Raw genomic sequence first — 43,973 nt, 5'->3', positions numbered from 1 at the left:
TTCGAGCATTACAACGAGCAGCATCCGCACAGCGCGCTGAAATATCGGTCACCAAGAGAGTTTAGGCGCTTGGCAGCAGCATCAATTTAACGGGGAGTTGGTGTCCGGTTTGATAGGGGCAAGTCCATGGATGACCACCCGTTTATTCGTGCCACTGTCAAATTTCTGTTGAAACAGGAAGGTTTTACTGAAATTGATGAAGCGGGTAATGGCGCGGATGCCGTGCAGAAGGCCAGAGAAGGGCGCCCGGACCTGGTGATTCTCGACTTGGCGATGCCCAAGTTGGGTGGCCTGGAGGTCATCAGTCGGATCAAGGCCTTGGGCCTGCCGTGCAAGATCCTGGTGCTCACGTCCTACTTGGCGGTGTTTTTTTCGACCCGGTGCATGCGGGCCGGTGCCATGGGGTTTGTCGCCAAGACCGGCGAGTTGGACGAGCTGCAAAAAGCAATCAAGGCTGTGATGTGCAACTACAGCTGCTTTCCCAGCCTGCCCACCAGTTCGGTGCGCCGCGATGATTTGCAGACCTCCGAGCACGAGTTGGTGGAAGCTCTTTCGGACCGCGAGTTGACGGTGCTGCAGAAGCTGGCCCTGGGCCTGGGCAACAAGGAAATCGCCGAGGACATGCTGCTGAGCCACAAGACCATCAGCACGTACAAAACCCGCCTGAAGGAGAAGTTGCGCATGTCCTCCGTCGTGCATTTATCCAAGTTCGCCCAGCGCAATCACTTGATCTGAAATGACTGCCACTGCGTTCAGGCGGCTCGCCGCTATCTTGTTGATGGGCCTGTTGCCCATGCTCGCAGTGGCCGTCGATCAGCCACACGCGCTGCGCCTGTTGGGGCACTCTCAGCTCGAAAACCCCCGCCTGACGCTGGATGAAACCGACTGGCGCTGGCTACGTGAGCGGCGCACGTTGGTGATGGGGGTGTCGGCGCCGGATTACGCGCCATTCGACCTGAGCAACAACAACGACGAGCTTGAGGGCATTACCGCCGATTATGCGGCGCTGGTGGCGCAGGCGTTGAATATCATCATCGAGGTGCGACGCTACGACACCCGCGATGAAGTGATTGAAGCGCTCAAGCAGGGCGCGGTGGATTTCGTTGGCTCGGCCAACGGCTATGAAGCCGCAGACCCTGAGTTGGAGCTGTCACGCTCTTACGCCAACGATCAACCCACCCTGGTCACCCGCATCGGAGACACCCAGGCCCTGAGCGCAGACTTGGCCGGCAAACGCGTGGCCATGCTGTATCACTACATGCAGCCCGATGCCGTGCAGCAGTTCTACCCCCACGCGCAGTTGCAACTGTTTGCCTCGACCTTCGAAGCCATCGGTGCGGTGGCGTTCGGCCGGGCTGATGTGTACCTGGGCGATGCCATCAGCACCCGGTACCTGATCAACAAGAACCACCTCAATAACGTGCGCGTGGCGGATTTTTCCGGCCTGGAGGTCAACCCTTTCGGGTTTGCGTTCACCAAGGACAATATTCGCCTGCGCAGTATCATCAACGCCGCGTTGGCCATCGTGCCGGTCAACCAGCAGATGGATATTCTGCGCCGCTGGAGTGCTGGCGGCAGCGGTTTCATGGAAGCCGAACGGCTGCGCCTGAGTGACAGCGAGCAGCGCTGGCTGGAGAAACACCCGCGGGTGAAAGTGGCGGTGCTCGACAAGTTCGTGCCATTGTCGTTTTTCAATGAGCAAGGGCAATTCGAAGGGCTGAGCGCGGAAGTGCTGGCGCGGATCAGCTTGCGCACGGGCCTGAAGTTCGATGTGGTGAAGGGCAGTTCGTTGCCTCGACAAATCGATGAGGTCAATGCTGGCCAGGCAGACATGCTGGCGGTGATTACCCCCAGCGTTGAGCGGACCGAGAAGTTGCGCTTCACCCGGCCTTACCTGTCCAACCCGTATGTGCTGGTGGTGCGCGCCGAAGACGAGCGGCTGGTTACCCTGGAGGACTTGCCCGGAAAGCGCCTGGCGTTCATTCGCAGCAACAGCCTGGGTGAGCAAATCGCGCGGGATTACCCCGGTATTGAGTTTATCGACAGCGCAAACCCCGAAGCCGCCATGGAGTTGGTGGCCAATGGCGGGGCCGATGCGACTGTTATTTCGCTCATCAGTGCGCGCTACATGATCGCGCGTCATTACCGCGACCGCTTGCGTATGACCAGCACCGTCGGCACGGAGCCGGCGCGGATCACGTTTGGCGTCAACCGCAGCCAACTGGAGTTGTATTCGATCCTCGACAAGGCATTGTTGAGCATCACACCTGAGGAGCTGGATGAGCTGACCAATCACTGGCGCAGCGAGATCATCATTGAAGACAGCTACTGGCTGCGCCATCGCAACGCAATCATCCAGGGTTTCAGTCTCGCCGCGGTGCTGTTGTTGATCACCCTGTGCTGGGCCTTTTACCTGCGCAGCCTGATTCGCAAGCGCGCCCAGGCCGAGCGGGCGTTGAGCGATCAGATGCGCTTTATGAGCGTGTTGATCGACGGCACGCCTCACCCGATTTACGTGCGCGATCGCCAGGGGCGGTTGATGGCCTGCAACAATGCCTACCTCGACGTGTTCGGTTTCAAGCTCGAAGACGTGATCGGCAAGACCGTGGTGGAAACCGACACCGGTAACCCGCCGCAAGCCCAGTCGTACCATGACGACTACCTGAAGTTGATGGCGCGGGGCGAGCCGCAGATTCATGACCGGATCCTCAGGGTGCCGGGCGGCGAAGTCCTCACGATTTACCATTGGATGCTGCCGTACCGCGACGGCGACGAGAAGGTCGTGGGCATGATTGCCGGCTGGGTGGATGTGAGTGAGCGCCACCGCTTGCTGGGCCAGTTGCAGGAAGCCAAGGACGATGCCGACGCCGCCAACCGCGCCAAGACGACGTTCCTGGCCACCATGAGCCACGAGATCCGGACGCCGATGAACGCGGTGATCGGCATGATCGAGCTGGCACTCAAAAGCGCCGAGCAAGGTCGAGCGGATCGCGATGCGCTGGAAGTGGCGTCGGTGGCCTCGCGCGGCATGCTGGAATTGATCGGCGACATCCTGGACATCGCCCGGATCGAATCCGGCCACCTGTCCCTGGCCCAGGAGCCCGCCAACCTGCGTGAGCTGCTGGCCTCGGTGGTGCGGGTTTTCGAAGGCCTCGCGCGGGCCAAAGGGCTGGCGCTGCGCGTGACGCTCGATCCGGCGCTCGATCGCCCGGTGCTGATCGACCCGCTGCGCTTCAAGCAGGTGGTTTCGAACCTGCTCAGCAATGCCATCAAGTTCACCAGCAAAGGCCAGGTGCAATTGGGCGCCCAGGGCGATGTCGCCGAGGATCAACTATGGCTCAGGTTGTGGGTGCAAGACACCGGTATGGGCATCAGTGCTCAGGACCAGCAGCGGCTGTTCAACCCGTTCAGCCAGGGCAGCAACGCTGAACAATCGGCGCGCAGCGGTTCCGGCCTGGGGTTGGTGATCAGTCGCAGTCTGTGCGAAATGATGGGCGGTCAGTTGCACCTGAGCAGCGTGTTGGGGCAGGGCACCCGGGTGGACGTGAGTGTGGCGCTGAGCCTGGCGGCCGCGCTGCCGGTGCCGGCTTCGGCGCCTGCTCCGCACAGCCCACCGACACGCGCGTTGAGTATCCTGGTGGTGGATGACTACCCGGCCAACCGTTTGCTGCTGGCCCGGCAGTTGAGCTTCCTGGGGCATCGCATTACCACGGCCGAGGACGGTGTGCAGGGGCTTGCGCTGTGGCAGGCCGGGCACTTTGATGGCGTGATCACCGATTGCAATATGCCTCTGAAGGACGGTTACACATTGGCGCGGGATATTCGTACTCAAGAGCACGAGCGAGGCCTGGTGCCGTGCCTGCTGCTGGGGTTTACCGCCAATGCCCAACCCGAAGAAGCCGAGCGCTGTCGCCAGGCGGGCATGGACGGGTGCCTGTTCAAGCCCACCGGGCTCGAAGACTTGCGATCGGCCCTGGCGCCGCGCATGGCGAGCCTATGCGAGCCGCAAGCCGAACCGGCGTTCGATCTGGGAGCGCTGATCATGCTGACGGGGGACGATCATGCCGCGCTCAACGAATTGTTGATGCCGCTGCTCGACAGTCTGGAAGCCGATCAACGGCTATTGCCGTCATTGCGACGTCAGGCCGACTTTGCCCAGTTGCATGACCTGGCACACCGCGCCAAAGGCGGCGCGCGGATGGTCAAGGCGCACGCGCTGATCGCTTGTTGCGAAACCTTGGAGGCCGTGTGCGAACGGCAGGACCTCCAGGCGTTGGGGGCAGCGGTTGAGGACGTCGAGCAGGCGATCGATGATTTGCATCACAGCTTGAGCGTTTATTGCAATCAACCTTGACGCGGTTGGGTGGTTATTCGGTGGATTTGGGACAACTCCTACATGAAGGGGGAACATGCCTGATTTTGTCTGCGGGATATGTCTGGAAAATGGGCTGCTCTCATTCAACGAGCACAGCCTGCCAGGGGTTTGCCATGCCGAACAAAGCACTGACCATCCTGATTGCCGATGAACAGCACCTGCAACGGTTGTATATCGAAAAAATGCTCAACCGATTGGGGTATCACCGGATTGTGCCGGTGCAAACCTTTGAAGAGGTCCAGATCCTCACGGCGATCCCGGCCGAACCCTTTGATGTGCTGATCGTCAATGCAGGCTTGGCGACCCACGCCGGTGGGCCGCAGGCCCAGGTACGCCACGTGCTGGTCTACGATCACTTGGACCTGGGCGTACCCGTCGGCTCGACACCGCAGGTACTGGTCCGCTTGCCCGGCGTACCGGATAACATCAATCTTGAGCACTTCATGGACATCATCGACCCACCCGAGGCCGCCGCGGGCTTGCGGGTATTGCCCTGGCTGCGGGAATTATCGCGCACGCCGGTGGCCGGGGTTTAGTTCCGCGTCGGCGCGATGCCATTGGGGCTGTCAGGCGCTGGCCCCGTCACGGCCCGCAACCTGCAGCATGTCGGCAGCGCTCAAGGTCAGTTGCAGGGGCTTGAGGTTGCTCTCCAGGTTGGCGGCCGTCCGGCTTGCCCGCGCTTTGCAGGCAAGCCGGTGTCCATTGCTCAGCCGATGGCGTGTTCGCGCAAGCGTTGAGCTGCGCTGCGCAACAGCTGCTCGGTGCTGTCCCAACCCAGGCAACCGTCGGTCACCGACACGCCGTATTTCATCGCCGGGCCCAATGGTTGGCAGCCTTCGAACACGTGGCTTTCGAGCATCATGCCGATCAGCGAAGTGTCGCCCTGCAGGCGTTGCTCCAGCACTTCATTGAACACTGCCGGCTGACGCAGCGGGTCTTTGCCACTGTTGGCATGGCTGCAATCGACCATGATCCGCGCGGTCACCTTGGACTTGGCCAGGTCCTGTTTCACCTGGGCCACGCTCTGCGCATCGTAGTTCGGCCCACGGTGACCGCCGCGCAACACCAGGTGGGTGTCGGGGTTGCCCGGGGTCTGGATGATCGCCGGGTGGCCCTGGCTGTCGACGCCGAAGTGCCGGTGCGGGTGGGACGCCGAGCGCATCGCATCGCAGGCAATGGCGACGCCGCCGTCGGTGCCGTTCTTGAAGCCGACGGGCATGCCCAGGCCGCTGGCCATTTCGCGGTGGATCTGCGACTCGGTGGTGCGTGCGCCGATGGCGACCCAACTGAGCAGGTCGTCGAAGTAGCCGGCGGCCATCGGTTGCAGCAACTCGGTGGCGACCGGCAGGCCCAGGCGCAGCATCTCACGCATCAGTTCGCGGGACAGGCTGAGGCCGGCGGCCATGTCATCGCTGCCATCCAGGTGCGGGTCGTAGGCCAGGCCTTTCCAGCCAATGGTGGTGCGCGGTTTTTCGACGTAGGCGCGGATTACCAGCAGCATCTGGTCGCTGACGTCCAACGCCAGTTTCTTCAGGTTGCGTGCGTATTCCATGGCCGATTCCGGGTCGTGGATCGAACACGGACCGACGATCACCAGCAAACGTGAATCTTCGCCATTGAGAATGGCGCGCACGGCTTGGCGATGGGCGTGGATTTGCTCATTGAGGAATGGGCTGAGAGGTAACTGGTGCTTGAGTTCAAGGGAACTGGGCAAGCGCAGGGTCAGCGCTTCATTGGCGCTGGTCAGGGTAGAGACGGGCAGAGCGGCGACGGAGGAGTTCATCTTCAAGGCTTCCTGGGCAAGCGGCGGGCGATTCCCGCACGCTCTGCCCTACTGGGGTGTTCGACAATTGGCCGTAGTGGCTACGTGTGTTGGCTTGCCACCGATAGGTGACCGATCGGAGGCGGCAGGCTGTCCCGAGCGGAGCTTGCTAAATCGCCATGCAGTGCTGGTGTCGTAGCGGTAATAGGTGGCGTAGTTCATGTCGTGATTCCTTTAAATGGTCTTGATCAAACAAAGTGTTCAGGGCTGAAAAAACAAAACCCCCGATCGGGGAGCCGACCGGGGGTTAGATTTCTCTGGTAGGCGACCCCTTGAGCAGTGGGCGCCGATTTCAGGTATCAGGCGCGCCAGTGGCTAAACCAATACCCAAAATAAAAGCTGACCAGTGCGCTCAAACCGTTCACACGGGTAGCCGATACCGAGCGCGAGGCGCTGGCAGCAGGGCAAACCTGGGTGTGGGTGAGTTGCAACATGGTGGCTCTCCAAATGATGGTGGCAGCTTACTAGAGGCGCACGGGTGGATTCAATCGGTAATTTCTATTGTGTGGAGGTACTTACGACTATGGGGTGAGTGCCGATATGCTGGTGGCCACTCAATAATGATTGCCGGGACGCAACCATGACTGCCTTGACCCTTGCCGCCGCTCAATCCGTTTCCATCGCCGGCGACGTACCGGCCAATATCCTGCGGCACCTGGCGTTCATGCGCGCCGCGGCTGAGCAGGGCGTGCAAGTGCTGGTGTTTCCGGAGCTGTCGTTGAGCGGGTATGAACCATCCTTGGCGGCTGAGCTGGCAATCGCCCCCGAGGACGCGCTGTTGACGCCGCTGCGCGAGATGGCGCGGGAGCTGTGCTTGACGGCGGTGGTGGGCATGCCGATCCGTTTGGCGCCAGGGGCGGGCGTGTCGATCGCCGCGTTGGTGCTGGGAGCAGACGGTTCGCTTGCGGTTTACACCAAGCAGCATCTGCATCCCGGCGAAGAGGTGGCGTTTGTCGCGGGGCAGGGCGGTGACATGCTTGAGTGGCGGGATGATCGGATCGCGCTGGCGGTCTGCGCCGACTTTTCCCACGCCAGCCATGCACGTCAGGCTGCGCAAGCGGGCGCCACTGTATACGCCGCCGGTGTGCTGATCAGTGAAGGCGGCTACGCAACGGACAGTGCGTTGCTCCAGGGCTACGCCGCCGAGCATGGCCTGGTGGTATTGATGGCCAATCACGGTGGCCCCTCGGGCGGCTGGGCGTGCGCGGGGCGCAGTGCTATCTGGGGCGCCGATGGGCAGGTGCTTGCCGCCGCGCCGGGGGTGGGCGACGCGCTGCTCATTGCCCGTCGCGATGGCGGGCGCTGGACCGGTCAAGCGGTAGCACTGTGGGCTGAAGGGGCGCGATGACATGACGTTTCACCTGCGCGCGGCGACTGACCAGGACCGCTCATTTGCCCGGACGCTGACCTACGAAGCCATGCGCGGCTACTACGCGCAATACCGTTTGCTGTGGTCCAACGATGGTTTCGACGTGGCCTGGGCGGGGCGCGAGAATTGGCTGATCTGCAGCGACGATACTGTGGTGGGCTTCATCAGCCTGAGTCGCGACAGCCAGGCGCTGTACATTCGCGAGTTGCATATTCTCGAACCGTTCCGTGGCCGTGGAGCAGGCAGCTGGGTACTGGAGCAAATGGCACTCAAAGCGTGCGGTCAAGGTCGCGGTCTTTTACGGTTGACCGTGTTTAAAACCAATCCGGCAAAAAGGCTTTATCAGCGCAAGGGCTTGCAAGTTGCGGGTGAGGAAGCGTGCTTCTGGTGCATGGAGCGCGATTGTCGGCCCATGTCCGCAGACTAATAAGTGACTCATTTGCGCAAAACAGGCACAACGGCTTAATAAGCGCATACTGAACCTAGGGCAATATTTCTTGTTCCTGCCTCAGAGGCTCATTCTCGGCAAGGATGATGCCTTCTTTCATGCCCAGAAGGACCGCTACCTTATGGGCCTCTCCCCGCCGTCCTTTCTTGCGCCCAGCGAGCACCTGATACGTGGTTGCCGGGTCGACACCGTGTTCCCGGGCGAACGCTTGAACCGACTTACCTTGGTGTTCAAGCCAAGCCTTGGCTTGTGCAGCAGTACGAATTCCGGGCATAGTTCAAAACCGTTCAAGTTTGTGTAACCAAGGGATCAGCGTATCACCTCTTGGGGTGTGCCAATTTAGGATCATACATCCAAATGAGTGGAATCGGTTTGCGTCTAAGGCAGGAAAGAGAGCGGCTTGGGTTGTCGCAAAAAGTGTTTGGTGAAATTGGAGGCGTTGAAGCGAACGCACAAGGCAAATACGAAAATGGCGGGCGGGCGCCGAAGGCCGATTATTTATCGCGTGTGGCCGAAAGAGGCGTGGATCTTCTGTACGTATTAACAGGCGCTCCCACGCCGGCGCAAATGGATAACTTGAGTCAGATCGAAGAAAAGGTGCTGGGCAACTATCGGGCGATGTTCAAAGAGGACCAGGATGCGATCCACCGATTGACCTCAACCTTGGCTGAACATTCGTCAATGTTGATAATGAATGGTAAATCCAAGCTGTAGCCCGGGATTCCTGACCTTTCCCCCAGGAAATAGCGTTGCGCGTCGTTCGACGGGCGCGCTTCCCGGCGTCAAGCGCTATATATATGACACTTGCAACTAGGTCTGCGCCTTGGTTTTTTGCTAAGGTGTTCAGCAACCTATAAGACCATATCGCGAGGTGTCTGCTTGATTAGGGTGCTAGTAGTCGATGACCATGATCTCGTTCGTACAGGCATTACACGAATGCTGGCTGACATCGATGGCCTGCAAGTAGTCGGCCAGGCTGAATCGGGTGAAGAGTCCCTGATCAAGGCCCGGGAGTTGAAACCCGATGTGGTGTTGATGGACGTCAAGATGCCTGGGATCGGCGGCCTTGGCGCCACTACCAAATTGTTGCGCAGCCATCCGGACATCAAAGTCGTGGTGGTCACCGTGTGCGAAGAAGACCCGTTTCCTACACGTCTGCTGCAGGCGGGGGCGGCGGGATACCTGACCAAGGGCGCAGGCCTGGCGGAGATGGTACAAGCCATTCGCCTGGTATTTGCCGGCCAGCGCTACATCAGCCCGCAGATCGCGCAGCAGTTGGCGATCAAGTCCTTCCAGCCCACCAGCGATTCGCCGTTTGACGTGCTGTCGGAGCGTGAAATCCAGATCGCCTTGATGATTGTCGGCTGCCAGAAGGTGCAGGCCATCTCCGACAAGCTGTGCCTGTCCCCCAAGACCGTCAACACCTACCGCTATCGCATTTTCGAGAAGCTCGCCATCAGCAGTGATGTTGAATTGACCCTGCTCGCGGTGCGCCACGGCATGGTGGACGCCAGCGCCTGACATGACCACACCGTTTGATCCGAGTGCCTTTCTCTCGACCTGCAGCGGCCGCCCCGGCGTGTACCGCATGTTCGACAGCGAGGCGCGCCTGCTGTATGTGGGCAAAGCCAAGAACCTGAAAAACCGCCTGGCGAGCTACTTCCGCAAGACCGGCCTCGCGCCGAAAACCGCGGCCCTGGTGGCGCGTATCGCCCAGGTCGAAACCACCATCACCGCCAACGAAACCGAGGCGCTGCTGCTTGAGCAGACGCTGATCAAGGAATGGCGGCCGCCTTACAACATCCTGCTGCGTGACGATAAATCCTACCCCTACGTGTTTTTATCTGACGGCGACTTCCCACGCCTGAGTATTCATCGGGGCGCGAAGAAGCAGAAGGGCAAATACTTCGGACCTTACCCCAGCGCCGGTGCGATCCGCGAAAGCCTGAGCCTGCTGCAAAAGACCTTTTTCGTGCGGCAGTGCGAAGACAGCTTCTACAAGAACCGCACCCGGCCGTGCCTGCAATATCAGATCAAGCGTTGCAAGGCACCCTGTGTCGGCCTGGTTGAACCGGCGGAGTACGCCGAGGATGTGCGCCATTCGGTGATGTTCCTCGAAGGGCGCAGCAACGCCCTCACCGACGAACTCTCCGGTGCCATGGAACAAGCCGCGAGCACCCTGGATTTCGAGCGAGCCGCCGAGTTGCGCGACCAGATCTCCCTGCTGCGGCGTGTGCAGGACCAGCAAAGCATGGAAGGCGGAACCGGCGACGTCGATGTGATCGCTGCGTTCGTCAACCCGGGTGGCGCCTGTGTCCACCTGATCAGTGTGCGTGGCGGTCGGGTGTTGGGCAGCAAGAACTTCTTCCCGCAGACCGGGATCGACGAGGAGGTCGCTGAAGTCATGGCCGCGTTCCTGGGCCAGTATTACGTCAGCAGCCCCGAGCGCGACTTGCCGTCGGAACTGATCGTCAACGTGGTACATGAAGACTTCCCGACGTTGATCGAGGCCATCCACGCGTTGCGTGGCCGTGAACTGGACATCAGCCACCGCGTGCGCGGCACGCGGGCGCGCTGGCAGCAACTGGCCGTGACCAACGCCGAGCAGGCCCTGAGCGCACGTCTGGCGAATCGACAGCACGTGGCCGCGCGCTTCGAGGCCCTGGCCGAAGTCCTCAACCTTGACGAACCGCCCCAGCGCCTGGAGTGTTACGACATCAGCCACTCCAGCGGCGAAGCCACGGTGGCGTCCTGCGTGGTGTTCGGGCCGGAGGGGCCGATCAAGTCCGATTACCGGCGCTACAACATCGAAGGCGTCACCGCCGGCGACGACTACGCCGCCATGCACCAGGCCTTGACGCGCCGCTTCAGCAAATTGAAGGAGGGGGAGGGCAAGCTCCCCGATATCCTGCTGGTGGACGGCGGCAAGGGCCAGTTGTCCATGGCTCGCGACGTGCTCAACGAACTGGCGGTGCCCGACCTGATCCTGCTCGGCGTGGCCAAGGGCGCCACGCGCAAGGCCGGCTTCGAGACGTTGTACTTGAATGATGCCGCCCATGAGTTCACGTTGAAGGGCGACTCGCCTGCGCTGCACCTGATCCAACAGATCCGCGACGAAGCCCACCGTTTCGCCATTACCGGCCATCGCGCCCGTCGCGGCAAAACCCGGCGAACCTCAACCCTGGAAGGCGTGGCCGGAGTAGGCCCGACACGCCGACGCGACCTGCTTAAACATTTTGGTGGCTTGCAAGAGCTCTCCCGTGCCAGCATTGACGAAATAGCTAAAGCACCCGGTATCAGTAAAAAGCTCGCTGAGTTGATTTATGCAAATCTGCACAGCGAGTAGAATGCCTTCTCACCTCGTAGCCAGTTGTGCCGATGAATATCCCTAATCTGATCACCGTTCTACGCGTCCTGCTTATTCCGATTTTCATTTTGTTGTTCTATTTGCCTTACGAATGGAGCTACATGGCCTCCAGTTCGGTGTTCGCCGTTGCGGCCGCCACCGATTGGCTCGACGGCTACCTGGCCCGACGCCTGGAACAGAGCACGCCGTTCGGCGCGTTCCTCGACCCGGTGGCCGACAAACTGATGGTGGCCGTGGCCCTGGTGCTGCTGGTGCAGGAACACGGCAACCTGTGGCTGACCTTGCCGGCTGCGGTGATCATCGGCCGCGAGATCGTCGTTTCGGCCCTGCGCGAATGGATGGCCGAAATCGGCGCCCGCGCCCACGTCGCCGTGTCGAACATGGGCAAATGGAAAACCGCCGCGCAAATGCTCGCGTTGGTGATCCTGCTGGCCAACCCGTCGGACTTTTCCTTCTGGGTCTTGCTGGGCTACGCCTTGCTGCTCATCGCTGCCGGCCTGACGCTGTGGTCCATGCTCCAGTATTTACGCGCTGCCTGGCCTCATCTGCGCACCACGGTTGAAAAAAAATAAAACTTTTTTGAATCAAGGGGTTGACGGGTGCTGAGGATTCTATAGAATGCGCCTCACCAAGACGCGGGAATAGCTCAGTTGGTAGAGCACGACCTTGCCAAGGTCGGGGTCGCGAGTTCGAGTCTCGTTTCCCGCTCCAAATTATGATCTACAGAGTTCCGTGGAATTATGTAGGTCTCTGAAATCAGGACCTTAGGGTCCTTTTTTCGTTCCAGCGAGTTCCACTGGAAACCACCGACAGCCACGACTTTTAAGTCCATTTTTAAGTCCATCAATACGGGTGTCACGGTTTCCGGATTGTTGCTGGAGGAGCGAGGCCTGCGCGACAAGTATCTAGTTCTGACCAAGAGTTCAGGAGCTAGAGCATGGCACTCTCGGATCTGGCTGTCCGGCAAGCAAAAGCAACCGGAAAGCCCTACACCCTCGGCGACCTTGATGGGCTGTCCCTGGCGGTGGCGCCTGAAGGCGGAAAGTCGTGGCACTACCGCTACTACTGGGCCGGTAAGCAGAAACGCATGTCGCTGGGCACTTACCCTGAGGTCAGTCTCCGGGAAGCGCGTGCCCTACGCGACGAAGCTCGAGCTCTTTTGGCCAAGGGCATCAACCCCCGAGCACACCGTAAGCAGAAGCGGCAGTCCGTCCGCCTCGCGGACGAGAACACATTCAAGGCCGTGTTTGACAAGTGGGTCGAGCATCGTAGGCTCGTTCTCAAGGAAGGACGGCAGAGCACGCTTTCACAGATCCAGCGCATCTTTGCCAAAGACGTTCTTCCTGTTCTTGGGAAGCGGTCAATCTATGAGATCCAGCGCCCCGACCTGTTGGAAGTCGTTGCAAGGATCGAGCGTAGAAAGGCGCTCACTACCGCCGAAAAGGTCCGTACCTGGTTCCGGCAGATGTTCCGTTACGCACTGATCATCGTCCCTGGGTTACCGCTGAACCCAGCGTTCGATCTGGATGTCGTCGCGTTGCCTCAGCCGCCTGTGCGTCACAATCCATTTCTGCGCATGCCTGAACTTCCGGTCATGCTCCAGATACTACGCAAGTATCCCGGTAAGCTGCAGACCCAGCTTGGCCTTCGGTTGCTACTTTTGACAGGGGTTCGCACTGGGGAGTTGCGACTGGCGACGCCGGATCAGTTTCGCCTTGATAAGGGCCTCTGGATCATCCCCCCTGAAGTGGTAAAACAGCTGCAGCTTGAACTGCGCAAGGAAGGCAAGCGTTCCGGTGATATCCCGCCCTACATCGTGCCGCTCTCTGTGCAGGCGATGGAGGTCGTTCGCCACCTGCTCGATCAAGTGAAGCCGGCGCAGCGATACCTGTTTACTCACTACAGTGATCTGAAAAAGCGCATCAGCGAAAACACACTCAACGCCGCGCTGAAACGGATCGGGTACAAGGATCAACTGACAGGTCATGGCATCAGGGGGACCATTTCCACCGCTCTCAACGAAATTGGCTACCCTAAGGCCTGGGTCGATGCGCAGCTCTCGCACTCTGATCCTGACAAAGTGAGCTCGGCGTACAACCATGCCGAATACGTGGAGCAACGGCGGCGCATGATGCAGGACTGGGCCGACCGGCTGAACCTGTTCGAGCAAAACCAGATCGAGTCAGCCAGCATGCACCTCACGGTTCATCTAGAAAGTGTTCCGCAATTGGCGGATGGTATTGACGAAGTGATCCCGGCAATGACGCCTGCGCCCATCCTGCTGGTGACGAAGTCAGGGAGCACGATGCCAACTCTGCCAGCGACTGTTCAGCGCATATCGGCTGTTTCGGGACCAATGCCTGAGTTTTCGGATATTCAGCGTGAGCGGCTGGAAATGCTGGAGATGTTCAATGCCCCGCATAACCTGCCGGCTGCGGTGTTCGCTGAGATGGCCGGTAAATCACGCCGGAGGATCAGTTACGAGATTCAGGCCAGAAAAGTGCTTGCGCTGAGCCTGGGTAACCAGGGGCAGCGCGTTCCAGATTGGCACCTAGATCCCCTGAAACATAGGTTGGTGCAGGCTGTTCTGAAGCATTCGCAGGACGCTGATTCCTGGGAGATTTACCGAGCATTACTGAATCCTCACCGAATGCTGGAAGACCGCACGCCGATCGGGGCCGTTACGTCAGCGAATTTCCATGAGGCTGTCATGGCTGCGTGTTTTACCTTGAAGAGTGGCGAGAGCTCCTCTCCTCAACGAGCATAGAAAAGGATCGGTCACGAGTTCCGGGCCTTAAGGGAATGGCTGGGAAACTAAATGCAGAACCCGTGGCTTCTTAGCTGAAATTTGTAATCGAAACGATATCGTGGCTGAGAATCTCGACATTTAATCGTTAGCTTGCTATCATAATTATACATTCCGCCATGTTGAGATGCTTGAGAAATTAGAAGCCCTGACGGCCATGAACCGTCAGGGCTTTACTTTGTCAGCTAAATGCTCAACTGGAAGATGGCCTCGGAGCAGAGGGTGGATGTCCAGTGAAATCCATAAGTTAATGGCATGGGGTGCTAGGGGTAGAGTGTTCGAATCACTCCGTACCGACCATATTTTTCAATGACTTAGCCCAATCTTCATCGGTTGGGTGCTTTTTCATGATGCACCAGGCATGGCGCGTTGCGCGCAAGCGCAACCAGCTTGGCTGGCGCAATAGCCCTGCTGTTCGGAGCGCTGATGCCATTGCCGGATCGGCTGACCGCGCGACTGCTGAGCAAAACCGTCAAGGGCAAGGTGTGTCAGATCCTGACGTCGATGGCCGATCCGCTGCGCTTTCCATCCGACGAAATCGTCGATCTGTACAGCCAGCGATGGGAGATTGAACTCGGATTTCGGGAGATGAAACAGACGCTGCTCAACAGCAGTTATACGCTGCGCAGCAAGACGCCAGAGATGATCGAGCAAGAGTTGTGGGGCGTGTTGTTGGGCTACAACTTGTTGCGCTATCAGATGGTGGAAATGAGTCGCCACTGTCCTGGCATTTACCCGTGCGAAATGAGCTTTACCGCCTGCACTTGGGCGATTCTCGGGTTTATCAACAGCGTCTCCGCCGACCGTTCCGGGAACATTCCCAAGTATTTGGCCGAGCTTCATGCTTCAGCGCCGCACTACGTGCTGCCGCATCGACGTGAGGAGCGCGTTTATCCTCGGGCGATTCGGCTGAAATCACCGAAGTATCCGATCAGAAATAAAAATGCCAGTCAGCTTAACTGACTGGCATTAACCATGTGGTCGCCTTTTTTGTGCGCGGGTATTAGCGCATTTTCAGGATCTTCAGCCCCAGATGCTGGCCGTCGCCCTCGTTCTTCGCCCATACCACCTGGGTGTCCGCTTCCAGGCCCGCGAGGGCCGCGTGCTCCGACTCGATACGCACGGTCAGCAGATCGCCCACCGTGAACTGGCGAGGTGCCTGCACCTGCATGCCGGAGCTGGAGAGGTCCACGCAAACCCCGTCAATTTCTTGCCCGGCATGGATCAAAGAGACATTGGCATCCACTCGCATGCGGATGAAATCGCGCTTTTCAGCGTAGTCGCGCTCGTGTTCGCTCACAGCTTCCATCCTTACTTTGTGTTGTGGTGATGGCTGTTCTTATAACTCCCGGTGATTTGCGATGTAAAGACGTTCGGCGACCATCGGCATGAGCTTGAAACCCCTGTCGGATGGGAGTACCGTCTGCGCCTTAGAAGGGCACCTCTGCTTTACCTTTGTGCGTGGGCAAAAAGCCTATGCTTTGTAGGACAGAGAGGCTAGAAAGCGAATCCAGTAGCGTGAGCCCGGCCATTGCCGAGCCGCCTACGCCAACCTAATTCTGGCGCCGTTTGCCCACATGCCAAAAACCAGTGCCACGCTGCTGATAATCGATGACGACGAAGTAGTGCGCGCAAGCCTTGCGGCCTATTTGGAAGACAGTGGCTTCAGCGTCCTGCAGGCCAGCAATGGCCAACAGGGTCTCCAGGTATTCGAGCGCGACAAGCCCGACCTCGTGATCTGCGATCTGCGCATGCCCCAGATGGGCGGCCTCGAACTGATTCGCCAGGTGACCGAGCTTGCTCCGCAGACGCCGGTGATTGTCGTGTCCGGTGCCGGGGTGATGAACGACGCCGTCGAGGCCCTGCGCCTGGGCGCCGCCGACTACCTGATCAAGCCCCTGGAAGACCTGGCGGTGCTGGAGCACTCGGTGCGCCGCGCCCTGGATCGCGCACGCCTGCTGGTGGAAAACCAGCGCTACCGCGAAAAGCTCGAAACCGCCAACCGCGAACTCGAAGCCAGCCTGAACCTGCTCCAGGAAGACCAGAACGCCGGTCGCCAGGTGCAGATGAACATGCTGCCGGTCAGCCCGTGGACCATTGATGAGTTCAAGTTTGCGCACCAGATCATCCCGTCGCTGTACCTGTCGGGTGATTTTGTCGACTATTTCCGCGTAGATGAGCGGCGGGTGGCGTTTTATCTGGCCGACGTGTCCGGCCACGGCGCGTCCTCGGCATTTGTCACCGTGTTGTTGAAGTTCATGACCACACGGCTGCTGTTCGAATCCAAGCGCAATGGCACCTTGCCGGAGTTCACCCCCTCCGAGGTGCTGGGCCACATCAACCGAGGCCTGATCAGCTGCAAGCTGGGCAAGCACGTGACGATGGTGGGCGGCGTGATTGATGAAGAAACCGGTCTTTTGACCTACAGCATCGGCGGTCACCTGCCGATGCCGGTTTTATACACTCCTGACAGTGTGCGCTACCTGGAAGGGCGTGGTCTGCCCGTCGGCTTGTTCAATGAAGCCACCTACGAAGACCACATCCTGGAGCTGCCGCCGACCTTCAGCCTGACGCTGATGTCCGATGGCATCCTCGACCTTCTTCCAGAGCCTACACTCAAAGAGAAAGAAGCCGCCTTGCCCCAACGGGTCAAGTCGGCGGGCGGCAGCCTGGATGGCCTGCGGCAGGTTTTTGGATTGGCCACGCTAGGGGAGATGCCGGATGATATCGCCCTATTGGTGTTGAGCAGGAATCTTTGATGAGTACCGGAAGAATCCAATTCGCCGAGCAAGACGGGACGTTTGTCCTGAAGTTTGTCGGTGAAGTGCGCCTGACCTTGTGTTCGGCGCTGGATGCAACGATTGAGCGGATCTTCACAGCGCTGAATTTCTCGGCGATCGTGATCGATCTGACCGAAACCCGCAGCATCGATAGCACCACGCTTGGGCTGTTGGCCAAGTTGTCCATTCTGTCTCGGCAGAAGGTCGGCCTGTTGCCCACTGTCGTCACCACCCACGAAGACATCACCCGTCTGCTGCAATCCATGGGCTTCGATCAAGTGTTCAACATCGTTGACCGCCCGATCCCCTGCCCGGAATGTCTGACCGACCTGCCGTCCCAGGACCAATCCGAGGAAATCGTGCGGATCAAGGTGCTGGAAGCGCACAAAATCCTGATGGGCTTGAACGAGTCCAACCGCGAAGCCTTCCACGACCTCGTCAACGCCCTCGAACGCCACTGACACTCCCCAGGTGTGGGAGGGGGCTTGCTCCCGAATGCCCCAGACCTGTCAGTACATGCCTAACGGATTGACACAAAAAAAGGGCGGAACCCTCACAGGTCCCGCCCTTTTTGCTGCCGCCGCTGTTACAGCTTGGCAGCCAGCAACGCCTCCAGCTTCTCCTGGTCGCGGGCAAACTGACGAATCCCCTCGGCCAGCTTCTCGGTCGCCATCGCATCCTCGTTGGACTCCCAACGGAACTGCGCTTCAGTCAGATGCACCCGCGCTTCACCGGCATGGCCTGGCGACAACTTGCGCTCCAGCTTGCCAGTATCGGCCGCCAGTTTCTCCAGCAGGTCCGGGCTGATGGTCAGGCGATCACAGCCGGCCAGCTCTTCGATCTGGCTCAGGTTGCGGAAACTCGCCCCCATCACCACGGTCTTGTAGCCATTGGCCTTGTAGTAGTTGTAGATGCGCGTCACCGACTGCACGCCCGGATCGTCTGCGCCGGTGTAGTCGTTGCCGTTGGCTTTCTTGTACCAGTCGTAGATACGGCCCACGAACGGCGAAATCAGGAACACGCCCGCTTCGGCACAGGCCACGGCCTGGGCGAAGGAGAACAGCAGCGTCAGGTTGGTCTGGATGCCTTCTTTTTCCAGCTTCTCCGCCGCGCGGATGCCTTCCCAGGTGGACGCGATCTTGATCAGCACGCGATCACGGCCAACCCCGGCTTTTTCGTACAGGTCGATCAGACGGTGCGCGCGCTTGAGTACGGCGTCAGTGTCGAACGACAAGCGCGCATCCACCTCGGTGGAGATACGGCCGGGCACCACTTTCAGGATCTCTTGACCCACCGCCACCGCAAAACGGTCGCTGGCCAGGCCGACATCACCGTTGCAGTCCTTCACGCACTCATCCAGCAACTTGGCATAGCCTGGGATCGACGCGGCCTTGAGCAGCAGGGAAGGGTTGGTGGTGGCATCTTGCGGCTTGAGATTGGCGAGGGCCGCAAAATCGCCGGTATCGGCGACGACGGTGGTGAACTGTTTGAGTTGTTCCAGCTTGGAAGTCATGAGCGTGCTCTGTCCTATGGGTCTGATGACATTACCCGAGCGCTGGCAGGCGCTCAAGGGCGCAAATGCGTTCGATCGTTTGCGAGGGCAACAACCTGAAAACAGCCGTTTGAATGACTGGCCTTGCTGGTAAATAGGAGGGCAAAATCGCCCGCAGGTTCAACCCAACAGCCCAATGAACACCGCGATCAACCTGTGGGCGCCGGTTTCACCGGCCCTCCAACAACTCCGCCGCCTGATCCAGCAACGCCAGCGGGTCACTCGCTTTATGAATATCCACCGACAACAACTGCCGGAACTTGCGCGCCCCAGGGAAGCCCGTGCCCAACCCCAGCACATGCCGCGTAATGTGATGCATCGAGCCACCGCTTGCCAAATGCTCCGCGATATAAGGCCGCAACTGCGCCAACGCCTCTGCCCGACTGATCACCGGCCGCGTGCTGCCAAACAACTGCTGATCCACCTCTGCCAGTAAATACGGATTGTGATAAGCCTCCCGGCCCAGCATCACCCCGTCAAACGTCTGCAAATGCTCATGGCACTGCTCCAGCGTCTTGATCCCGCCGTTGAGAATAATCTCCAACTCGGCAAAATCGCGCTTCAACTGCGCCGCCACGTCATAACGCAACGGAGGAATGTCGCGATTCTCCTTCGGCGACAACCCCTCCAGAATCGCAATCCGCGCATGCACGGTAAAACTGGTACACCCCGCGTCCTTCACCTGCCCGACGAAATCACACAACTGGGCGTAACTGTCCCGCCCATTGATCCCGATACGGTGCTTCACCGTCACCGGAATCGACACCGCATCGCGCATCGCCTTTACACAATCGGCCACCAACGCCGGATGGCCCATCAGACACGCGCCGATCATATTGTTCTGCACCCGATCGCTGGGGCAGCCGACGTTCAGGTTCACTTCATCGTAACCCGCGGCCTCGGCCATACGGGCACAAGCGGCCAAATCGGCGGGAACACTGCCGCCCAGTTGGAGGGCGAGCGGGTGCTCGGCGTCGTTGTGGCGCAGGAAGCGCTCGTGATCGCCGTGGAGGATCGCGCCGGTGGTGACCATCTCGGTGTAGAGCAGCGCGTGTTTGGAGAGCAGGCGCAGGAAGAACCGGCAGTGGCGGTCGGTCCAGTCCATCATGGGCGCGACGGAGAAGCGGCGGGAGAAGGGGGTGGTTTGTAGGGGCATGGGGGATCTGAGTTTGCGGGGCGAATGGGGCGTAGTTTATCAGGGATGGATCTTGGGTGTGCTGGAGGTGTGTTCCGCGGCATTCACCACTTCGAACGGGGACGTTGCCGTGTGTGGAATACGCCGAGGATCTGCAGACGATCACCGCGTATGCGATAGGGGATCAGATAAGACCAATTGGGGACTGCCCATTCGCGCGTGTTTGTGACCCGACCTTCACGGCCCATAGAGGGAAACTGCGCCAGTTTGTCGACGCTGGCGAAAATGGCATCGGAGAAGTCGTCAGCTGCTTTTGGGTTTTCGAGAGCTATATAGTTTGCTTCGTCTTCCAGATTTTTGAGTGCTTTTTCAAGCCACTCAACCCGCATTCCGGCTCCAGCGCCTGGCGCGCATGGCTGCTACCTGGTCATCGGTGGCAAATTTGCCCTGGTCGGCTTCTTTCACCGCCAGCTCGATTTGAGCGGTTAGCGTTTTTTCGTGCTCGATGTAGTCGCGGAGGACGTCCATCGCCAGGTAGGTCGCAGTCTGGCCGTTGGTTTTGGCCAGGTCGGCGAGAGAGTTGGACAGGTCTTCCGGCAGGTTTAGGGATATCCCGGTCATGACAGCCTCGAAGGTGGAAGGTTATGGAGCATCTTACACCGTGGAACGCTGGGTTGAATCAGCAGGTCGTCGTGAGGTGTGGCTGGGCTTTTACTCTGCCAGCTCGAAGCCGGGTGCCGGGTATCGTAGTCTGACTTCGATATCGGAAAAATAATTAGCAGGTGATGAGGCGGCTTTTTGCTGTCTGGTGATTAGTTTTTTTTCAGCGATGTTATAAATAAATCTGTCCCCTTTTCGCCAGTGGTTATCAAGAAGGGTGAACGGATTACTGTTTATCTGGGGGAAAGGAAGGCTCTCGAGTCAGCTGAGATACATAAAACCGATCAGACGTGCTGGTAAGCCAGTCCTGCAGAAGGTGATGTTCACGCCTACAAAAAGAGGCCCCCGCACCTAGTCCAGGTGTGGGGGCTTTTTTTACATAAGCAGCGTTATTCGCAGGCGCTAGTGGCATTAATCCTGAGCAGGTAGAAGTGAAAGGAAATCACCGCCACCGGTAATGGCTATATGATATCTTCTGGCTATATTCATACATTCACAGCTGTGTCTTTAACACAGCGTCAGCAGATGAAAGGAGGCGTCATTATGGGTTTTTGGAGCGATATGGATGAATTGGTCTTCGGTCCCCCAGGCGTGGCTGGTGGCTTATTCGGGGACGCTATAGACGCAATTTGTGAGAATCCTCTGACCACAATCGGTGTGGTAGCTGCAACAGTTGCAACAGGCGGTATTGCCTTTGTGGCCGCACCTGCCATCGCCACTGCTGTTGGCGGTGCCGGCCTTTTAGGGGCAGCCAGTACTGGCACAGCTATCAGTACCCTCTCCGGGGCGGCACTCACTAACGCATCACTAGCCGCGCTAGGTGGCGGGGCGGTTGCTGCAGGCGGCGGCGGAATAGCTGCTGGTACTGCGGTAGTAGCTGGCACGGGCGCATTGACGGGCGCGGCCGTGTCAGGTGGCGTAGCTGCAGCTACCAGTTGAATACATCAAGGAGCACTTTACGTGCTGGCGTCCCTACCGTTGTCGGTAGCCCGCTCTATCCGACGGACGCTTAAAAAAATCCCGCTAATCAGCGGGATTTTTGTTTATGGAGCCTGAGGATATTCCGTCCTTAACGACACCAGCGCGAAGACAAAGTGCTTGTTAAAGAACTGGAATCCCCAAAAGCTACCGCCATCGTCTTCCAGCAAAAAAGTAGTTCCATTGAGCTCCGCGCGCTCAATATCGACATGGTTCGTAAAGCTTGAAGCATAGCAGCGGATATGCGCGAAGCTGATATGGCTTATAGGAGGGAAGATCTGCCGGGTGTGACAGGGGGAGGGGCGTGGTACGAAAGTGGTTGTGCTACAGGTCACGGTTGACGGGCCCCCCTAGAATTAGGCGTTCCAATCCATCATCGGCGCGACAGAGAAACGGGGGGAAAGTGGACCTGTCTGTAGGGACATTGGCAATCTGAATCAACGAGGCGAATGGCGCAGTTTATCGGGGATGTTTCTTAGGTGTCGGGGAGGTGTATACCGTGCTCTTCACCACTTCGAACGGGGCGTTGCCATGTGTGGAATATGCCAGGAATGTCGGTGAAATATCCCGCATTCTTCTCGACTTGCTCCTCAAACCTCCCGCCGCTAACCTCTTCAAGCCGCTGCCAATCCAGCGGCCGGAGGTGGAAGTCCGTATCGCTAAAGGCGTTTTAACTCCCGTCACTATTTGGAGCTTCGCCCATGCACAGCAACACGCCCAGTCGCTCTATTGATCGCGACCCTTCGCCCGTCGATACCAAGCTTCACGCCACAGCTCAACGTGCCATTGCTCGTGACTTGCCTCAATCCACCGACAATGCGCCTGACGAACACCCAACCCACAACCTATTCCTCGTCAGCCCCGACATAGACACCGAAACCCTCCTGGCCAACGCTTCCGAAAATCTCGCGTCCGCCAGCGAAATGGCCGCTACCGTGGCTTTCAACCTCGACGAGTCCCAGCGCTCCATTGTCTTGGGCATTCAGCAACTGATCGACCTGAGCGCGCTACTCGTTGATCGGGCCCATGACCAAGTCGCTCGTGTCATCAGCCCGGCTACAGCCTGACAATCGACCTCCGCCGCCTTAGCCCAAGGCGGCAACCTGAACCCATTCTGTCTTCCGGCGAAGTTTCATCATTCCCTGTGCCGTTGAGGCCTACGATCATCTCTATGGGAAACCCCCGAACCCACAGGGAACTGAAAAAATGATCTCGAACCTTGTCAAAGTCGTGATGATCGCCGGTGCGTTGCTGTTGAGCGCTTGTTCGTCGGATTCGTCGGGCGTGAGTCGCGACCCTTGTTTTGCAGGGGGATGCCAGGCGTTTGGTGACCACAGCCCGAACAAGGCCGCCAAGATGAATTTTGGCGGCAGTGGGCTGGGTAGTAGTTATGGTGAGTATGGTTCTGGGTTGTTGCATGATGACTGATGGGGCAGTGGGGCAGTCAGGGATGTGTTGATTGAACCGCCGCTATCAAATAGCCATGCCTGTGACTTCACGTCGCGTCTGTCAGGCTTGACACTCACCCCGATCAGCCTTGCCAAAACGCCTATTTTAGAGCTGTCAATTAGCCAAACAGCGCATGATTGCCGGTTGGCGTGATATTCTGCGCGCCATCTTGGTCTAGTCTTTCTCCGGAACGTACACCCGTATACGTCCCGGCGGCTGGCTGTCGCCCAGGTAGCTGAAGCCAATAATGATAAGAAGTCAGCGCAGAAGGGACATAAAAGTGAGGTCGATACGTCGGCCTTGTGTGCCCACCCTGCGGTCTTTGAGTGAATGTGCAAACCCGGCGCTGCGTTGCCTGACGCCGCGTGATCGAGGGTTGCCCGGGCTCAGGGGCAGTGGGGCGGATGGCGTTTTATCATAGGTGCTACTGATGTTTAAGAAAGTAAACACGGCCCTGCTGGGGCTGGCTTTGTCGATGGGGATCACGTCCGTTCATGCGGAAGAGGCAAAGAAAGTCGATGTGCTGCTGATCGGCGGCGGCATCATGAGTGCGACCCTGGGTGTCTGGCTCAACGAGCTGGAGCCGGGCTGGTCGATGGAAATGGTCGAGCGCCTCGACGGCGTCGCCGAAGAAAGCTCCAACGGCTGGAACAACGCCGGTACCGGTCACTCGGCCCTCGCCGAGCTGAACTACACCCCGGAAGACAAGAACGGCAACGTTGAGATCCCGAAAGCGGTCGAAATCAACGAAGCGTTCCAGATCTCCCGCCAGTTCTGGTCCTGGCAGGTCCAGCAGGGCGTGCTGAAGAACCCGCGTTCGTTCATCAACTCCACTCCGCACATGAGCTTTGTGTGGGGCGATGACAACATCAAGTTCCTGAAAAAGCGTTACGAAGCCTTGCAAGCGAGCCCGCTGTTCGCTGGCATGCAGTATTCCGAAGACCCGGCGCAGATCGCCAAGTGGGTTCCGCTGATGATGGAAGGGCGTGACCCGAACCAGAAAATCGCGGCCACCTGGAGCCCGCTGGGTACGGACATGAACTTCGGCGAGATCACCCGCCAGTTCGTCGCTCACCTGCAAACCACGCCTAAGTTCGACCTGAAACTGTCGAGCGAAGTGCAGGACATCACCAAGAACGCCGACGGTTCGTGGCGTGTCAGCTACAAAAACCTGAAAGATGGCAGCAAGACCGAAACCGACGCCAAGTTCGTGTTCATCGGTGCCGGCGGCGGTGCCCTGCACCTGCTGCAAAAGTCGGGCATTCCTGAAGCCAAGGAATACGCGGGCTTCCCGGTGGGTGGTTCGTTCTTGGTGACCGATAACCCAACCATCGCCGAGCAGCACCTGGCCAAGGCCTACGGTAAAGCTTCGGTGGGCGCGCCGCCGATGTCGGTGCCGCACCTGGACACCCGCGTGCTGGATGGCAAGCGCGTGATTCTGTTTGGCCCGTTCGCGACCTTCTCGACCAAGTTCCTGAAAGAAGGCTCGTACCTGGACCTGCTGACCAGCACCACCACCCACAACATCTGGCCGATGACCAAAGTCGGTATTCGCGAATACCCGCTGGTCGAGTACCTCGCCGGGCAACTGATGCTGTCGGATGACGACCGCTTCAAGGCACTGCAAGAGTACTTCCCGAACGCCAAGCAGTCCGACTGGCGCCTGTGGCAAGCCGGCCAGCGTGTGCAGATCATCAAGCGTGACGAAGAGCAGGGCGGCGTGCTGAAACTCGGCACCGAAGTGGTCAGCTCCGCCGACAACACCATCGCCGGCCTGTTGGGTGCATCGCCAGGCGCGTCGACCGCGGCTCCGATCATGCTGACCGTGCTGCAGAAAGTGTTCAAGGACAAGGTCGCGACTCCGGCCTGGCAGGAAAAACTGCATCAGATCGTGCCAAGCTACGGCACCAAGCTGAACGACAGTCCTGAGGCTGTTGCCAAGGAATGGGCCTACACCGCCGGTATCCTGCAACTGACTCCACCACCAGCGATTCCGCAGATGACCGCTCCCAAGGCCACCGAGGCTGCCAAGCCTGCGGCTGAGCCGAGCAAACCGGCGTCTGATCTGGCGCTGTAAGACCAGGCCCTGAGACTGGGGCCGATCGGTCAAAAAAAGCCCGCTGAGCCGATGACGCTCAGCGGGCTTTTTGTGGGCGCGTGTTTATGCGCGGGGGTGGGTGCGCTCCACCGCAGGCAGTTCAACCGTTCGTTCGGCTGCCGCCAGCGCCGCCGTCAAGCCGGCTCGGTCCAGCACAACGCAATAGGCCGGTTTGGCCCGCTCGAAGCGCCAGCTTTCATCCAGCCCACCGGCATCCACGGCGTCGAAACCGAGTTCGTCGAGTAACTCGATCACTTGCGCTTTCGCCGCGGCGTCATCCGCCGCCACCGGCAGTGCGCGGCGGTCGGGTGCGCCGTGAGGGCGGGCGTCCCGCGTCAGGTCCGGTGCAAAGATTGCGTTGAATACTTTCACCACATGGGAATGCGGCAAATGCTCGGCGAGCAGCCGGCTGGTGGTGGTTTCAAAACGGTCCAATTCAGGGATATGCCCGTCGCGCTCGGGGTAGTAATTGTTGGCGTCCATCACTGTTTTGCCTTCCAGCCACTGCGCGGGCACGCTGCGGTAATGTTCCAGGGGGATCGCCACGAGGACCACGTCGCCAAATCTGGCTGCGTCTTGCGCGCTGCCCACTTTAACGCCCCAGATGCCGCTGAGTACGCTGCTCATGGACTGCGGGCCGCGGGAGTTGCTCAACATCACTTCGTGACCGGCCGCCAGCGCCAGTTGGGCCACCGCGCGTCCGATGAAACCTGCTCCAATCACGCCAATCTTCATGGCCTTGCTCCTGCAAAGTAGGGGAGCGGTTATGATGATTAACAATCACAGGGTGATAAACGAGCGTATTGGCGTGAGTGTCGTTACTGGGAGTTGGGAATGATGGACCGTCTTTCGAGCATGAATGCCTTTGTGGTCGCCGCCGAGTTGGGCTCGTATGCGCGAGCCGCCGAGCGTTTGAATATGTCGGCGCAGATGGTGGCCAAGCATGTCACGGCGCTGGAGCAGCGCCTGGGCGCGCGCTTGCTCAATCGCACCACGCGCCGACAAAGCCTGACGGAGTTGGGTAGCGCTTACTACGAGCGTTGCAAGCATATCCTGACGGAGGCTGAGGCCGCCGATTCCCTGGCGCAGATCATGAATGACACCCCACGCGGCACGCTGAAAATCACCGCCCCGGTGACCTTCGGCTCCTACAGCCTGATGCCCTTGGTGACCGCGTTTTTGCGTGACAACCCCGATGTGAACATCGACCTGCACCTCACCGATCGTTTTGTCGACCTGGTGGAGGAAGGCTACGAAGCCGCCTTCCGCATTGGCCCCCCGGCGATCACGGGGCTGACCGCCAGGCCCCTGGCGCCGTATCGTCTGGTGGTCTGTGCGGCGCCGGCCTACCTGGCGGCACGAGGCACACCGCTGTGGCCGGCGGACCTTCAACAGCATGAATGCCTGGGCTACGCCTTCTGGTCACGCCCGGCGGATCGCGAATGGGTGTTCTACCAGGGCTCGGTCCCGCACACCGTGCAGGTTGCCAGCCGTTTGCAGATCAACGAAAGCAGGGCCTTGATGTCGGCCGCGCTGGATGGGTTTGGCATTGTGCTCGGCCCGGAAGATTTTCTGCGCCCGGCCCTGGCCAGGGGCGAGTTGGTGCGAGTGCTGCCGGACTTTGACGCGCCGAGCCGGCCCATGCATTTGGTCTACACCGCCAACCGCCAGCGTACCGCCAAGTTGCGGCGTTTTGTCGAGGCTGTGCTGGAGCGCTTTGGCCCGGTTTGAGCGTTCAAATCGCGACTCGGCCTTCCGTCTGTTCCTCGGGATGCACTGTCGGCAGGTTCAGCAACCCGACAGACACCACCTGTTAAAAAGTACCCAGGCCTTGCAGGAGCGCGGCTGGAACAAGGGGGGATTTTTTACTGAGGCAGGTGTGGGGCGTTAGCGCCCGAGGGGTTTGTATGTTGCTACGTTATGCAGCATTGGCGGCCATGGTCGTCGCGGCGTCCGGGTGTGTGCAAGAGCGTGTCGTGCATGAGCGTCGACCGGTAGAACGTGAGTATGTGGAAGTGGTCGCGCCACAACCGCCGCCGATGCAAGTGATCGAAGTCGAGCCGGCGGTGCGCGAAGGTTATGTATGGTCACGCGGGTACTGGCGTTGGGAAGGCGGGCGTTATGTGGCGGTACACGGCCATTGGGAGCCGGTGCGCGAGGGCTACCGTTATGTGCATCCGCATTGGGTGCAACGAAATGACGGTTACCACTGGCAGCATGGTGGCTGGGTTCGCTGAACCCCGCTCAGGCCAGTCGCTTCATGCCCGCAGCCTTGGCCGCATCGAGGTCAAAGGTGGCGGTGTACTCGCAGCCGGCTGCGTGGGCGCAGCGCGCTATCAAACAGTCGGCGAAATCGGCTTTGTTCGCCGAAAACCGCCGGAGCGCCTGCCAGATGATCTCGGCATGCTCGACGATCAATTCACGGGTTCGCAGCAGCGTTTCCAGCACCGCCACCACATCGCTCTTGGCTGACTGGTAGCAACTTTGTAACACCCATACCAACTCCACCACCGACACCAGGCTGACAAAGCCTGGCGACAGGGTGGTGAGGGATTCGATCAGCTCGGATGCCTTGGCGGATTGGACCGGATCATCCTGGGTGACATAGCGCACCAGCACATTGGTATCCAGGCCGATCATCGGGCTTTCGCTCCCTGTGCCGCAATCGCGCGGTTCATGTCCTCGATGGAAATGGCCTGGGCAGGCTTGCGGATCAGCCCCTTGAGGTCGTGAACGGTTTTGCTCGCGGCAATAATGGAAAATTTGCCGTCTTCCATTTCGACGAATTCAACCCGGTCTCCCGTTTCCAGGCCCAGGGCTGTCCTGACCTGGACGGGGATGGTGATTTGTCCTTTTGAAGTCAGCGTGGCGGTCGCCATATTGAAGGTCTCCATCGTGATGCTCCTTACATTAGGGTAAGGCGCCTGGGAGAACAAGATCCGTTGGTCCATAGGTCGCTCCTCGGTGTGGGTCAGTCGGGCTTCGTAAAAACGATAGCCCGACGTCTCCCGCCGACAAGCCTGAACACAAGGTTAAAGCGCTACAGCATGTGTGCTGACTTATTGCACCACGCGGTAGCACGGCACATATGCCGCGCCACCCGGCAACTTCATGCGGTGCTGGGCGACGAACGCCTGCAGCAGTTCATCCAGCGGCTTCATGATGGCTGGGTCGCCATGGATCTGGTAAGGGCCGTTCTGCTCGATCAGGCGAATGCCCTTGTCCTTGACGTTGCCCGCCACAATCCCCGAGAACGCGCGACGCAGGTTGGCTGCCAGTTCATGGGGCGGCAGCGCGTGGTTCAGTTGCAGGCTGGCCATGTTTTCGTGGGTCGGGTCGAACGGGCGCTGGAAGCCTTCGTCGATCTTCAACAGCCAGTTGAAGTGGAACGCATCGTTACGCTCGCGGCGGAACTGCTTGACGGCCTTGAGCCCGGCGGTCATCTGGCGGGCCACTTCGGCCGGATCGTCGATGATGATCTGGTAGTGCGCCTGCGCGGCCTCGCCGAGGGTGGCGCCGACGAATGCGTGCAACTGTTGCAGGTACGGTGCGGCGTGCTTTGGCCCGGTGAGGATGACCGGGAACGGCAGGCCGCGGTTGTCCGGGTGCATCAGGATGCCCAGCAGGTAGAGGAACTCTTCCGCCGTGCCGGCGCCGCCCGGGAAGATGATGATGCCGTGGCCGACGCGCACGAAGGCTTCCAGGCGCTTCTCGATGTCCGGCAGGATCACCAGCTCATTGACGATCGGGTTCGGTGCTTCCGCAGCGATGATGCCCGGCTCGGTCAGGCCCAGGTAGCGCCCGCCGTTGATGCGTTGCTTGGCGTGGGAAATGGTCGCGCCCTTCATCGGCCCTTTCATCACGCCGGGGCCGCAACCGGTGCAGACGTCGAGGCTGCGCAAGCCCAGTTCGTGGCCGACTTTCTTGGTGTATTTGTATTCTTCGGTGTTGATCGAGTGCCCGCCCCAGCACACCACGATCTTCGGCTCGACACCCGGGCGCAGCGTGCGTGCGTTGCGCAACAGGTGGAACACGTAGTCGGTGATGCCCTGGGAGTTGCTCAGGTCGATGCGCTGGCTGTCCAGTTCGTTCTCGGTGTAGACGATGTCGCGCAGGGCGCTGAACAGCATTTCGCGGGTACTGGCGATCATTTCGCCATCGACGAAGGCGTCGGCCGGGGCGTTCAGCAGTTCCAGGCGCACGCCGCGATCCTGCTGGTGGATACGCACTTCAAAGTCTTTATAGGCGTCGAGGATGGTCTTGGCGTTGTCGATGTGCGCGCCGGTGTTGAGGATGGCCAGGGCGCACTGGCGGAACAGGGTATAGATGCTGCCGGAGCCGGCTTCGCTCAGTTGCTGGACTTCACGCTGGGAGAGTGTTTCGAGGCTGCCCTTGGGGCTGACGGAGGCATTGATGACTTGACGTTGGGGCATTCTGATTCCTTGAAAGCACAGCCACCGCGCCCGTCATGGGGGCGATGGCTTGAGAAGAATGGGCGCCGGATACGGTCGCACGAGACGGCTATTTTCGCTGGCCCGCAGGCGCTACGCAAATACTGTCCAGCCCCATCATGCCGCAGAACCTACTGGATCAGCTTCCAGTTTTTGTAGAAAACCCGACGCAGCGTGAACACCAGGCCGGCAAACCCTGTGATCACGGCATTGAGGACGGCGGGCAACGCGGTCGGCCGCACGATATCAATGAACAGGCAGTAGCGCTTGGCATCGTTCTTGTTGAAGGACGCATGCATCAGCGTGTCATCGAAGATAAACAGTGGGTCGTCGTGCCAGTAATGCTTGTGTTTGCCCACCTGGATGTACACGCCCTCATGGTGAGGCGCCGGCGCCATGTTATAGAGCACCCGGAACATCATGCGCAGGGGGCCGAAGTGGAAGGAGGTCGAACGGTTTTCGTTGAACACCGACACGCCGATGGTCTTCACGAACGGCAATTTCTTGCGCAGTTCCGGGATGTCCAGGGTGGTTTCGATCGGCCGGCCGTACCATTGGAAAAACAGCATGCCGCGTTTCTTCTCGGCCATGCGTTCGTCCAGGTAGCCGATGATTTCATCCTTGTGGGCCATGGCGTCGTCGATCACCTGTTGCAGGTCTTCACGCCAGGCGGGCGGCAGGTCGCGCATCGTGTAGACGTGGCGGTTGCGGCTGCTCAGCAGGTCGAACAGGGTGTTGAACGGTGCCAGCAGCCAGGTATTGCGGCCGCTGCCGATGAAATATTTCTTGAAGGTGTCGCGGTCATACAGGCCGTTACGCAGGAAATCATAGATACCGCAGACCAGCACGAGGCCGAGGAACACCACGGTGGTCAGGGGAAAGAGGTAGATAATCAGCAGGACGCCGAATGCCCAGGCGAACGACACGGCTTTTTTGCGTAACGCAGATTTACTCATGAAACTCAGCTCCAGCTGGACTCCATTCGACAGGTCCAGATGCGTGGCTGCGAGTGGTGGGGTTGCGAAACATATTGAAATAACCTCGTCATGATAAGACGTTCTCAGGTCGATGGGCGTTTTAAATATTGCGAAATTGTGAAGAACTGACACAGTTTTTAACCCGCGGCGCGGCTTGCGCGGCGAGTTTGGGATTGGATTTTGTAAACAGAAGATTTGCGACTATCGTGACGCTTCGGTTTTTTGGACGTCATAGACCGGTACGATTACGTTGAATGGCCACCATTGGCCTTCGGCACCTTGGAAGAGGCAGAAATTTTATGATCATCAAACCGCGGGTTCGTGGCTTTATCTGTGTGACCGCTCACCCTGTTGGCTGTGAAGCGAACGTCAAGGAACAGATCGACTACGTCACCCAACACGGCGTCATCGAAGGCGGCCCGAAAAAGGTGCTGGTCCTCGGTGCTTCCACCGGTTACGGCCTGGCCGCGCGCATCAGTGCTGCGTTTGGCTGCGGCGCCGATACCCTGGGCGTGTTTTTTGAGAAAGAAGGCGAAGAAGGCAAGCTGAGCTCCGCCGGCTGGTACAACAGCGCCGCGTTCGAGAAGTTTGCCGTCGAAAAAGGCCTGTACGCCAAGAGCATCAACGGCGACGCGTTCTCTGACGAGATCAAGCGCCTGACCATCGAGACCATCAAGAAAGACCTGGGCAAGATCGACCTGGTGGTCTACAGCCTGGCCGCGCCACGCCGCACCGACCCGCAGGGCGTGGTGCACAACTCCACGCTCAAGCCGATCGGCAAGGCCGTGACCCTGCGCGGGATCAACACCGACAAGGGCGTTGTCGTCGACACCACCCTTGAGCCGGCCACCCAGGAAGAAATCGACGGCACCGTGAAAGTCATGGGCGGCGAAGACTGGCAGCTGTGGATCGACGCCCTGCGTGAAGCGGACGTGCTGGCTGAAGGCGCCAAGACCACGGCGTTCACCTACCTCGGCGAGAAGTTGACCCAGGATATCTACTGGAACGGCTCCATCGGCGAAGCCAAGAAGGACCTGGACAAGAAAGTCCTGACCCTGCGCGACAACTTGGCCGCACTGAAGGGCGACGCCCGCGTGTCGGTGCTCAAGGCTGTGGTCACCCAGGCCAGCTCGGCGATCCCGATCATGCCGCTGTACCTGTCGTTGCTGTTCAAAGTGATGAAAGAGCAGGGCACTCACGAAGGTTGCATCGAGCAGGTCTATGGCCTGTTCAAGGACAGCCTGTACGGCCGCGAGCCGAAGCTCGACGCCGACGGCCGCCTGCGTGCCGACCTGGCCGAGCTGCAACCGAAAGTCCAGGACGCCGTGGCTGCGCTGTGGAATCAGGTCACCGACGACAACGTCAACGAGATCAGCGATTTTGCCGGCTACAAGGCTGAGTTCCTGCGCTTGTTCGGCTTTGAGATCGACGGCGTGGACTACGAGGCTGATGTGAATCCGACCGTGAAGATCAACGGTCTGGTCCAAGCCTAAACACGCTCGAAAAACATGTGGGAGCGGGCTTGCCCGCGATTGCAGTGGGTCAGCCGAAACCTCCGGCACTGACAAACCGCCATCGCGAGCAAGCCCGCTCCCACATTCGTTGTGTGTAAAGCCATCGCGATCTGCCAGACTCCATCCGCTATCAACTCACGCTAACGGAGGATCTGATGACGATTCGTGCAGTCGTTTTTGATTTTGGCGGTGTCCTGTTCGATTGGAGCCCGCAGCACCTGTACCGCCAGCTGATCGCCGATGAAGAGGAGCGGCAATGGTTCCTCGACAACATCTGCACCCAGGCCTGGAACACCGAGCAAGACGCCGGTCGCACCCTGGCCGAGGCGACGCGCAGCCTGGTCGCGCAATATCCCCAGCACGAAACCTTGATCACGGCCTACTACGACCGCTGGCATGAAATGCTGCGCGGGCCGTTGCCCGAGGGCGTGGCCATTCTCAAGGCGCTGCATCAGGCCGACGTGCCGCTGTTCGGGCTCACCAATTGGTCGGCCGAGACGTTCCCCTATGCGCGGGCCAACTACCCGTTCCTGCAGTGTTTTCGCGACATCGTGGTCTCCGGCGAGTTGAAGCTGATCAAGCCCGATGCCGCGATCTATCACGCCAGCCTCGGCCAGGTGCGCGCTCATCTGCCGGATATCCAGCCTGCCGAAGTGGTGTTCATCGATGATGTCGCGGGCAATATCGACGCGGCTATCGCCCTGGGCTGGCAAGGCATTCACCACGTTTGCGCCGAGCGCACCGCTGAGCGTCTGCGTGAATTGGGCGTGGGCTTTTAGCGCGCCCATTTCTCCAGGGCAAAATCCACGAAAGCCCGCAGTTTAGGCAGGCGGTAACGATCCTGGCCGTACAGCAAATGCATGGGGCGGCGGGGCAGTTGATAGGCGGTCAGCAAGGCCACCAGCTTCCCGCTCTGCAGGTCGGGCTGCACCAGGGCATCGGGCAGCATGACGATGCCCATGCCTTGCACTGCCGCCTGGCGCAGGGCTTGCGAGCTGTTGATGGTCAGCGAGCCGGACACCGGAATCTCCACTTCGCCGTCCGCGTCGCTCATGCGCCACAGTTTGTCGGCGTTACGCCAATCGTCGCCGGATGGGTAGGCGAAGGCCAGGCAGTCGTGTTGTTGCAGATCCTCGGGCGTTTGCGGCGTGCCGCGTCGCGCCAGGTAATCCGGTGCGGCGCACAGGGTGATGGTGTAGTCCTGCAGGGGCCGGGCGATCAGGCTTGAGGGTTCCAGCTCGCCCAGGCGGATGGCCACGTCGAAGCCGCTGTCGACCAGGTCCATGCGTTGATTGCTGAGCACCACGTACAGCTTGATCTGCGGGTAACGTTGGGAAAATTCGCTCAAGGCCGGCGCCAGGCGTTCGGTGCCGAAGGCGGGCGGGGCGGTGATGCGCAGGGTGCCCTTGGGCACGTCGCTGTGGGCCTGTTCGGCCAATTGCTCGGAGTCGGCCACCAGCCCCAGCACTTCCAGGCAGCGCTGGTAATACTGCCCGCCGAATTCCGTGAGGCTTTGCTTGCGCGTGGTGCGCTTGAGCAGGCTGACCCCCAGGCGTTGCTCCAGGGCACGCAAATGGTTGCCGACCATGGTGGTCGACATCCCACTGGCATGGGCCGCGGCGGTCATGCTGCCGGTCTCGACCACTTTCACATACACCGACATCGCCTGGAACAGATCCATTATCAAGCCCTGGTTTAAAGTCATTGCAGAAAAGCACAGTTTATCCAGCTTGGGTGGCTAACGATACTGGACCCATCCCAACCCTGCACTGGAGCTTGCCACCATGACCGCCGCTTGCCTGATGACCACTTACCAACCCTTGGCCTTGAGCTTTACGCGTGGCCTGGGCACGCGCCTGTGGGACCAGCAGGGGCGCGAATACCTGGACGCCGTGGCAGGCGTGGCCGTGACCAACGTCGGACACTCCCATCCGAAACTGGTGACAGCCATCAGCGAACAAGCCGGGCTGCTGTTGCACACCTCCAACCTCTACAGCATCGATTGGCAACAACGCTTGGCCCAGCGTCTGACCCAACTGTCGGGCCTCGATCGTGCGTTTTTCAACAACTCCGGCGCCGAAGCCAACGAGACCGCGCTAAAACTGGCGCGGTTGCACGGCTGGAAAAAAGGCATCGAGGCGCCGTTGGTGGTGGTGATGGAAAACGCCTTCCACGGCCGCACGCTGGGCACCATGGCGGCCAGCGACGGGCCTTCGGTACGCTTGGGGTTCCAGCGCTTGCCGGGGGATTTTCTCAAGGTCGGCTTCGGCGACCTGGCGGCGCTGGAGGCGATCACGCAAGCGTTCGGCACGCGCATCGCAGCGGTCTTGCTGGAACCGATCCAGGGCGAAAGCGGGGTGCAAGTGGCGCCGCCGGGTTACCTGAAAGCCCTGCGCGCTCACTGCACGCGCCACGGCTGGCTGATGATGCTCGATGAAATCCAGACCGGCATCGGCCGCACCGGCGCCTGGTTTGCCTTCCAACACGAGGGCATCGTGCCGGACGTGATGACCCTGGCCAAAGGCCTCGGCAACGGCGTGCCCATCGGTGCCTGCCTGGCCAGGAACGTGGCGGCCGACTTGTTCACTCCGGGCAGCCACGGCAGCACGTTCGGCGGTAACCCATTGGCCTGCCGGGTGGGTTGCACCGTGCTGGAGATCATTGAAGAACAAGGCCTGCTGCAGAATGCCGCGCAACAGGGCGAGCGCTTGTTGGCCCGCTTACGGGTGGAGTTGGATGAGCACCCGCAGGTCTTGGCGATTCGTGGCAAGGGCTTGATGATCGGCATCGAGCTGGCAGACCCGTGTCGCGAGCTGGCCCTGCGCGCCGCCGAGGAACATGGGTTGTTGATCAACGTGACGCGGGGCAAGGTGATTCGCCTGCTGCCGCCGCTGACCCTGGAGGCCAAGGAGGTCGAGATGATCGTGCGGGCCATCACCCGCTTGCTGGATTGAAATGAGATCCCCTGTGGGAGGGGGCTTGCCCCCGATGGCGGTGCATCAGTCGAGCAATCTGCAACTGACACACCGCCATCGGGGGCAAGCCCCCTCCTACAGGGGATTCCGGTGATCTTCAGCGGTCACTCCCATTCAACCACTCTTGGTTCATCGTCTCGCTATCCCCCAGGTAGTCCAGCAACCAACTCATCGCCGGGGACAGTTTGTTCTGTGCCCAGGCCACGCATGACGGGCTGGCCGGGAACGGCCGGCGCAGTTGCAGCGCGACCAACTCACCGCGTTCGATCCACGGCAACACCTGATGCGCCGGCGCCATGCCGACGCACAGGCCGTCGCGCAGGCAGTCAATGGCCGAGGCCCAGTTCGGTACCACCAGCCGGCGCTGGTTATCCAGGGTCCAGGTATCGCGCTTGGGCAGGTTGCGCGAGGTGTCGGTCATGCACAGGGACGCGAACGGGCGCAGTTGATCGTCACTGAGCAAACCATCCTGCGCCGCCAGCGGATGTTTCGCGCTGACCACGCACAACCAGTTCAACAGGCCCATATCGCGAAATGTGAAGTGACTCGCCACCGGCACCGCGCTGGTGGCGCCGATCACGATGTCGGTGCGCTCATCGGCGAGGGCGTCCCACACGCCGTTGTACACCTCGTACTCCAGCAGCAATTCCACGTCAGGGAACCGCCGATAGAAATCCAGCACCAACTGCCGGCAGCGCTGGGGTTTGACGATGGAGTCCACCGCGACCTTCAACTGGCCGCTCCAGCCATTGGCCACTTGCTGGCACAGGCGCCGTGTACCGAGCATGGTTTTCATCACGCCGCGGGCTTCGTCTATAAATAGACGGCCGGCCGCGGTGAGCTCGACGTCGCGATGGCGCCGCACGAACAAGGGCACGGCCAGCCACTCTTCCAACTGACGCACCGTGTAGCTGATGGCCGACGGCACGCGGTGCAATTCCTGGGCGGCGGCGCTGAAGCTGCCATGGCGTGCGACGGCATCGACCACATCCAGGGAGTATTCGGACCACATGGCGGTTGCCTTCAAATTAATTGATAGAAGTGTCCAATTATTATCGCTTCACAGAGAGGCTGCCAGCTTCATAATGGGCAGCAGTCAGCAAATAGTTTGATGGCAGGTTCAACAAGGCTTCAATGAAAAATTCTTTTGGTTTCACCTGGTACCTGGCGGGGCTGAGCATGCTCGGTTATCTCGCCATGGACATGTACTTGCCGGCGTTCGGCGCCATGGGCGAGCAATTACACATCGGCGCGGGCGCGGTGGGCGCCAGCTTGAGTATTTTCCTCGCGGGCTTTGCCGTGGGGCAGTTGTTGTGGGGGCCGTTGTCTGACCGACTGGGGCGCAAACCGATCCTGCTCACGGGCCTGAGCCTGTTCGTGCTGGGTTGCGTCGGCATGTTCTGGGTCGAGACCGCCACGCAACTGCTGGCACTGCGTTTTATCCAGGCGATTGGCGTGTGTTCCGCCGCCGTGAGTTGGCAGGCACTGGTGATTGACCGCTACCCGGCCGACAAGGCTCACCGCGTGTTCGCCAGCATCATGCCGCTGATGTCGTTGTCGCCGGCCCTGGCGCCGCTGTTGGGGGCCATGGTGCTGAATCACTTTGGCTGGCAGGCGATTTTCGCGGTGTTGCTGGGCGTGTCGCTGCTGTTGCTGCTGCCGACTCTGTTCCTGCGCACGGCGCCGAAACGGCTGGCGGAGGCGGGCGAACCGACGCGCCTCGGTTATGGACAATTGCTCGGCTCGCGCGTGTTCACCGGCAACGTCATGATCTTTGCTGCCTGCTCCGCCAGTTTCTTCGCCTGGTTGACCGCCTCGCCGTTCATCCTCGGCGATATGGGCTACAGCCCGAATGACATCGGCCTGAGTTATGTGCTGCCGACCCTCGCGTTCCTGATCGGAGGCTACAGCTGCCGCAGCGCGTTGCAGCGATTCCAGGGCAAGACGCTGTTGCCCTGGCTGCTGGTGGCCTACTGCATCAGCATGCTGGTGTTGTACCTGGTCGCCACCTTGAGCGTGCCGACCCTGACCACCTTGTTGATTCCGTTCTGCCTGATGGCGCTGGTCAACGGCGCCAGTTATCCCATCGTGGTGGCGAATGCGCTGATGCCGTTTGCGGAAAATTCCGGCAAGGCAGCGGCGCTGCAAAACACCCTGCAACTGGGCCTGTGTTTTCTCAGCAGCCTGTTGGTGTCGTCGATGCTCGAACAGCCGCTGCTGATCACCGTGATCGTGATGCTGGCGACCGCGCCGCTGGCGGTGCTGGGTTACTGGTTGGCGCGGCCGAAAACCGATGATTCGCAGTTGGCGAATGCTTGATCTGACAGGTGCGCGCTGGATAGCCTGCGCTGCATCAGGTTTACCGAGCCGATGCGATCGCAGGCAAGCCAACTCCCACACGTGATTACGGTTTCTTCAGGGGCTTGAGCGGTAAATCCTAGAACGTCACTTCCATATTCAGCGTGGGTGTCGACGTGCGACTGCCCCGACCGCCGTCCACACCGAACTTGTTATGCCAGTACTCGTAGCCCACTCCGAGGTACAGGTTCGGCGTTACGCGCTTGCCGGGTCGCACCGCGACCATCAGCGCGCTACGCATCAGCGTTTCCGCTGCGGTATCGCGGCCGTGGAAGTCCTCGCCCTTGTTGCCGACATGGTTGATAAACCCCTGGAACTTGGCCGCGTGGCTGCCGATCTCGAACGGACGCATCCACGTCAGGTTGAGCATGTAGGTGTCGTCGAAGGTATGGTCCGACTCTTTCGCGCCGGGAATCCCGCTGTGATTGCGTTCTTTGTAATACATCAGGCTCAGGTCCAATACGCCGACGGTGTTGAACTTCAAGGTCGGGCCGAGCACCAGCGCGCGTTTTTTCGCCGAGGCAAAGTTGTTGTTGCGGTTGGCATCGAAGCCCAGGGTCAGGGCGTAGTCCTTGATCAGCCCGGTGCCCAGCGGCGTATCGAAAACGCGGGAGGCATACAACTGGTGTCGGTATACCGCATACACCTCACTGCCGCCGTGGTCGGTGCCCTTGCGCGGGTCGCGGCTGTCGGACAAAAACACATCGAGGTTCAGAAAGTTGCTGCCGTACTGGTAGCCACTGGCGTGGGTGACGCTGTAGATGCGCTTGCTGAATGCATCGGGGTTGTTCGGGTTGGTGAATTGCTGGCCGTAGCGAAATCCTACGCTGTTGTTCATCCATTCCAGCGCGACAGCCTCCCCGCCGCCGAGGAGGGTCAATGCAACGGTTGCGCCCTGTAATGCCTTTTTCATTGTTTTAGGTCCTATGGCGTTCTGGCTCATGACGGCCGGATTGTTTTTGTAACGCCGGTGGAGGGTATCTTGTTCGAATGATTGTATACAACTCTATGGACATCTAGTCTCGGTATTGCATACAGTGGCGCCACAACAAAAACAGAGAACCCCTCACCATGACTATCCCGAAGGCGTCATCGCAACGACCCGAAGATGAGAATCTCGGCGTCGCCGCCAACATGGCTTACGGCCTGCAGCATGTGCTCACCATGTACGGCGGCATCGTTGCCGTACCGTTGATCGTCGGCCAGGCGGCCGGGTTGTCGCCGGCGGATATCGGCCTGTTGATCGCCGCGTCGCTGTTTGCCGGCGGCCTGGCCACGTTGTTGCAAACCCTTGGCCTGCCGTTCTTTGGTTGTCAGTTGCCGCTGGTGCAGGGCGTGTCGTTTGCCGGCGTGGCGACGATGGTGGCGATTGTCGGCAGTGATGGCGCCGGTGGGGTGCCGGCGATTCTCGGGGCGGTGATGGCTGCGTCGTTTATCGGGCTGCTGATCACGCCGGTGTTCTCGCGGATCACCCAGTTTTTCCCGCCGTTGGTGACCGGCATTGTGATCACCACCATCGGCCTGACGCTGATGCCGGTAGCCGCACGCTGGGCCATGGGCGGCAACAGCCGCGCGGCGGATTTCGGCAGCATGGCGAACGTCGGCCTGGCCGCGTTGACCCTGTTGCTGGTGTTGTTGCTGAGCAAGATCGGCAGCGCGACGATCTCGCGGTTATCGATCCTGCTGGCGATGGTGATCGGCACCGTGATTGCGGTGTTCCTGGGCATGGCGGACTTTTCCGGCGTGACCCAGGGGCCGATGTTCGGCTTCCCCACGCCGTTCCATTTCGGCATGCCGACCTTCCATGTGGCCGCGATCATTTCCATGTGCATTGTGGTGATGGTGACGCTGGTGGAGACTTCGGCGGACATCCTGGCCGTGGGCGAGATCATCGACACCAAAGTCGACTCCAAACGCCTGGGCAATGGCTTGCGTGCCGACATGCTGTCGAGTCTGTTCGCGCCGATCTTTGGTTCGTTTACCCAGAGCGCGTTCGCCCAGAACGTCGGCCTGGTGGCGGTCACCGGGGTGAAAAGTCGTTTTGTGGTCGCGACGGGCGGGTTGTTCCTGGTCGTCCTCGGCCTGCTGCCGTTCATGGGGCGGGTGATTGCGGCAGTGCCGACCTCGGTGTTGGGCGGTGCCGGAATCGTGTTGTTCGGCACCGTGGCGGCCAGCGGTATTCGCACACTGTCCAAGGTGGATTACCGCAACAACATGAACCTGATCATCGTGGCCACGTCCATCGGTTTCGGCATGATCCCGATTGCCGCGCCGAGCTTCTACGATCATTTTCCCAGCTGGTTCGCGACCATTTTCCATTCGGGCATCAGTTCGTCGGCGATCATGGCGATCTTGCTGAACCTGGCGTTCAACCACTTCACCGCCGGCAATTCGGACCAGCAGTCGGTGTTTGTGGCCGGGACTGAGCGCAGCCTGTGTTTCCAGGATGTGGCCGTCTTGCGCGAAGGCGATTACTTCAGGGGCGGCAAGCTGTTCGATGCCGAAGGCAAGGAGATTCCAGTGGTGGCCGAGGTGCCGAGAAAAACCGCGAAGGCCGAGACCAGCGAGGTTTGAAACGGTGGCAGCGGGTTTGCTCGCGATGGCGGTCAGGCGCTGACTGAACCACCGCCATCATGAGCAGGCCCGCTGCCACATTGCTCGTCAGCTTGCTTTGAGGGTCTTGTGCGGCACTGAACACGCCTCATCCAAAAACTTCACCACTGTCCCCATGCACGCCTGGCGCTCTTCGACATGGGGCATGTGGCTGGAGTCTTCAAACAGCGCCCAGCGCACATCCGCGATTTCATCCAGGAACGGCTTGACCACCAGCGGCGTGGCTTCGTCATGCCGGCCGGAAATCACCAGGGTCGGCACCTTGATTGCCGACAGACGGCCAATCACGTTCCAGTCCTTCAAACTGCCGATCACATGGAACTCGGTCGGGCCGCTCATGGCGTGGTACACGGTCGGGTCTGCATCGACCTGGGCGAACGTGCGCGCAACCTCGTCCGGCCATGGGTTGACCCGGCAGACGTGCTGGTCGTAGAAAATCCGCGAGGCGGCGAGGTATTCCGGGTCCTGGTAGGTGCCGGCGGCTTCATGCTTGAGCAGGGTTTCATGCACGCCTTCGGGCAGCAGCTGACGCAGGCGGTTGGCTTCGCTGACCCAGGTACGCATGCAGGTGGGCGAGTTGGCCGGGATAAACGCACGCAGGCCCTTGGGTTGCAGAATCGCGTGTTCGCTGCCGAGCATGCCGCCCCAGGATTGCCCGAGAATCGCGTAGTCCTGGCTGATTTGCAGGTGGTCCAGCAGGTTGTTCAGTTCGTCGAGGAACAGGCTGACAGTCCAGAAGGACGGGGCTTTGTCGGGCAAGTGCGTGGAGCGGCCGTTGCCCAGTTGGTCGTAGTGGATGACGGCGTGACCACTGGCGGCGACGTCCTTGAAGGCATCGACGTAATCATGGGTGCAGCCGGGACCGCCGTGGATGATCACCAGCGGTGTACGGCCCGAGGTCAGGTCGCCGGTGACGCGATACCAGGTCTGATAGGGGCCGAAGGGCGCAAACCCTTCGCGGACTTTTTCAATGAATTCCATTTCGTATCCTGCTTTGAAAAAAAAGTATCAGGGACACGATAATCGGCACGCGACGTTTAGGTAACTAGCAAAACAGCTAGGTTTTGCCGAAGGGTCAATCTTCCAGCAAACGGTAATGAGTGGCGCGCACCACGGCCTGTACGCGATTTTTCGCCCCCAGTTTGTGCATTGCCGAGGCAAGATGCAGGGTGACGACCGCCAGCGAGCGGCTCAGTTGCGTGGCGATTTCGGCGGCGGTCAGGCCGTCGGCGGCCCATTTCAGGCACTCGCGCTCGCGTTTGGTCAGACGGATATGCGGGTAGGTGCGTAGTTCATTGCTGAACAGTGGGTAGGCCGCTTCCTGCAGGGCATGGGAAATCAGGCCGAAATCCGACAAGCTCTGTTGCGCGTCCTCCAGCACCGTATGCGCCTTGCCGGTGCGCAAGCCGGTCAACGATGCGAAGCCGCCCCGGGGCAGATGAATCGGCACGCTGACGCCGCAGGTCAGTTGCTGGTCATGCAGGTAAGACGAGACGGGGGCGTGGCACGGGTCGATGATCTTCTGCAGCGCCGTCTGCGCCTTGGCCTCGTAGGACCAGACAAACGGCGACACCGTATTCAAGGCCAGGTGCTGCACCGGATCGATCTGGTAGAACCCTTCGCCGCACCACAAGGCATGCCAATCGGAAGGCGTGTTGCGCAGTTGCAGCACCGAAGGTGTGATCAACGTGCCGTTGAGGTCGATGGGCACCGGCGAGTAGTCATACACCAGCGCATCGAAACCCAACTGTTGGGCTAGAATAAACGCATTGTCCATCTGCTCGTCCAGGCTCCTGCCCGGCATGAGACGGTGATTGAAGGCAGTTAGCTTGGCCAGCATCCGTTCTGCTCCCGAATTCATATGAATCTCGACTTGCTGCAAGTAGAATGCCACGCCCCGGCGAAGGACTGCCAGGCCAAACCTATAAGAAATACTAGGTTATGGATGCACGGCATCCTCGGTAGCTTATGGCCTCATAAGCGGCCGCAACCCGCCAGGCCGATACCACACAAGGAACGTATGCATGTGGCGTGAAATAGCCCCCGACCAGCAGTACACCGTGCAAGTCGATGGCCATGACCTCGCGGTCTACAGCTTTGGCGAAGGCGATGAGGTGCTGTTGTGCCTCAACGGCGGGCCAGGGCTACCGTGTGACTATTTGCGCGACGCCCATGGCTGGCTCAAAGAGCATGACCTGCGAGTGGTTGCATTCGACCAGCTTGGCACCGGTGCTTCAGCCAGACCGACCGATGTTTCCCTGTGGGAAATCGGCCGTTATGTCGAAGAAGTCGAAACCGTGCGCCAAACCCTGGGCCTGGGCCGTGTGCATTTGCTCGGGCATTCCTGGGGCGGCTGGCTGGGCATCGAATACGCCATCCATTACCCCGATGCGCTGAAAAGCCTGATCCTGGAAAACACCGTCGGCGACATTCCGCACCTCTCCCAGGAACTCGAACGCCTGCGCGGCGCCCTCGGCAGTGAAACCGTGGCGATGATGCAGCGCCATGAAGCCATGGGGACGCTGGATCATCCGCAGTACCAGGCCGCGATCACCTTGCTCAATTATCGCCATGTGTGCCGCCTGGACGAATGGCCGGCGCCGCTCCGGCGCTCCCTCGACGACTGGAACATGGGCCCTTACGCAACCATGCAGGGCCCCAACGAATTTCTGTATATCGGCAACCTCAAGGACTGGAACCGCATCGCCGAGATGGCCGATTTCAACATGCCGATGCTGATCACCACCGGCCAGCACGACGAGCTCACCCCGGCCTGCGCCCTGCGCATGAAACTGGCCGCCCGGCACGCCGAATTGCATGTGTTCCGCAACAGCAGCCATATGCCATTTTACGAAGAGCCCCAGGCGTACTTCCCGGTACTGCTGGACTTCCTCGCTCGTCACCGAGGCTGACGGATGAACCTGGCGCGCTACCGCTTCGTGCTGACCCGGCCGCTGCAATTGCTGCCGGTGCTGTTCGGCATCAGCCTGATCACCTTCGTGCTGGTGCGCGCGATTCCCGGTGACCCGGCGCGCGCGCTGCTCGGCTCGCGCAGCACGCCGGATGCGTTGCTGAAGATCCGCGCACAGTTCGGGCTCGACCAGCCGCTGTGGCTGCAATATTTTTACTTCTTGAAAAACCTGCTCAAGGGCGACCTCGGCCAATCGCTGTTGTACAAGGTCGACGCGTTGAAGCTGATCGTCACCCGTATCGAGCCGACCCTGGTGCTGGTGCTCGGCAGTGTGTTGCTGGCGCTGCTGATCGCAGTGCCGCTGGCCACCGTCGCGGCGCGGCGCAAAGGCGGCTGGGCGGACAACCTGATCCGCGTGTTCACCACCGTCGGCCTGGGTATGCCAGCATTTTGGCTGGGGTTGATGCTGATCCTGCTGCTTAGCGTGCAATGGGGCCTGTTTCCGGTGTCTGGCTACGGTCGCACCTGGCTGGACAAGGCGCACCATATGGTCCTGCCGTGCCTGACCATCGCCCTGGCCCTGTCGGCGGTGCTGGTGCGCAACCTGCGGGCGAGCATGTTGATGGAGTTGCAGGCGGACCATGTTACCGCTGCCCGGGCGCGCGGGTTGTCGGAAGCGGCGGTGTTTCGCCGGCATGTACTGCCCAATTCCCTGGTGCCGACGGTCAACCTGCTGGCGGTGAATATCGGTTGGCTGATCAGCGGCACGGTGGTCATCGAAAGCCTGTTCGCCATTCCCGGCATCGGCCAGTTACTGGTGCGCGGCATCTTTACCCGCGACTACATGGTGGTGCAGGGCGTGGCCATGGTGCTGGCCTGTGCGACGGTGGTGGTCAACTTCGTCGCGGATGTGGTGACCGTCGCCCTCGACCCACGGGTGAAGATGCAATGAGCACTCGTCCACTGATCGCGCCATGGCGCTTGCGCCTGCGCTTTGGCTTGCGCGACGGGCGGCTGACCGCCGCGTGGGGTTTGCTGATTCTGCTGGCGTGGCTGGGCCTGGCGTTGTTTGCGCCGTGGCTCGCGCCGTTCGACCCGATCGCGCAGAACACCGATCTCAGCTTGCTCGGGCCGAGCCTGGGCCATCCCTTCGGTACGGATAATTATGGCCGCGATATTCTCTCGCGGGTGATCTGGGGCGCACGCATCGACCTGCAATTAGCGATTGTCGGGGTGATCTTCCCGTTCATGATCGGTACCTTTATCGGCGCGGTCTCCGGCTATATCGGCGGGCGTTTCGACAGCGTCTGCATGCGCGTCATCGACGTGATCCTG

At 60.1% G+C, this 43,973-nt stretch carries 44 protein-coding genes, 1 tRNA gene and 1 pseudogene (1 of these 46 only partly in view); 28 read left to right on the top strand and 18 right to left on the bottom strand.

Annotation, left to right across the window (positions count from 1 at the left end):
* The first annotated feature begins 126 nt into the window (after positions 1-126).
* The 3 genes from TU80_RS02505 to TU80_RS02495 all read left to right on the top strand — a co-directional run bounded on the left by TU80_RS02505 (position 127) and on the right by TU80_RS02495 (position 4,911).
* Positions 127-735: a response regulator transcription factor gene (locus TU80_RS02505; RefSeq protein WP_057003776.1), complete on the top strand. Its 609-nt coding sequence runs from the start codon at positions 127-129 to the stop codon at positions 733-735.
* A 1-nt stretch (position 736) separates the two neighbouring features.
* Entirely contained in the window at positions 737-4,354 is a 3,618-nt protein-coding gene (locus TU80_RS02500) for a transporter substrate-binding domain-containing protein (RefSeq protein WP_057003775.1), read from the top strand.
* Positions 4,355-4,488: 134 nt separating this feature from the next.
* Positions 4,489-4,911 (top strand): ANTAR domain-containing protein, encoded by a 423-nt coding sequence (locus TU80_RS02495; protein ID WP_057003774.1) that lies wholly within the window; start codon positions 4,489-4,491, stop codon positions 4,909-4,911.
* Positions 4,912-5,081: 170 nt separating this feature from the next.
* Here the strand turns inward: TU80_RS02495 and TU80_RS02490 are convergent, their stop codons facing one another.
* Complete coding sequence (locus TU80_RS02490) at positions 5,082-6,158, bottom strand: 3-deoxy-7-phosphoheptulonate synthase (RefSeq protein WP_046384006.1); 1,077 nt, start codon at positions 6,156-6,158, stop codon at positions 5,082-5,084.
* A gap of 338 nt (positions 6,159-6,496) precedes the next feature.
* Entirely contained in the window at positions 6,497-6,631 is a 135-nt protein-coding gene (locus TU80_RS33660; protein WP_256350929.1) for a hypothetical protein, read from the bottom strand.
* 146 nt (positions 6,632-6,777) lie between these two features.
* Between TU80_RS33660 and TU80_RS02485 the strand changes: the two genes are divergently transcribed.
* Entirely contained in the window at positions 6,778-7,545 is a 768-nt protein-coding gene (locus TU80_RS02485) for a carbon-nitrogen hydrolase family protein (protein WP_057003773.1), read from the top strand.
* 1 nt (position 7,546) lies between these two features.
* On the top strand, positions 7,547-7,993 hold the full coding sequence (locus tag TU80_RS02480) for a GNAT family N-acetyltransferase (RefSeq protein ID WP_046384004.1): 447 nt from the start codon (positions 7,547-7,549) through the stop codon (positions 7,991-7,993).
* Between the two features lie 55 nt (positions 7,994-8,048).
* Here the strand turns inward: TU80_RS02480 and TU80_RS02475 are convergent, their stop codons facing one another.
* A complete protein-coding gene (locus TU80_RS02475) occupies positions 8,049-8,288 on the bottom strand; it encodes a DNA-binding protein (protein WP_046384003.1) in 240 nt (79 codons plus the stop codon).
* Between the two features lie 83 nt (positions 8,289-8,371).
* Between TU80_RS02475 and TU80_RS02470 the strand changes: the two genes are divergently transcribed.
* The 7 genes and pseudogenes from TU80_RS02470 to TU80_RS02440 form a co-directional block, all read left to right on the top strand.
* Entirely contained in the window at positions 8,372-8,728 is a 357-nt protein-coding gene (locus tag TU80_RS02470) for a helix-turn-helix domain-containing protein (RefSeq protein WP_017847078.1), read from the top strand.
* A gap of 165 nt (positions 8,729-8,893) precedes the next feature.
* Entirely contained in the window at positions 8,894-9,535 is a 642-nt protein-coding gene (gene gacA, locus TU80_RS02465) for a response regulator transcription factor GacA (protein WP_026140040.1), read from the top strand.
* Position 9,536: 1 nt separating this feature from the next.
* Positions 9,537-11,360, top strand: coding sequence for an excinuclease ABC subunit UvrC (uvrC, locus tag TU80_RS02460; protein ID WP_017847080.1), 1,824 nt, complete (start codon positions 9,537-9,539; stop codon positions 11,358-11,360).
* Positions 11,361-11,392: 32 nt separating this feature from the next.
* Complete coding sequence (gene pgsA / locus TU80_RS02455; protein ID WP_017847081.1) at positions 11,393-11,953, top strand: CDP-diacylglycerol--glycerol-3-phosphate 3-phosphatidyltransferase; 561 nt, start codon at positions 11,393-11,395, stop codon at positions 11,951-11,953.
* A gap of 63 nt (positions 11,954-12,016) precedes the next feature.
* Positions 12,017-12,092: transfer RNA gene (locus TU80_RS02450), tRNA-Gly, on the top strand.
* Between the two features lie 226 nt (positions 12,093-12,318).
* Positions 12,319-14,148, top strand: coding sequence for a tyrosine-type recombinase/integrase (locus tag TU80_RS02445; protein ID WP_057003693.1), 1,830 nt, complete (start codon positions 12,319-12,321; stop codon positions 14,146-14,148).
* Positions 14,149-14,619: 471 nt separating this feature from the next.
* Positions 14,620-15,150 (top strand): annotated as a pseudogene (locus TU80_RS02440) (transposase); the annotation flags it as partial.
* Between the two features lie 40 nt (positions 15,151-15,190).
* Here the strand turns inward: TU80_RS02440 and TU80_RS02435 are convergent.
* The gene (locus tag TU80_RS02435; RefSeq protein ID WP_057003772.1) at positions 15,191-15,487 is read right to left on the bottom strand and encodes a PilZ domain-containing protein; all 297 of its coding nucleotides are present in this window, start codon (positions 15,485-15,487) and stop codon (positions 15,191-15,193) included.
* A gap of 277 nt (positions 15,488-15,764) precedes the next feature.
* On the opposite strand from TU80_RS02435, the gene rssB reads away from it, so the two are divergent.
* Both rssB and rssC read left to right on the top strand, forming a co-directional pair.
* Positions 15,765-16,946 (top strand): two-component system response regulator RssB, encoded by a 1,182-nt coding sequence (gene rssB, locus TU80_RS02430; RefSeq protein ID WP_017848892.1) that lies wholly within the window; start codon positions 15,765-15,767, stop codon positions 16,944-16,946.
* Positions 16,946-17,428 carry an anti-sigma factor antagonist RssC gene (rssC, locus tag TU80_RS02425; RefSeq protein WP_017848891.1) on the top strand — a complete coding sequence of 161 codons (483 nt, stop codon included), beginning with the start codon at positions 16,946-16,948 and terminating at the stop codon, positions 17,426-17,428. The genes rssB and rssC overlap by 1 nt, the downstream gene beginning before the upstream one ends.
* Positions 17,429-17,553: 125 nt before the next feature.
* Here rssC and tal read toward each other — a convergent pair whose 3' ends face one another.
* The 4 genes from tal to TU80_RS02405 all read right to left on the bottom strand — a co-directional run bounded on the left by tal (position 17,554) and on the right by TU80_RS02405 (position 20,275).
* On the bottom strand, positions 17,554-18,480 hold the full coding sequence (gene tal, locus TU80_RS02420) for a transaldolase (protein ID WP_017848890.1): 927 nt from the start codon (positions 18,478-18,480) through the stop codon (positions 17,554-17,556).
* Positions 18,481-18,688: 208 nt separating this feature from the next.
* A complete protein-coding gene (gene dusA, locus TU80_RS02415; RefSeq protein WP_057003771.1) occupies positions 18,689-19,675 on the bottom strand; it encodes a tRNA dihydrouridine(20/20a) synthase DusA in 987 nt (328 codons plus the stop codon).
* An 83-nt stretch (positions 19,676-19,758) separates the two neighbouring features.
* Positions 19,759-20,043 (bottom strand): type II toxin-antitoxin system RelE/ParE family toxin, encoded by a 285-nt coding sequence (locus tag TU80_RS02410; RefSeq protein ID WP_017848888.1) that lies wholly within the window; start codon positions 20,041-20,043, stop codon positions 19,759-19,761.
* Complete coding sequence (locus TU80_RS02405) at positions 20,033-20,275, bottom strand: CopG family ribbon-helix-helix protein (RefSeq protein WP_017848887.1); 243 nt, start codon at positions 20,273-20,275, stop codon at positions 20,033-20,035. Before TU80_RS02405 ends, TU80_RS02410 begins: the two co-directional genes overlap by 11 nt.
* Before the next feature lie 1,516 nt (positions 20,276-21,791).
* Between TU80_RS02405 and TU80_RS33000 the strand changes: the two genes are divergently transcribed.
* From TU80_RS33000 to mqo, 4 genes are all read left to right on the top strand, one after another.
* Positions 21,792-22,025 (top strand): hypothetical protein, encoded by a 234-nt coding sequence (locus tag TU80_RS33000; protein ID WP_143041278.1) that lies wholly within the window; start codon positions 21,792-21,794, stop codon positions 22,023-22,025.
* The gene (locus tag TU80_RS02400; RefSeq protein ID WP_057003770.1) at positions 21,994-22,359 is read left to right on the top strand and encodes a DUF6124 family protein; all 366 of its coding nucleotides are present in this window, start codon (positions 21,994-21,996) and stop codon (positions 22,357-22,359) included. The genes TU80_RS33000 and TU80_RS02400 overlap by 32 nt, the downstream gene beginning before the upstream one ends.
* A 139-nt stretch (positions 22,360-22,498) precedes the next feature.
* Positions 22,499-22,720 carry a hypothetical protein gene (locus tag TU80_RS02395; protein ID WP_057003769.1) on the top strand — a complete coding sequence of 74 codons (222 nt, stop codon included), beginning with the start codon at positions 22,499-22,501 and terminating at the stop codon, positions 22,718-22,720.
* Positions 22,721-23,171: 451 nt separating this feature from the next.
* Positions 23,172-24,818 carry a malate dehydrogenase (quinone) gene (mqo, locus tag TU80_RS02390; protein ID WP_046384303.1) on the top strand — a complete coding sequence of 549 codons (1,647 nt, stop codon included), beginning with the start codon at positions 23,172-23,174 and terminating at the stop codon, positions 24,816-24,818.
* A gap of 84 nt (positions 24,819-24,902) precedes the next feature.
* Here mqo and TU80_RS02385 read toward each other — a convergent pair whose 3' ends face one another.
* Complete coding sequence (locus TU80_RS02385; protein ID WP_046384302.1) at positions 24,903-25,574, bottom strand: NADPH-dependent F420 reductase; 672 nt, start codon at positions 25,572-25,574, stop codon at positions 24,903-24,905.
* A 99-nt stretch (positions 25,575-25,673) separates the two neighbouring features.
* On the opposite strand from TU80_RS02385, the gene TU80_RS02380 reads away from it, so the two are divergent.
* Both TU80_RS02380 and TU80_RS02375 read left to right on the top strand, forming a co-directional pair.
* Positions 25,674-26,570 carry a LysR family transcriptional regulator gene (locus TU80_RS02380; protein WP_032804873.1) on the top strand — a complete coding sequence of 299 codons (897 nt, stop codon included), beginning with the start codon at positions 25,674-25,676 and terminating at the stop codon, positions 26,568-26,570.
* Positions 26,571-26,746: 176 nt separating this feature from the next.
* The gene (locus TU80_RS02375) at positions 26,747-27,076 is read left to right on the top strand and encodes a YXWGXW repeat-containing protein (RefSeq protein WP_046384301.1); all 330 of its coding nucleotides are present in this window, start codon (positions 26,747-26,749) and stop codon (positions 27,074-27,076) included.
* A gap of 7 nt (positions 27,077-27,083) precedes the next feature.
* On the opposite strand, the gene TU80_RS02370 is transcribed toward TU80_RS02375, so the two are convergent.
* The 4 genes from TU80_RS02370 to TU80_RS02355 all read right to left on the bottom strand — a co-directional run bounded on the left by TU80_RS02370 (position 27,084) and on the right by TU80_RS02355 (position 30,246).
* Positions 27,084-27,479: a type II toxin-antitoxin system VapC family toxin gene (locus tag TU80_RS02370; RefSeq protein ID WP_057003768.1), complete on the bottom strand. Its 396-nt coding sequence runs from the start codon at positions 27,477-27,479 to the stop codon at positions 27,084-27,086.
* Positions 27,476-27,733 carry an AbrB/MazE/SpoVT family DNA-binding domain-containing protein gene (locus TU80_RS02365; RefSeq protein ID WP_026140263.1) on the bottom strand — a complete coding sequence of 86 codons (258 nt, stop codon included), beginning with the start codon at positions 27,731-27,733 and terminating at the stop codon, positions 27,476-27,478. The genes TU80_RS02370 and TU80_RS02365 overlap by 4 nt, the downstream gene beginning before the upstream one ends.
* 165 nt (positions 27,734-27,898) lie before the next feature.
* Positions 27,899-29,272 carry a nucleotide 5'-monophosphate nucleosidase PpnN gene (gene ppnN / locus TU80_RS02360; protein ID WP_046384299.1) on the bottom strand — a complete coding sequence of 458 codons (1,374 nt, stop codon included), beginning with the start codon at positions 29,270-29,272 and terminating at the stop codon, positions 27,899-27,901.
* Positions 29,273-29,421: 149 nt separating this feature from the next.
* A complete protein-coding gene (locus TU80_RS02355; RefSeq protein WP_046384298.1) occupies positions 29,422-30,246 on the bottom strand; it encodes an aspartyl/asparaginyl beta-hydroxylase domain-containing protein in 825 nt (274 codons plus the stop codon).
* A 320-nt stretch (positions 30,247-30,566) separates the two neighbouring features.
* Between TU80_RS02355 and fabV the strand changes: the two genes are divergently transcribed.
* Together fabV and TU80_RS02345 are read left to right on the top strand one after the other, a co-directional pair.
* Complete coding sequence (gene fabV / locus TU80_RS02350; protein WP_046384297.1) at positions 30,567-31,760, top strand: enoyl-ACP reductase FabV; 1,194 nt, start codon at positions 30,567-30,569, stop codon at positions 31,758-31,760.
* Positions 31,761-31,936: 176 nt separating this feature from the next.
* A complete protein-coding gene (locus TU80_RS02345) occupies positions 31,937-32,560 on the top strand; it encodes an HAD family hydrolase (RefSeq protein ID WP_057003767.1) in 624 nt (207 codons plus the stop codon).
* On the opposite strand, the gene TU80_RS02340 is transcribed toward TU80_RS02345, so the two are convergent.
* Entirely contained in the window at positions 32,557-33,462 is a 906-nt protein-coding gene (locus TU80_RS02340; protein ID WP_057003766.1) for a LysR family transcriptional regulator, read from the bottom strand. The two genes, TU80_RS02345 and TU80_RS02340, sit on opposite strands and share 4 nt — an antisense overlap.
* A 103-nt stretch (positions 33,463-33,565) precedes the next feature.
* On the opposite strand from TU80_RS02340, the gene TU80_RS02335 reads away from it, so the two are divergent.
* The gene (locus TU80_RS02335; protein ID WP_057003765.1) at positions 33,566-34,735 is read left to right on the top strand and encodes an aspartate aminotransferase family protein; all 1,170 of its coding nucleotides are present in this window, start codon (positions 33,566-33,568) and stop codon (positions 34,733-34,735) included.
* A gap of 118 nt (positions 34,736-34,853) precedes the next feature.
* On the opposite strand, the gene punR is transcribed toward TU80_RS02335, so the two are convergent.
* Positions 34,854-35,768 carry a DNA-binding transcriptional activator PunR gene (punR, locus tag TU80_RS02330; RefSeq protein WP_057003764.1) on the bottom strand — a complete coding sequence of 305 codons (915 nt, stop codon included), beginning with the start codon at positions 35,766-35,768 and terminating at the stop codon, positions 34,854-34,856.
* A gap of 122 nt (positions 35,769-35,890) precedes the next feature.
* Between punR and punC the strand changes: the two genes are divergently transcribed.
* Positions 35,891-37,075 carry a purine nucleoside transporter PunC gene (gene punC / locus TU80_RS02325; protein ID WP_057003763.1) on the top strand — a complete coding sequence of 395 codons (1,185 nt, stop codon included), beginning with the start codon at positions 35,891-35,893 and terminating at the stop codon, positions 37,073-37,075.
* A 118-nt stretch (positions 37,076-37,193) separates the two neighbouring features.
* Here the strand turns inward: punC and TU80_RS02320 are convergent, their stop codons facing one another.
* The gene (locus tag TU80_RS02320) at positions 37,194-38,027 is read right to left on the bottom strand and encodes a hypothetical protein (protein WP_046384292.1); all 834 of its coding nucleotides are present in this window, start codon (positions 38,025-38,027) and stop codon (positions 37,194-37,196) included.
* Positions 38,028-38,185: 158 nt separating this feature from the next.
* Here TU80_RS02320 and TU80_RS02315 point away from each other — a divergent pair, with 158 nt between their 5' ends.
* On the top strand, positions 38,186-39,688 hold the full coding sequence (locus TU80_RS02315) for a nucleobase:cation symporter-2 family protein (RefSeq protein WP_046490485.1): 1,503 nt from the start codon (positions 38,186-38,188) through the stop codon (positions 39,686-39,688).
* A gap of 87 nt (positions 39,689-39,775) precedes the next feature.
* Here the strand turns inward: TU80_RS02315 and TU80_RS02310 are convergent, their stop codons facing one another.
* Together TU80_RS02310 and TU80_RS02305 are read right to left on the bottom strand one after the other, a co-directional pair.
* A complete protein-coding gene (locus tag TU80_RS02310) occupies positions 39,776-40,708 on the bottom strand; it encodes a proline iminopeptidase-family hydrolase (RefSeq protein ID WP_057003762.1) in 933 nt (310 codons plus the stop codon).
* A 94-nt stretch (positions 40,709-40,802) separates the two neighbouring features.
* Positions 40,803-41,567 carry a LuxR family transcriptional regulator gene (locus TU80_RS02305; protein WP_046384289.1) on the bottom strand — a complete coding sequence of 255 codons (765 nt, stop codon included), beginning with the start codon at positions 41,565-41,567 and terminating at the stop codon, positions 40,803-40,805.
* A 184-nt stretch (positions 41,568-41,751) separates the two neighbouring features.
* Here TU80_RS02305 and TU80_RS02300 point away from each other — a divergent pair, with 184 nt between their 5' ends.
* The 3 genes in view from TU80_RS02300 to TU80_RS02290 are tightly spaced (at most 3 nt apart) and all read left to right on the top strand, a layout consistent with a single transcriptional unit that may run on beyond the window.
* Complete coding sequence (locus TU80_RS02300; RefSeq protein ID WP_017848864.1) at positions 41,752-42,639, top strand: proline iminopeptidase-family hydrolase; 888 nt, start codon at positions 41,752-41,754, stop codon at positions 42,637-42,639.
* A gap of 3 nt (positions 42,640-42,642) precedes the next feature.
* On the top strand, positions 42,643-43,590 hold the full coding sequence (locus tag TU80_RS02295; protein ID WP_057003761.1) for an ABC transporter permease: 948 nt from the start codon (positions 42,643-42,645) through the stop codon (positions 43,588-43,590).
* A protein-coding gene (locus TU80_RS02290) for an ABC transporter permease (RefSeq protein ID WP_057003760.1) crosses the window boundary here: on the top strand, positions 43,587-43,973 show its 5' portion. 471 nt of this gene lie beyond the right edge of the window; 387 of the gene's 858 nt are visible here — the first part of the coding sequence; its start codon is at positions 43,587-43,589; its stop codon lies off the right edge, out of view. The genes TU80_RS02295 and TU80_RS02290 overlap by 4 nt, the downstream gene beginning before the upstream one ends.

It is taken from the genome of Pseudomonas veronii (assembly GCF_001439695.1).
GTDB classification, from domain to species: domain Bacteria; phylum Pseudomonadota; class Gammaproteobacteria; order Pseudomonadales; family Pseudomonadaceae; genus Aquipseudomonas; species Aquipseudomonas veronii.
Note: the sequence above shows the minus strand (reverse complement) of the source record. Positions and strands in the feature narration are given on the sequence as shown.

What these genes read in the sequence shown, in the direction of transcription:
- TU80_RS02505 (WP_057003776.1), top strand. Translation starts at nt 127, where the DNA reads ATGGATGACCACCCGTTTATTCGTGCCACTGTCAAATTTCTGTTGAAA.
- TU80_RS02500 (WP_057003775.1), top strand. Translation starts at nt 737, where the DNA reads ATGACTGCCACTGCGTTCAGGCGGCTCGCCGCTATCTTGTTGATGGGC.
- TU80_RS02495 (WP_057003774.1), top strand. Translation starts at nt 4,489, where the DNA reads ATGCCGAACAAAGCACTGACCATCCTGATTGCCGATGAACAGCACCTG.
- TU80_RS02490 (WP_046384006.1), bottom strand. Translation starts at nt 6,158, where the DNA reads ATGAACTCCTCCGTCGCCGCTCTGCCCGTCTCTACCCTGACCAGCGCC.
- TU80_RS33660 (WP_256350929.1), bottom strand. Translation starts at nt 6,631, where the DNA reads ATGTTGCAACTCACCCACACCCAGGTTTGCCCTGCTGCCAGCGCCTCG.
- TU80_RS02485 (WP_057003773.1), top strand. Translation starts at nt 6,778, where the DNA reads ATGACTGCCTTGACCCTTGCCGCCGCTCAATCCGTTTCCATCGCCGGC.
- TU80_RS02480 (WP_046384004.1), top strand. Translation starts at nt 7,547, where the DNA reads ATGACGTTTCACCTGCGCGCGGCGACTGACCAGGACCGCTCATTTGCC.
- TU80_RS02475 (WP_046384003.1), bottom strand. Translation starts at nt 8,288, where the DNA reads ATGCCCGGAATTCGTACTGCTGCACAAGCCAAGGCTTGGCTTGAACAC.
- TU80_RS02470 (WP_017847078.1), top strand. Translation starts at nt 8,372, where the DNA reads ATGAGTGGAATCGGTTTGCGTCTAAGGCAGGAAAGAGAGCGGCTTGGG.
- uvrC (WP_017847080.1), top strand. Translation starts at nt 9,537, where the DNA reads ATGACCACACCGTTTGATCCGAGTGCCTTTCTCTCGACCTGCAGCGGC.
- pgsA (WP_017847081.1), top strand. Translation starts at nt 11,393, where the DNA reads ATGAATATCCCTAATCTGATCACCGTTCTACGCGTCCTGCTTATTCCG.
- TU80_RS02445 (WP_057003693.1), top strand. Translation starts at nt 12,319, where the DNA reads ATGGCACTCTCGGATCTGGCTGTCCGGCAAGCAAAAGCAACCGGAAAG.
- rssB (WP_017848892.1), top strand. Translation starts at nt 15,765, where the DNA reads ATGCCAAAAACCAGTGCCACGCTGCTGATAATCGATGACGACGAAGTA.
- rssC (WP_017848891.1), top strand. Translation starts at nt 16,946, where the DNA reads ATGAGTACCGGAAGAATCCAATTCGCCGAGCAAGACGGGACGTTTGTC.
- tal (WP_017848890.1), bottom strand. Translation starts at nt 18,480, where the DNA reads ATGACTTCCAAGCTGGAACAACTCAAACAGTTCACCACCGTCGTCGCC.
- dusA (WP_057003771.1), bottom strand. Translation starts at nt 19,675, where the DNA reads ATGCCCCTACAAACCACCCCCTTCTCCCGCCGCTTCTCCGTCGCGCCC.
- TU80_RS02410 (WP_017848888.1), bottom strand. Translation starts at nt 20,043, where the DNA reads ATGCGGGTTGAGTGGCTTGAAAAAGCACTCAAAAATCTGGAAGACGAA.
- TU80_RS02405 (WP_017848887.1), bottom strand. Translation starts at nt 20,275, where the DNA reads ATGACCGGGATATCCCTAAACCTGCCGGAAGACCTGTCCAACTCTCTC.
- TU80_RS02400 (WP_057003770.1), top strand. Translation starts at nt 21,994, where the DNA reads ATGCACAGCAACACGCCCAGTCGCTCTATTGATCGCGACCCTTCGCCC.
- TU80_RS02395 (WP_057003769.1), top strand. Translation starts at nt 22,499, where the DNA reads ATGATCTCGAACCTTGTCAAAGTCGTGATGATCGCCGGTGCGTTGCTG.
- mqo (WP_046384303.1), top strand. Translation starts at nt 23,172, where the DNA reads ATGTTTAAGAAAGTAAACACGGCCCTGCTGGGGCTGGCTTTGTCGATG.
- TU80_RS02385 (WP_046384302.1), bottom strand. Translation starts at nt 25,574, where the DNA reads ATGAAGATTGGCGTGATTGGAGCAGGTTTCATCGGACGCGCGGTGGCC.
- TU80_RS02380 (WP_032804873.1), top strand. Translation starts at nt 25,674, where the DNA reads ATGATGGACCGTCTTTCGAGCATGAATGCCTTTGTGGTCGCCGCCGAG.
- TU80_RS02375 (WP_046384301.1), top strand. Translation starts at nt 26,747, where the DNA reads ATGTTGCTACGTTATGCAGCATTGGCGGCCATGGTCGTCGCGGCGTCC.
- TU80_RS02370 (WP_057003768.1), bottom strand. Translation starts at nt 27,479, where the DNA reads ATGATCGGCCTGGATACCAATGTGCTGGTGCGCTATGTCACCCAGGAT.
- TU80_RS02365 (WP_026140263.1), bottom strand. Translation starts at nt 27,733, where the DNA reads ATGGAGACCTTCAATATGGCGACCGCCACGCTGACTTCAAAAGGACAA.
- ppnN (WP_046384299.1), bottom strand. Translation starts at nt 29,272, where the DNA reads ATGCCCCAACGTCAAGTCATCAATGCCTCCGTCAGCCCCAAGGGCAGC.
- TU80_RS02355 (WP_046384298.1), bottom strand. Translation starts at nt 30,246, where the DNA reads ATGAGTAAATCTGCGTTACGCAAAAAAGCCGTGTCGTTCGCCTGGGCA.
- fabV (WP_046384297.1), top strand. Translation starts at nt 30,567, where the DNA reads ATGATCATCAAACCGCGGGTTCGTGGCTTTATCTGTGTGACCGCTCAC.
- TU80_RS02345 (WP_057003767.1), top strand. Translation starts at nt 31,937, where the DNA reads ATGACGATTCGTGCAGTCGTTTTTGATTTTGGCGGTGTCCTGTTCGAT.
- TU80_RS02340 (WP_057003766.1), bottom strand. Translation starts at nt 33,462, where the DNA reads ATGGATCTGTTCCAGGCGATGTCGGTGTATGTGAAAGTGGTCGAGACC.
- TU80_RS02335 (WP_057003765.1), top strand. Translation starts at nt 33,566, where the DNA reads ATGACCGCCGCTTGCCTGATGACCACTTACCAACCCTTGGCCTTGAGC.
- punR (WP_057003764.1), bottom strand. Translation starts at nt 35,768, where the DNA reads ATGTGGTCCGAATACTCCCTGGATGTGGTCGATGCCGTCGCACGCCAT.
- punC (WP_057003763.1), top strand. Translation starts at nt 35,891, where the DNA reads ATGAAAAATTCTTTTGGTTTCACCTGGTACCTGGCGGGGCTGAGCATG.
- TU80_RS02320 (WP_046384292.1), bottom strand. Translation starts at nt 38,027, where the DNA reads ATGAAAAAGGCATTACAGGGCGCAACCGTTGCATTGACCCTCCTCGGC.
- TU80_RS02315 (WP_046490485.1), top strand. Translation starts at nt 38,186, where the DNA reads ATGACTATCCCGAAGGCGTCATCGCAACGACCCGAAGATGAGAATCTC.
- TU80_RS02310 (WP_057003762.1), bottom strand. Translation starts at nt 40,708, where the DNA reads ATGGAATTCATTGAAAAAGTCCGCGAAGGGTTTGCGCCCTTCGGCCCC.
- TU80_RS02305 (WP_046384289.1), bottom strand. Translation starts at nt 41,567, where the DNA reads ATGCTGGCCAAGCTAACTGCCTTCAATCACCGTCTCATGCCGGGCAGG.
- TU80_RS02300 (WP_017848864.1), top strand. Translation starts at nt 41,752, where the DNA reads ATGTGGCGTGAAATAGCCCCCGACCAGCAGTACACCGTGCAAGTCGAT.
- TU80_RS02295 (WP_057003761.1), top strand. Translation starts at nt 42,643, where the DNA reads ATGAACCTGGCGCGCTACCGCTTCGTGCTGACCCGGCCGCTGCAATTG.